We start from the raw sequence: 55850 nt of genomic DNA on the forward strand, positions 1-55850 counted from the left end.
CCCTCACTGTGACGACGAAGTCGATCTCGTCGCCCACCTGCTCGCAGTTCGTGACTTGGACCCCGTTCGCAACCGCGTTGTCTTCCGCGATGTCGCAGGCGTCCTGACCGAGATGAACGGCGGCTGCTCCACTGAGCGCAGCCAGGTCGGCGGCGGCGCGGACCCGATGAAACGCGGCGAGGTAGCCCGCGACGCAGGTCGCCGCGAGGGCGAGCACCATGACCACCCCCATCAGGCCGACCATCAGCACGGAGCCACCGCCACGCTCATCCGGCGAGGGCATCAGGACTCCCCGGGTTCGGCGAGCACCGCAGCGTCGGCGTACAGCTGAACCCCCGGCAACTGGTCCAAGAACGGGCGGGCCGTGAGCCGAACCTCGACCACCCGGACAGAACCTTCCCCACGAACGGTGACCTTCGCGCCCACCGGGGCGTCCTGCCGCGCCTGGCGGACGGCATCGTCGTCACCGCGCGCAGACTGACGAGCCACCTCGCCGGCGGTGTCGATGCAGCGCAGCTGCATCACCACCAGATAGATCCCCCAGCTCATCATGATCAACAACGTCAGCCCTGCCAGGGTGGCGACGGCGAGCTCTGCCGTCACCATCCCCCGGCCGTCACCGCGCGCGGGAACCGGGACCCGACGGTCGGGAAAGCGGGTTGCACCCCGCTGCGCCCCGCCCTCAGCTCGGGTTCGGACGACGACGCGCCCGCGAGCCGGCGCTCGGTCGCCCACCGTCGTCCGCACGGCCCTCAGCCCTTCGCGAATCCGCGGATCACCGCGAGGATGAACTCGAGAAGCGCCTTCTCCACCGCTCCGTTCGTGACCACGGCGAGAAGCACGCCAGCGATGGCGACGGCGGCGATGATGCCCACCGCCCACTCCGCGCTGACCATGCCGCGCTGGTCGCGGCTTGCCCGCCCTGCGATGGCCGAGCCCTCCTCGTCGACGGCCACCGGGACCAGTCGGTCACCCGTTTGCGTGCTGACTGCTTCGTACATCATTTGCCTCCTCGGCAGGTAACTCATCAGTTCCACCCGGGTCCGGATGTATCCGAACTCTCGTCATGCCGGGGCGTCGCCAACGACGACGAGCGGATCCTGTGAACACCACTGCCGACTCCCTGGGCGGCTGTGGACGGTCCCCGACCGGGCCGACCACAACCCGAACGCGCAGGGCGTCGACGCGACCTGCGTCGGCGACACGGTGTTCGCGCCGCTGGCGCGGCGCTGTGTACCGGTGCAGGGCGCGCCGACCGACAGCTAGCCGAGCACCGAGAGCAGGGCCGACGCCACGGTCGGGACGACGCCGATCAGTACGAAGGCCGGCAGGAAGCAGGTCATCAGCGGCAGCACGCTCCGGACGCCGACCGACTTGGCAACCAGCTCGATCCGAGCTCGCCGCTCGGCGCGGGCCTGCTCAGCGTGGTGCAGCAACGTCTCCACCAGCCGAGTGCCGGACTCCGCCGATCGGGCCAGGTCGGTGGCGACCCGACCCCACTGCGGATGGCCGCTGAGCTCACGCCAGGCTTCCGCGTCTGTCTGTCCGAGCTCCGTCGCGGCCGCCACCCGAGCGAGGTCGGCGGCCACCGGCCCGTCGAACACTCCCGCCACGATACGTACCGCTGTCCGCAGTGCCAGCCCGGCCGACAACGCGGCGGCGAGCAGGTCCAGCACCTGGGGCAGCTCCATCACCAGCCGCTGGGTGCGCGCCCGGGTATCGGACGGCTCCAGCCAACCGAGCGTCGTGACGGTGGCGACCGTCAGGACCACCCAGCCCAGCGCCAGACCCATCCACACAACGCCAGTCCACACAACGCCGGTCCACACAACGCCGGGGAACTCGCTCGGCAGGACAGCGCGGCCCCACCAGAGCACCGGCAGACCGACGACCGCGCTGAGAATCACCCGGCGTGCCGGCGGAGCCGCATCGTCGCGGCCGCGCCATCCTCGCCGCAGGGGACGGACCCAGCCAGGGCTGGGCGCCGGCGCACGAACCCGGCGAGTGGCGTCGGTGGGGATGAGCAGGCCGACGGCAATCGCGGCGCAGAGCGCTGACAGCAGGGTGAGGGCGCCGAACTGAGTCGTCATGACGCCTGCTCCGCGGCGCTGCGCGACAGCCAGTCGATCCACAGCACGCCGGCCCCCGCCAGAGCGACACCGACCAGCAGACACGCCCAACCCCAGTGGCCCTGCAACAAGAACCCGATCGGGTCACCGCCGATCAGGTATCCCAGGCCCAGACCGCAGAACGGCAGTACGGCCATGATCTTGCCCGAGGCCCTGGGGGCCGCAAGCTCTCCAGCCACCACGGCATGGACTGCCTGGTCCGCGACGAGCGCATCAGCCACCCGTTCCAGCGCACCGGCCAGTGGTGCTCCGGCGGCGGTGGAGACCGTCCAGGCGCGGGCGAGGTCGGCCAGGCCGCCGTACCCGGGCACCCGGGCCTGCCGCCACCACACCGCGGTGACGTCACCCCCGAGCGACTGGACCCGGTATGCCTCGGCTAGCACCGGGCAGTCAGCCGTCGCGGCGGCCAGCGCCTGAGCCGGGACGCAGCCGACGCGCACCTGGGAGGCAAGGACCGTGCAGGCGCGAGCGACGTCGCCCCGCGCCCGCCAGGCGTGACGGCTCCGACGAGACAGGAGCGCCAACCGGGCAGCTACCCCGGCGCCCAACAGCGCCGCGGCGACGACAACCAGCCCTTCGGCACCCGCAACGACGCCGGCGCCGGCGAGGCCCAACAGCGCCACGACCACGCCGGCCAGCACCGCGCGCGGCATCGCCCACCGCCGTCTGCGGATCGGGTCGGTGTCGACCCCGCCGTCCGTCCCGGGCTGGATCCGCTCCAGTCGTGCTGCAGGTGGCAGACCCCAGACGACGGCGGCGACGGTACAGACGATCGCAACGACGATCACCGGTCCAACAGCTCCTCGAGCCGGCTGCCGCCCGGCCCCAACCGTGGTCGACCCCGCGGCCCGAAGGTGACGGCCGGCTCGGCACGCACCAGGCCGGTGACCGGGTCGCGGACCAGGACGTGGATCTCAGCCACCCGCCGCCCACCTTCCGGGTCACGGCTGATGTGCAGCACCACATCCACGGCCGCCGCGAGTTGGGCATGCAGCGCCTGGCGGTCCAGGCGACCCAGCGCCAGCGCCTCCAGTCGCGCCGGGACGTCGGTGGCCGAGTTGGCGTGAACAGTGGCGCAACCGCCCTCGTGCCCGGTGTTCAACGCCGCCAGCAGGTCACAGATCTCGGCGCCTCGGACCTCCCCCACCACGAGCCGGTCCGGCCGCATCCGCAGCGACTGCCGGACCAGATCCGCCAGCGTGATCGCGCCCGCCTGCTCAGCGTTGGCCGGCCGACCCTCCAGCCGGACCACGTGCGGGTGGTCAGGTGCCAGCTCGCGGGAATCCTCGACGATCACGATCCGCTCCTGCGGGGGGACCAGCGCCAGCAGTGCGGCCAGCAATGTGGTCTTGCCCGAACCGGTGCCCCCGCTGACCAGATACGCCAGACGTGCCTGCACCACTCGGGCCAGCAGCGACGCAGCGCCGGGGCTCACCGAACCCGACGCGACGCAGTCGTCGAGAGAGAAGGTCCGCCGGGCCGGCACCCGGAGCGAGAGGCAGGTGCCGGGGGCGGCGAGCGTACCGAGCACGGCGTGGACCCGGGTCCCGTCGGGCAGCCGGGCGTCCACGAACGGCGCGGCGTCATCCAGCCGGCGTCCCACCGACGACGCGAGCCGTTGGGCGAGCTTGCGTACCTCGTTGTCATGGCTGAAGGTGACCGCGGTGCGCTCCAGCCCCGCCCCGCGGTCGAGATAGACGTGATCGGGACCGTTGACCAAGACGTCGGTCACCCCGGGCAGCCGGAGCAGCGCATCCAGCGGACCCGCGCCGACACTCTCGCGCCGCAACGCCTGCACCGTCTCGAACAGCGCGGCGTCGGTCACCAGCTGCCCCGCCGACCGCATCGCCTCCGCGACGTCGGCCGGGGTGTGGCCCCGCCCGAGCTCGGCGAGCCGGGACCGTACCGGTTCGAGATCCACCGCCGTCATCAGCCGCTCCTCCGGTCGCTGCCCGATCCCGAGGCTGTCCATTGCCGCTCGAGCACCGCGGCGCACGTCCGGGCCAAGTCACTGCGCGGCGCACGGCCCGGGGGGTCGCCCCGCTCCGCTCCGAGCCGGAGCACCGGATCATCAGCCAGCCGTCCCCACAGCGGTGACTCCAGGCTCGTCGCCACCGTGTCGGCGGCCATGCTTCGCCGACGTGGCATCCGTACGATCACCCCTCGCTCGGCGGCCCCCACCTCCAGCCTGTCCACCAGCTGCCGAGCCGCGGCCAGGCCCCGCAGATCCCCCATCACCACGACCACCACCGCGTCCACCCGGCTGAGCAGCTCAGGCCCGGCGACGGCGAGGTGCCGTGCCAGGTCCAGCACCACCACCGCGTGGCTACGGCTGGCTGAGGCGAGCACAGCCGTCAGCGCCTCCGGCCCCGGCTCCACCGGATCACGGCGCGCGTGCGACAACACGTCCAAGCCGTCGACCGACGGGAGCTGTCCCGTCAGGTCCCCGAGATGACCCCGTGCCGCCGCGAGCCGGGGCCACCGCCACCCCGGCGCCCGCTCCGCTCCCACCAACAGGTCGATCCCGGCGCCCAGCGGATCACCGTCGACGAGCAACGTCCGCCGCCCGCGGCGAGCGGCCACGAACGCCAGACCTGCTGCCACCGTGGACGCCCCGGCACCACCCGAGCCGCCCACCACAGCCAGCACCTTGCCCTCGCCATGCCGGCGCCCGGCCAGATCGGCCACCGCGGCCGTCAGCCAACCGGCGTCGAGCGGTAACAGAGCCACTGCGGCACCCAGCGGCACCGACCAGGCATGCACCTGGTCGCGCTCACCGTCCTGGCCGACGACATACACCTCGGCTCGTCGCGGCATCAGCATGGTGGCCAGGCGTGGCGCCTGGTCCACTCCGACGACCACCACCGCGGCGCTGAACCACACCGCGCGCAGGCTTCCCGTGTCGACCAGCACCTGAAGTTCCACACCTGCCGCCGCGCCCACGGCAAGGCAGTGGTCCAACAGCTCCTCGTCGCCGGTGACCACGACCACGCTGCCCGACACCGGTCCGGCAGTGACCGCGGCCGGTCGCGGCTGCTCTGCTGGTGCCTCCATGCCGCCAGACTGTGCCTGCGGCGACCCTCGGAACCGTCCGTCGCCACCCACTGTGGACAGCCGGCGATCACCTCGGCCGCTGTGGACGGTGGTGAGAGGCGGCCCGCAGGTCACGACGTGATGGCGCTGGGATCAGCGGCTCGCCGGCTGCTGCTTATTCACGCCGCACCGGCACAGCCAGCGATTCTCGCTATCTCAAAGGGTTCTCAAGCATCTGGCAGTGCGCAATACTGACTCTAAGGAGAAACCGACTCGTCGATGGCGAGTGTATTCCAGCCTTGGCCACGAGGGATCGCGGTCAGCCTGGCTGCAGTCGTCAGTGGACGAGCGGACGATCCTTCTGCGCCGCCCCAGCACCCACGCGTCGATCACCCATCGAAGTGGGCAGTTGTGTCCCAGGCTTGCCTGGACCAACATTTCTGATGAGCACGCTTGGTCACTGGCCGGTGGCGCAGCCGCCCGGCGCCCGTATCCCTACGGGCGCCGAGTCACGTCCGGAGCGGGTCGGATCTGACGTCAGCGCCGAGGCACCCGCGCATTCAGCGGCGACAGCTCGGCTCCGCGGGTAAGCGCTGCCGCGCAGTGCACCAGCCAGTCGCGAACACCGACCACACCGTGTGCGGCGTAGCCGGCCAGGCGGGCGGCGTAGTCATCACCGGCGGCGGCGTGCCCGCCCTCCACCACGATCACCGCGCGTGGGTCGACGCCGGCCTCGATCAGCACCAGGTGCTCGATCGCGCGAGCGACCAGACCATCGGCTGTGCCGAACGGTCGCAGTGTCGCGACCTCTGCGTGAGCCACCGCGGCGACCACGGCCGCCGGGGCGGAGGTCGGCGCGGTCAGCAGTCGGCCAAGTCCGCCGATCCGCTCCGCCACTTCCGCGTCGTCGCGGACCCGACCGAGCTGGTCGTCGGGAACAGATCCGTGGGCCAGCAGCGTGTGCGCCCGCGCCAGGGCCTGGCCGGGTGATCGACGGACCAACGCACTGAGAGCGATCAGCTCGGTGCTCAGCCGGACAGCTCCCGGAAGCCAGCGCTCGGGATCCTCGCTCAGCGCGGCACTAGCGCGCGCCCCGGCCAGCAGGGCCTGGGCCGAGTGCTCGGCGCTGATCCGTCGCAGACCCCGGTCCCGCAGCACCGCGTCGACGGCGTCGCGCGCCGCGGCCACGGCCGACGGCACGCCCTCCAGGCGCGTGAGATCAGCCAACGGGTCAGTCACCACTAGAGTCTGCACCATGAGCCGCACGCGCCGATCCCTCTATCCCGAGGCTGCGCCTGTCTGGATGGCGGGCGAGACGCGGGCCCGGATCCTCGATCTCGGCTCCGGCAGCGGAGCGTTCGCCCGGACGCTGGTCGATGCGGGTCACGAGGTCTTCTGCCTCGACCGGGACCCGGTTCAGGTGGCGCAGCTGCCGCAGCGCCTCGGCACCCGGACCAATCTTGCCGGTCAGGTCGAAGCGCTGCCGTTCCTCTCCTGCAACTTCGACATCGTCACCGCCTCGCAGACCCTGCACCGGTTCGCGCCCGGGCTGGCCCTGTCGGAGATCGCCCGCGTCCTGCGGCCCGGCGGACACCTGGCCGTGGCCTACAACACCCGCGACGACACCGTGCCGTGGGTGAAGCGGCTGATGGCGCTGCTGCGTAGCGCAGACCCGCAGGCGATGACCGGCGACTACGGCGTCGACTCGCTCGACGCGGTGGCCGACAGCCCGTACTTTCGAGAGCTCGAGCGCCGCAATTTCCGCAACTGGGTGCCGATCACCCGCAACGGACTGATCGCGATGGTGCAGCGCCGCCCCTCCACCGCGACCCTCGATCCTGAGGTCCGCGCGGAGCTGCTGCGTGAGGTGGGCGCCCTCTACGACTCCTCGGCGCGGGCGCCTGAGCCGCTGATGCTGCCGTTCCAGGCCTCCTGTTGGCGCGCGGTGGTCGACCACTCCGAGCTTCGACTGGCCGATGAGCCCGCGGCGCTGGAGATTCGCCTCTAGCAGCCAATCAGGCGGATTCGCCGCTGCAGGTCGGGGGATTCGCTACGGTTTCTCCGCGGGGACATCGACGTTCGACGACGGAGGTCTGTGATGGCGCAGCACCGAACCCAACCGACACCAGGACCGGAACAGGACCAGGGTGTGTACGCCCGGATGGCCGAGCGTTCCGAGTTCACCGAGCTGCAGCGCCGCTATCGACGCTTCGCCTTCCCCGCGACCATCGCCTTCATGGTCTGGTACATCACCTACGTGGTCTGCAACAACTGGGCCCGAGACTTCATGGACACCCGGGTGATCGGCCACATCAACGTCGCGGTGGTGTTCGGGCTGCTCCAGTTCGTCTCCACCTTCGCCATCGCCTTCCTCTACGCCCGCCACGCCACCAAGGCGCTGGACCCGCTGGCCACCCAGCTCCGAGACGAGTACGACGCGGAGAACCCGCGATGACGTCGCTGCTGACCGCCCTGTTGGTGCCGCTCGACGTCAACACCAACCGCTGGCTCACCGTCGGGTTGTTCCTCGCTGTCGTTGCCCTGACGCTCTACATCACCTTCTGGGCCTCGCGCGAGACCAAGACTGCAGCCGACTACTACGCCGGCGGCCGGTCGTTCTCCGGATTCCAGAACGGACTGGCCATCGGCGGCGACTACATGTCGGCCGCCTCGTTCCTGGGCATCTCCGGCTCCATCGCCCTCTACGGCTACGACGGCTTCCTCTACTCGATCGGGTTCTTGGTCGCCTGGCTGGTCGCCCTGCTGCTGGTCGCCGAGCTGCTGCGTAACTCCGGCAAGTTCACCATGGCCGACCAGCTGGCCTATCGGATGCGACAGGTGCCGGTCCGCAGCGCCGCGGCGATCTCCACCATCGTGGTCTCCATCTTCTATCTGCTGGCGCAGATGGTCGGCGCCGGGAGCCTGGTGGCACTGCTGCTCGAAGTGGACTCACCACTGCTCAAGAACGTGGTCATCGTCGGTGTCGGCATTCTCATGATCATCTACGTCACCTTCGGCGGGATGAAGGGCACCACCTGGGTGCAGATCGTCAAGGCGGTGCTGCTGATGGCGGGCACCTTGCTGATCACCATCTTGGTGCTGGCCAAGTTCGGCTTCAACCTGTCCGAGCTGCTGGGGGCAGCGGCTGAGAAGTCCGGCAAGGGTGAGGCGTTCCTCCAGCCGGGTCAGCTCTACGGCAAGGACTTGGCCGGCAAGTTCGACTTCCTCTCCCTCGGGCTCGCCCTGGTGCTGGGTACGGCCGGCCTGCCGCACATCCTGATTCGCTTCTACACCACTCCGACCGCCCAGGCGGCGCGCAAGTCTGTGCTCTGGGCCATCGGGCTGATCGGCGCCTTCTACCTGATGACGCTGGTGCTCGGCTTCGGCGCCGCAGCCCTGGTCGACACCTCGGCCGGCAGCCAGATCTTCACCACCAAGGGCAATGCCGCGTCGCCGCTGCTGGCCGAGGCCGTGGGCGGCGGTGGTGACTCGCTCGGCGGTGCCATCCTGCTCGCCTTCATCTCGGCGGTGGCGTTCGCCACCATCTTGGCCGTGGTCGCCGGGCTGACCCTGACCTCGGCGTCCTCGGTGGCACATGACCTGTTCGCCAGCGTGATCATGAACGGTCGAGCCAGCGAGCGGTCGGAGATGATCGTGGTCCGGATCGCCGCCTTCGTCATCGGCGCCGTCGCGATCGGTCTGGCCATCCCGGCCCAGCGGCTCAACATCGCGTTCCTGGTCGCGCTGGCCTTCGCTGTTGCGGCGTCGGCCAACCTGCCCGCGCTGCTGTTCAACCTCTTCTGGCGCCGGTTCAACACAGTCGGCGCCACCTGCAGCATCTACGGCGGTCTGATCGCCGCCGTCGGACTGGTGCTGTTCTCCCCGGTCGTGTCGGGGTCGGCCACCTCCATGTTCCCGGGGGTGGACTTCGCCTGGTTCCCGCTGAACAACCCCGGAATCGTCTCGATCCCGTTCGGATTCCTGTGCGGTATCGTCGGGACTTTGGTCAGCAAGGACACCAGCAGCCAGCTGCGCTATGACGAGCTCTCGGTCCGCGCCCTCACCGGCGCCGGTGCGGAGCAAGCCGCCAAGCACTAGGCGCTGGGCAAGAGGAAGGCACGACCCTGACTGAGCACGACGCCCCGGTGGAGCACGAGACGATCACCGACGAGGACTTCGGCGGTGCCGACCTGGGCGCCGCGGTGTATCGGGACTGCGTGTTCGACCACGTCGATCTGTCCGAGGTGCACACCCGCGGAGCCTCCTTCGAGCGCTGCGTGTTCCGCGGCAGCAAGCTGAACTCGTCGATCCACTCCAGCTCCGCCTTCGTCGCCTGCGACTTCCAGCGGTGCTCGCTGTTCGACGTGACCTTCGACGGTTGCAAGCTCTCGGGGAGCACTTTCGTGGAGTGCACCTTCCCGGCCCTGCACGTACGCGGCGGATTGTGGCCCGGGGTGGGACTGCGCGGGGCGAAGCTGTCGGGGTTGGACCTGTCGGGGGTCGACTTCTCCGAGGCCGACCTGTCGGAGGCCGACCTCAGCCGAACCCTGCTGCGGCGGGCCACCTTGTCGCATGCGCGGCTGCGCAGGACCCAGCTGGCCGGCGCGGACCTCAACGGCGCCCAGCTCGACGGCATCGACCTGCGGACCGCTCTGCTGGACCGCACCAAGCTCGACCTGCAGGGTGTCCTCGCCCTGGCCGAGGCCCACGGCGCCGTACTGGCGTGAGCCCGTCGCGACCGGTCAGGCCTCGACCCGGGCGACGAAGCGGAACCGGTCGCCGCGGTAGACCGCCCGGTTGAACTCCACCGGCTCGCCGGCGGCGTTCCAGGCGGTCCGGCGGATCAGCAGCATCGGCAGCCCCACCTCCACCTGCAACAGCTCGGCCTCGGTGGGGCTGGCCAGCACCGTCTCCACGGCATCCTCGATTGCGGCCAGGTCCACCCCGTACGCCTCCCGCAGCGTGGCGTAGAGCGATCCCCGTCGCTCCAGCTGAGCGCGCAGCCGGGGATAGCGCCCCGGCAGATGCGCCACCTCGTGCGCGATCGGCTCGGCGCCGGCGAAGCGGACCCGGTCGACCCGGTTGACCTGGTCGCCGAGGGCCAGTCCGAGCGCTGCGGCCACCTCGGCGTCGGCGGGCACCGTGGAGATGTCGAGGACCAGGTTGCTGGCCGCCCGGCCACGGTCACTGACGTCCTGGGTGAACGAGGTGAGCTGTCGCAGCTGGATCAGCTTGGGCTCGGCCACGTAGGTGCCGCTGCCCTGGGTCCGCGCCAGGCGACCCTCCACCACCAGCTCGGCGATGGCCTGCCGCACGGTGGTCCGTGAGGTGGCGAACCGCTCGGCCAGGTCACGCTCGGTCGGCAGCGGCGTACCCGGGTCCGCCCCGTCGATCAGCCGGAGCAGATCGCCCTTGATCTGGTAATACTTCGGCACCTTCACCCTGTTACCTTAGCGCTTGACAGGGCAATTGGTCTATGCCAATCTGGCGTCTTGGTCTATACCAATTGTGACCATGTCGATGACCGACCCAGATACATGATCGAGGAGCGCATACATGACGAAATCCGGCACCCTGATGGCGGCAGAGATCGCCGAGCAGCCCGACGCCTGGCGGCGGCTGCTTCGCGACGGCGACGAGCAGTTCGAGCGCGCCGCGCGCCTCATCGCCGAGTACGACCCACGCCTGGTGCTGTTCGTGGCCCGTGGCACCAGCGACCACGCCGCCCTCTACGCGAAGTACCTGACGGAGATCGTCTGGCAGCGGGCCGCCGGACTGGTGTCCCCGTCGACCATGACGGCGTACGGCTCCCGGCCCGACCTGCGCGGGGTCCTGATGATCGGCATCAGTCAGTCGGGCGGCTCCCCCGACCTGGTGCAGTCGCTGCAGGTGGCGCGCGAGCAGGGCGCCCTGACGCTGGCCGTGACCAACCAGCCCGACTCGCCGCTCGGCAGCGCAGCGGAGCTCAACATCGACATCATGGCCGGGCCGGAACGCGCCGTCGCCGCAACCAAGTCCTACACCGCCCAGCTGTTGGCGCTCTATCTGCTGATCGACCGGATCGGCGGCGGCGACGGATCGGCAGCCAGCGTGCTGCCCGACCTGGCCGACCAGCTGGTGGCCGGCGAGGACCGGGTGGCCGCACTGGCGCCGCGCTACCTGTTCGCGTCTCGCCTGGTCAGCACCGCCCGCGGGTACTCCTACCCGACCGCCCGGGAGGCGGCGCTCAAGCTGATGGAGACCTCGTACCTGTCGGCGCAGGCGTTCTCCGGTGCCGACCTGTTGCACGGACCGCTGGCCATGATCGACCCGCAGGTCCCGGTGCTCACCGTGGTCGGCGAGGGTGTCGGTGGCCAGGCGATGCGTCAGGTGCTGCCGCGACTGGCCGAGCAGGGTGCTGACGTGTTCTGCGTCGGCACGGCCGAAGCCGTGGCCAGCGCATCGGTCGGCGTGGTGTTGCCGACGGCGCCCGAGCAGCTCTCACCGCTGCTCGAGATCATCCCGTTCCAGCAGCTTGCTCTGCACCTGGCCATCGGCCGGGGCGGCAACCCCGACAGCCCGCGGGGGCTGCGCAAGGTGACCGAGACCCTCTGAGCAGGCCCCGAGCCCGGGCTCGGCCGGAAGTCAGGCGGCCCGGGCTCGGGCCGGAAGGCAGCCCGGGCTCCGCGCGAAACTCAGGCGGCACGCCTCGCAGATACCGGGGCGTTCCGCTTGTGCTCGCGGCGGCGCTTGCCCTTCTCGATCACCGAGTAGAGCACCGGCACCAGCACCAGGGTCAAGATCGTGGACGAGATCAGTCCGCCGATCACCACGATGGCCAGCGGCTGCGAGATGAACACCCCGCCACCGGTCAGTCCGATCGCCATCGGCGTCAGCGCCATCACTGTCGCGACCGCCGTCATCAAGATGGGCCGCAGCCGTTGCCGGGCCCCGTTCAGCAGCGCGTCCTCGATGCTCTGACCGCGTTCGCGGTAGTGGTTGACCAGGTCGATCAGCACGATCGCATTGGTCACCACGATCCCGATCAGCATCAGCACGCCGATCAGAGCCGGTACGCCGAGCGGCGTACCGGTGACCAGAAGCGCCACCAGAGCGCCGGTGGCTGCGAACGGCACCGAGACGAGCAGGATCAACGGCTGGATCAAGCTCTTGAAGGTGGCCACCATCACCACGTACACGATGGCGATGGCGACGAGCAGAGCGAGGCCGAGCTGGGAGAAGGCGTCCGCCTGGTCGGCGCTGACACCGCCGACGGTGGCGTCGACCCCCTCCGGCAGTGACACGGCGCCAAGGGCGGCGGTGACATCGGTGGTGACCGCCCCGAGGTTCTCCCCCGCCGGGGTCAGCGACACGGTGGCACTACGCTGCCCGTCACTGCGGGATACCGCCGTTGCCACGTTCTCCTGCCGCACGGTGGCGATGGAGCTGAGCTCGACCGGCCCGGCCGCGCCGGTGATGAGCACGTCCTTGAGCTTGGCCAGCCCGGTCGGGACGTCGCCGGTGCTCAGCACCACGTCCTGAGTCTCGCCGCCGACCTCGATCGAGCCGACCGTCGCGGGCGCCAGCACACCCTTCAGGGTCTGGGCCACCACCGCGTCGGAGAGCCCTTCCTTGGCCGCCTTGGCCCGGTCCACGCTGACCTGGATCATCGGCTGCGCATCGGTCAGCGACGAGGTCACGTCCTTGACCCCACCGACCTTCTTCATCTCCGCGAACACCGCGGCGGTGGCCTTGTCCAACCGGGCGAGGTCCGGCGCGGTGATGATCACCTCGACCGCGTTGCTGCCGAAGCCGGCGTCGGCGGCGGACACGGTGACCTCACCGACGTTCTTCAGCTTGTCGATCGCCGCGCGCACCTCGTTCTCGACCACTGTCTGGTCGGCGTCTTCGGCGGTGGTCAGGGCGAAGGTTGCCGCGTCGTTGCCGCCGCCACCGAAGGCGGCCTCGGCGCCACCGCTGCTGCCGATGGTCGTCTGCACCGTCTCCACCCCGGGCACCTGAAGAATCGCGTCCTCCACCGCTGTTGCCTGCGTCGTCTTGGTGGCGAGGCTCAACGAGGGGGCGAACGCCTGCCGGACGGTGAGGGTGTTCTGACCGCTGGAGCCGAGGAAGTTCGTCTCCAGCCGGGGAGCGAGGGCGACAGTGCCCCCCAGGATCAGCACGGCGACGATGACGGTGATGATCGGGTGGGCCACCGACGCGGTGAGCACCGGCACGTAGCCACGCTGCAGCCAGCTGCGTCGCTCCTTCGCCTCTGCCTCCTGCCGCACCGTATCGGGGTCAACGACGCCGCGTGGGGAGCGCAGGAACCAGTACGCCAGCACGGGCACGATGGTGAGCGAGACGAGCAGCGATGCCAGCAGAGCCAGCCCCACCGTCACGGCGAAGGGACGAAAGAGCTCGCCGACCTGGCCGCCGACCAGTCCGATCGGCAGAAAGACCGCCACCGTGGTGATGGTCGCCGCGGTGATGGCGGTAGCCACCTCGCGTACGGCGGTGCGGATGGCGGTGAGCTTCTCCTCGCCGTAGGAGAGATGACGCTTGATGTTCTCGATCACCACGATGGAGTCGTCCACCACCCGGCCGACGGCGATGGTGAGCGCGCCGAGGGTGAGGATGTTCAGCGAGTAGCCACCGACCCGGAGCCCGATCATGGTGATCAGCACCGAGACCGGGATCGAGATCGCTGTCACCAGCGTGGACCGCACCGACAGCAGGAAGACCAGGATGACGAGCACGGCCATCACCAGTCCGAGGCCGCCTTCGGTGGCGAGGTCCTCGATCGACTGGGTGATGAAGGGTGCCTGGTCGAAGGTGACGGAGAAGGCGGCGTTGCTGCCCAGCTTGCTGGCCAGCTCGGGCAGCAGCGCGTTGACGCCGTCACTGACCTCGACAGTGTTGCCGTCAGGAGTCTTGGTGATGGCCAGTGACAGGCTCTCCTTGCCGTTGGTGCGCGCGATCGAGGTGGCGGGGGCGTCCTCTTCCTTGACCGTCGCCACGTCGCCGATGGTCGTCTCCTCGCCCTGCGGGGAGACCATCGGGAGCTCGGCCACGTCCTTCGCCGAGGTCAGCCGCTGCCCGACCGTGACGGCCAGGGTCTTGTCCTTCTCGTTCAAGGTGCCGGCCGACGTCACGGCTCCGCTGGCCTGTACGGCCTTGGTGACGGCGTCGGGGGTGAGGCCGGCCTTGGTCAGCTTGTCCAGGTCGAGGTCGATCATCACCCGCGGCTCGGGCGCCCCCGTCACGGTGACGGCGCGCACGCCCTCCACCTTCTCCAGCGCCGGGACCGCGATGGTGTTGAGCCGCTCCGCCAGCTTCCCGGGGTCGGTGTCGTCGGTGACACTGAGCTGGACGACCGGGAAGTCGTCGATGCTGCCGGTGATCACCTGCGAGTCGGTGCCGTCCGGCAGGAGCCCTTGGATCCGGCTGATCGCCGCCTGTAGGTCCTGCTGCACCGTGGACATGTTGGTGCCGTACTCCATGTTCACCACGACCTGCGAGACACCGGTGCTGGAGGTGGACGACGACGACTCCAGGCCGGACAGGCCCAAGACGGCCTGCTCGATCGGCACCGTGACCCGCTCCTCGACCACCTGCGGCGAGGCGCCGGGGTACGTCGTGTAGACGACCGCCGTCGGGATGGTCAACGACGGGATCAGCTCCTGCTTGAGCTGCGTCGTGGTGATGACGCCGAAGATCATCACGAACACGGTGACCAGGGCGATCAACGCCCGGTTCCGCAGACTCAGCGCGGCCAGCTTGCCCATATGTGCACTCCTCGACGAACCACAGTTGCGATGTCACGGCACCTCGCTGCCGCAGCAGCACTGAGGGCGTCCGCCCAAGTGTGGCCGATGCAGCCAAGCCGACCGGCCACGGTCTCGCCCCCGGCGCCGACCGACGGGTCGGGCGTTCGCGTCCGGTCGACGGACGCACCGGCTCTCCCGTGCGCACGCCGGGGCGAGTGGTCGATAGTGTGGTGCCGTTCGCCAGCCAGTCATCAACGAGGAGGCCAATTTCATGAGTGACGATGCCCTGTCCAACCTGATGCACGAGGAGCGACGTTTCGCTCCTCCTGCCGAGCTGGCTGCGCAGGCCAACGTCACCGTTGACACCTACGCCGAGGCCGACGGCGACTACGAGGGTTTCTGGGCCAAGCAGGCCGAGCGGCTCGACTGGGGCACCCCGCCGACCCAGACGCTGGACTGGAGCAACCCGCCGTTCGCCAAGTGGTACGCCGACGGCACCCTGAACGCCGCCTACAACTGTCTCGACCGGCACGTCGAGGCCGGCCGCGGAGACCGGGTCGCCTACTACTTCGAAGGCGAACCCGGTGACACCCGGGCGATCACCTACGCCGAGCTGACGACCGAGGTGAAGCAGGCCGCCAACGCCCTGACCGAGCTCGGGGTGAAGGCCGGCGACCGGGTGGCGATCTATCTGCCGATGATCCCGGAGGCCGTGGTGGCCATTCTGGCCTGCGCCCGGCTCGGCGCGCCGCACACCGTGGTCTTCGGCGGCTTCTCCGCCGAGGCGCTCGCGTCGCGGATCCAGGACTGCGGCGTGGAGATCGTCATCACCGCCGACGGCGGCTACCGCCGCGGCGCCCCGTCCGCGCTGAAGCCGGCGGTCGACGACGCGCTCAAGGTGTGCCCCGAGGTCCGCAACGTGCTGGTCATCCGCCGTACCGGCCAGGAGATCGCCATGACGCAGGGTCGTGACCTGTGGTGGCACGAGTTCGTCGGCGGCCAGCCCACCGAGCACACCGCCGAGATGTTCCCCGCTGAGCACCCGCTCTACATCATGTACACCTCCGGCAGCACCGGAAAGCCCAAGGGCATCCTGCACACCACAGCCGGCTACCTCGTCGGCACCTCGTACACCCACTGGGCGACGTTCGACCTCAAGGCCGACACCGACGTGTTCTGGACCGCGGCTGACATCGGGTGGGTGACCGGGCACTCCTACCTGGTGTACGGACCGCTCGTCAACGGCACCACCTCAGTGATGTACGAAGGCACCCCCGACACCCCGCACAAGGGCCGCTGGTGGGAGCTGATCGAGAAATACAAGGTGAGCATCCTCTACTGCGCACCGACCGCTATCCGCACCTTCATGAAGTGGGGCGCCGACATCCCGGAGAAGTTCGACCTGTCGAGCCTGCGCATCCTCGGCTCCGTCGGTGAGCCGATCAACCCGGAGGCGTACGTCTGGTATCGCTCCCACATCGGTGGCGACCGCACCCCGGTGGTCGACACCTGGTGGCAGACCGAGACCGGCATGCACATGATCTCTCCGATGCCCGGGGTGACCGAGGGCAAGCCCGGTGCGGCGATGCGGGCGGTCCCAGGCGTCGCGGTCGAGGTGGTCAACGACGAGGGCACTCCGGTCGGCGACGGCGAGGGCGGCTACCTGACCATCACCAAGCCGTGGCCGTCGATGCTGCGCACGCTGTGGGGTGACGACCAGCGGTTCATCGACACGTACTGGTCCCGGTTCCCCGGCCAGTACTTCGCCGGAGATGGCGCCAAGAAGGACTCCGACGGCGACATCTGGCTGCTCGGCCGCGTCGACGACGTGATGAACGTGTCGGGTCACCGGATGTCGACCACGGAGATCGAGTCGGCGCTCGTCTCGCACCCCAAGGTGGCCGAGGCCGCCGTGGTCGGGGCGACCGACGAGACCACCGGCCAGGCGATCGTCGCCTTCGTCATCCTCCGCGGCGACGCGGGCGACGGCGGCCCAGACGTGGTCCAGGAACTCCGGGCCCATGTGGCCAAGGAGATCGGCGCGATCGCCAAGCCGCGCCAGATCATGGTGGTCGAGGAGCTGCCGAAGACCCGCTCCGGCAAGATCATGCGCCGGCTGCTGCGGGATATCGCGGAGAACCGGGAGCTCGGTGACGTGACCACCCTGACCGACTCCAACGTGATGAGCCTGATCAAGGACAACCTGGCCACCAGCCCTGGTTCGGAGTGACTCACAAGACAGCCCGGTCGCTGGGGACCGGGCTGTCCGCCCGCCGACGCGGGCGACGGGCTAGGCTCTCGTGGTGACGAGAGGAGCCCGAAATGGCTGAGCAGGCTGTTGGCGAGATCATCAAGAGCATCAGCGAGGACGTCAAGCACTTGGTGCGTGACGAGATCGAGCTGGCCAAGTCGGAGTTGGTGCCGTCTGCCAAGCAGGCGGGGCTGGGTGCCGGCATGTTCGGGGCGGCCGGCTATCTCGTCATCAACGCGCTGACCCTGATCTACATCGCAGCCGCCCTCGGGTTGGCTGCCCTCACCGGGCTGCACATCGCCTGGTCGTTCCTGATCGTGGCCGGGGTGCTGCTGGTGATCGCCGCCGTGCTGGCGTTGGTCGGCAAGGGCGCGGTCAACAAGGTGAAGCCGCCGCAGGCAACCATCGACCAGGCCACCCAGACCGTCGACGAGGTCAAGCTGGCCATCCAGCGCGGCACCGCCGCGGCCAAGGCCCCCCAGATCGAGGGCGAGGTCGCGGGCGGCGGGTCGCGCGCGCTGCGTTGAGCCCAGACCGGGCTGACCGCAGGACACGCTGACCGTGGCTGGAGCCGGTGTCCGAGACATCTGGCTGGACGGGCCGTGGCGGCACCGCGACATCGCCGCCAACGGCATCCGGTTCCACGTGGCGACCGGCCTCGGGTGGTCGCCCAGTCGCCCGTTGGTCCTGCTGCTGCACGGCTTCGGCCAACTGTGGTGGACCTGGCGGCATCTGATCCCCGCGCTGGACCACGCCGGCTACAGCGTGGCGGCGATGGACCTGCGTGGCTACGGGGCGAGTGACAAGACCCCGCACGGCTACGACCCGCGGACCAGCGCCTTCGATGTGGCCGGCGTCATTCGCAGCCTCGGGCATGCCAGCGCGGTCGTGGTCGGTCATGACTGGGGCGGGACGGCGGCGTGGTCCACAGCGGCGTACGTCCCGGACCAGGTTCGAGCCCTGGTCAGCGTGGCCGCTGGGCATCCGCTGGCATTCCCCTGGCGGGCGAACCTGCGCGGGCTCGCCTTCGCCCAGGTGCCGCTGCTGCCCGAACGCCGGATCATGGCCGACGGCGGCGCCCACGTCGAGCAGTGGCTGCGAGACGCCGCCGCGCCGGGCAGTGACTTCCTCAGTCCGGCCGACGCGCGGGTCTACCGCGAGGCGCTGCTGCGGTGGCCCAGCCCGCACTGTGCCCTGGAGTATCCGCGGAGGTTCGTCCGGGACCAGTTGCGGCCGACCGGCCGGGCGTACCGTCGAGTCCTTCGCACGCCGCTGGGGGTGCCCGTGCTCTCCATCTCCGGGGAGCTGGATCGATCGGTGCCGCCGGCCAGGATGGCGGCGGCCGGGCGGTACGTCGGTGACCGGCACCAGCTGGTCACCCTGCCCGGGGTCGGGCATCTGCCGCACGAGGAGGACCCCGCCGCGTTCCAACGCGTGCTGCTCGGCTGGTTGGCAACGACGGTCCCGGCGCGCTGACCGCGTCAGCGCGCCCGGACCCCCACTCGGCGTCACCGCGAGAGCGTGAGCTCCAGCACTCGCGATTCCCACGGCTGGAGCACGGCGGGATCGGTCTCGCTGTGCGTGCCGAGCAGCAGCGTGGCCCCGTCCAGGTCGGGCAGCTCCGCGGCGGGCAGCGGCACCGGTGCCGACGACATGTTCGCCAGCACCACCAGCTGGCTGGCGCCGAGCGTACGGGTGATCACCCAGAGCTGCTCGTGATCCGGCAGCAGCAGCTCGAACCGCCCGTCCACCACCACAGGGTTCTCGTGGCGCAGCGCGATCAGCTTGCGGTAGTGGTGGAACACCGAGTCCGGATCGGCGGCGGCCGCCGCGGCGTTGATGGCGACGAAGTTGGGGTTGACCGGCAGCCAGGGGATGCCCTGGCTGAAGCCCGCCTGATGGCTGTCGTCCCACTGCATCGGTGTCCGAGCGTTGTCCCGGCTCTTCACCGCCAGCGCCAGCAGCACGTCCTCGGCGGCCTGACCGACACTGACCGCGTCGTGGAAGTGGTTCAACGACTCCAGGTCGCGATATTGGGCGATCTCGGTGAATGACGTGTTGGTCATCCCGATCTCCTCGCCCTGATAGACGTACGGGGTGCCGCGGTGCAGGTGCAGCACGGTGCCGAGCGTCTTGGCCGAGGCGACCCGGAACTGCTCGCTGTCGTCGCCGAACCGGGACACCGCCCGGGGCTGGTCGTGGTTGTTCCAGTAGAGCGAGTTCCACCCGACGTCGGCCAACCCCACCTGCCAGGCTGCCAGGTTCTTCTTCAGCACCGGCAGCGGGAGGTCGGTGACGTCCCACTTCGCGCCGGCCGGTGCCTGGTCCAGGCTGACGTGCTCGAAGGTGAACACCATGTTGAGCTCGCGGCGGGCCGGATCGGTCACCAGCCGTGCCAGGTCCACCCCGGCGCCGGGCATCTCACCCACGGTCAGCAGGTTCCGGCCGGCAAGCACCTCGCGATACATCTCGTTGAGGAACTCGTGCAGCCGTGGCCCGTTGGCCACCGGCGGGAAGGAGGATGAGTACGTCCGGCCCGGCGGCACCGGCCCGTCCTCGAGCTCGCGAGGCTTGGAGATGAGGTTGATGACGTCCATCCGGAAGCCGTCGACGCCGCGATCGACCCACCAGTTCATCATCGCGAAGATGGCCTCGCGGACCTCGGGGTTCTCCCAGTTCAGATCCGGCTGCTTGCGGGAGAACACATGCAGGTAGTACTCGCCGCTGACCTCGTCGTACTGCCAGGCGGACCCGGAGAACACCGACTCCCAGTTGGTCGGCTCGGCCCCCGGCTCCCCCGGCGTCGCCCCGGGCCGGGCCGGGCGCCACCAATACCAGTCACGCTTGGCCGAGGCGGGGTCGCGGGACTCGATAAACCACGGGTGCTCATCCGAGGTGTGGTTGACGACGAGGTCCATCACCAGCTTCATCCCGCGCGCGTGCAGACCTGCGATCAGGGCGTCGAGCTCGGCCAGGGTGCCGAACGTCGGGTCGATGTCGGTGTAGTCGGCGATGTCGTAGCCGTTGTCGTCCTGCGGCGAGGTGTAGACCGGGGACAGCCACAGCACGTCGATGCCCAGCGCCGCCAGGTGGTCCAGCCGGGCCGTGATGCCGGGCAGGTCACCGACGCCGTCGCCGTTGCTGTCAGCGAACGAGCGGGGATAGATCTGATAGACGACCGCTGTCTTCCACCAGTCGTCGGGGCGGGGGTTCTCGGCGTGCACCAAGTCAGCGCTCACAGTCAGGCTCCTTCCAGCAGCTCGTCCAGCTCGGCGGACACCTGGCGGTGTTCACGCTCGAGGTTGGCGTGGGCCGCAGCAGTCAGCCGGCGGCCCTTCGACGTACGGAAGACGTCGGTGTCGGCCAGCTTCTCCAAGATCTCCAGCCGGCCTTCGAGGAAGGCCTGCCGCGGGACGTGGGCGTACTCCTCGCGGATGGCCGCAGCGTAGGCGTCGTACTCGTCTTCGGGTGCACCGAGGATGGCCAGGTCGGCGTCGCAGAGCAGCGCGCCGTTGCGGTCACCGGGCGGCGGCAGATGAGTGGCGGTCAGGCGCACCATCCGCGCCACCTCGTTGATGTCCTCCTGGTCGAGGCCGGCCAGGATGAGCTCGCGTACGGCGAGCCGCGCGGAGGCCTCCTCGTTGGTCAGCTCCCGGGTCGGGACGAGATAGACGGCGTCGTGGAACCAGGCGGCCAGCTTGATCAGGAACAGGTCATGGTCGCGGACCGCCCATTCGTTGATCCGCCGGATCATCGAGGCCAGGTGGTCAACGTTGTGATAACGCCGGTGCGGCTCTGCGTAGCGACGCAGCAGGTCCTCGGCCAGCTCGACCTGGTTGGGCAGAACCGTGCTCCAGTCGGCCAGCAGCTCGGCGTGCTGGGCGCTGCGCGTCTCTGCGTGTTGGTCAGTGGGCATCGGGTCCTCCAGTGTCGCGCGCGGTGTGCGCGCTGGTGTCGGAAAGGTAGCGGTCGGGAATCGGAACGTGTCTCGTACGGTCCCACGTCCGCTGCCAGCCTGCCAGGTCAAGGACCCCTTCGACCAAATGGCCGGTGAGACCCCAGACCAGGTGACCGTGCACCTGGAAAGCCGGACCGGTGTATCCGCTCGGGTGCCGGACCTGGACCCGGTTGGCGGGATCGGTCAGGTCGGCCACGCTGACCACCTCCACCGAGGCGACCTCGTGTGGGTCGGCCGGGCCGATCGGACTACGGGTGTGCCACCACCCCACCACGGCGGTCACGTCGAACCCGCTGACGGCCACGTGGGCCGCCGGCAGCGACCCGAGCACCTCGATCCCGTCGAGTTCCACCCCGATCTCCTCGTGCGCCTCCCGCAGCGCGGTGGCCGCCAGGTCGGCGTCGCCGGGGTCCGCAGCCCCGCCGGGCAGGGCGATCTGCCCGGCGTGGTTGCGCAGCGTCCCGCTTCGTTCGATGAAGACGATCTCGGGCCCGGCTTCGCCCGCACCGATCAGCACCAGCACCGCGGCCGGTCGAGCGCCGCGACCGGGCCGCATCGCGACTGCGCGGGACACGGCGTCGGTGTCGACCAGCGAGGCCGCGAGCGGCCGCAGCCAGTCCGGCAGCGCGGCCACCGGGGTGTCGACCCCGGTCACAGCGTCACGCCCAGGTGCTCGCGGACCAGCGACCGGATCTCGTCCGCCGAGCGGAACGGCCCGGGATGGCGGTACGCGATCCGGCCGTCGGCATCGACCAGCAGGGTCTGCGGGATCGCATTGAGCTGCAACGGAGCCGCCAACGCCTTGTCCTCGTCGCTCACCTGGGGGTAGCGCCACGCGGCCAGCTCGGCGAACTCGATCGCCTTGGCGGGCAGCGGGTCGTTGAAGTCCACCCCGAGGATGAGCAGGTCGGATGTGTTCACGGTGGCCACCTCCGACAGGTAGGGCGCCTCCTCGCGGCACGGCCCACACCACTGCGCCCAGACGTTGACCAGCATCGGGCGGCCGCGCAGACCAGCCATCCGGACCGGCGTGCCCCCGCCGAGGCAGGCCAGCGTGAGGTCGGGCAGCCCGCCCCGAACCGGCGCGGCGCTCGCGTCGGTCGCCGGGCAGTCCTCGATCTGCGCCCGTCGCTTCAGCATGGTCAGGTCCTCGTCCGCCGGTGGGGCGCTGTTCGCGGTGCTGGGACCGGACCCCGGACCCGCGGGCTCCCCCGACGTTGTCGAACCCGGCGGCAACCGGGTCACGTCGGGCGCCTGGGTGCAGGCCGCCAGCAGCAACCCCACCAGGCCGAGGGCCGCGGCCCGTCGCGCCGAGGCCGATCGACTCATCCCCGCGGCTCGCGGACCAGCTTGGCCGCCTTGGTGGGGTCGGTCTCGCCCTCGCCGAAGGACGGGCACCAGCGGGCGACCGGGCAGGCGCCGCAGGCCGGGTTGCGGGCGTGGCAACGTCGCCGGCCGTGCCAGATCAGGTTCTGGCTCATCTGGGTCCAGTCGCGGCGCTCGAACAACGTCCCGATCTCGGCCTCGACCTTGTCGGGGTCGGTCTGGGTCGTCCAACCGAACCGGCGCACCAGCCGCCCGACATGGGTGTCGACGGTGATCCCGGGCACCCCGAAGGCGTTGCCCAGCACCACGTTGGCCGTCTTGCGGCCCACTCCCGGCAACGTGACCAGTTCGACCAGCCGGCCCGGCACCTCGCCGTCGAAGCGTTCGACCAATGCGGCGCCCAGCTTCATCAACGAGTCGGTCTTGGCGCGGAAGAACCCGGTCGGGGTGATCAGCGCCTCCAGCTCAGCCCGGTCCGCTCCGGCGTACGCGGCGGCGTCGGGATAGCGGGCGAACAGCACTGGGGTGACCAGGTTGACCCGCTTGTCGGTGGACTGCGCCGACAGGATCGTCGCGACCAACAGCTCCAGCGGAGTGGTGAAGTCGAGCTCGCAATGGGCGTCGGGATAGGTCTGTGCCAGGGTCTTGTTGATGGTCCGCGCCCGACGAACCAGGGCCGTACGGCTCTTGTCCATGGTCGACGGCAGGTCCGCGACCGAGCTGCTCGGCGGGGTGGTCGTCATGGCGGCAAGCCTACGTCTTGGGACTGACGTCAGCGTGCGAGGCCGATTCGTCGCGGGCTGGCCTCAGCGCCCGAAGACACTGTCTAAGACCTCGCCAAGGAAGCGGCCTCGACTGACTCAGGTCCGCCGCCTCAGGCACGCGCTTGTGGTCACACTGGATTCCTCGCCACGCGCCGGACCCGATCGCCCGACCCAACCCGACGAGGAGCCCCCATGCTCGACATCAGCCCACTGGTCTGGGGGGTGACCATCGGTCTGGTCATTGCCCTTCTGACCGCCGACCTCCTGCTCGCCGCACTCCGGCCGCACAAGGTCGGCTTCAAGGAAGCCGCCGGCCAGTCGGTGTTCTACGTGGCCGTCGCCGTCGCCTTCGGGATCTGGTTCACCCTCGCCTACGGCAGCGGGCCTGGGACTGAGTTCTTCACGGGCTACCTGGTTGAAAAGAGCTTGTCGGTCGACAACCTCTTCGTCTTCGTCCTCATCATGACCACCTTCGCCGTGCCCGCGAAGCACCAGCACAAGGTGCTGACCTTCGGGATCGCCCTGGCGCTGATCATGCGGGCGATCTTCATCGCCGTCGGCGCCGCGCTGCTGTCAGCGTTCTCGGTGGTGTTCCTGCTGTTCGGTCTGTTGCTGATCTTCACCGCGGTCCAGCTGTTTCGCCACCGAGACGAAGACCCCGACATCGAGGACAACACCGTGGTGAAGATCGCCCGGCGGCTCCTGCCGATCACCGACGACTACGTGGGCGGAAAGCTCGCGACGCGGATCGACGGCCGCCGGATGTTCACGCCGCTGTTCCTGGTCCTGATCGCCATCGGCAGCATCGACCTCCTGTTCGCCTTGGACTCGATCCCCGCCGTGTTCGGTATCACCAGTGAGCCGTTCATCGTGTTCACCGCGAACGCGTTCGCCCTGCTGGGTCTTCGAGCGCTGTTCTTCCTGGTCCAGGGTCTGCTCGACCGGCTGGTCTATCTGTCCACCGGACTGTCGATCATCCTGGCTTTCATCGGGATCAAGCTGGTGCTGCACTGGCTGCACGTGGACATCAGCACCGCAGTCCCCGAGATCCCCACCCTTGTGAGCCTCGGCGTCATTGTCGTCGTGCTCTTCATCACCGTGGTGGCGAGCTTGATCAGGAGTAAGAACGATCCCACCGCCCACGCCCACCCTGGATCGCTGAAGTTGACGAGCAGCAAGAAGAACCGCGAGCACCACTGACCCGACATCGCCGGATCAGTGGCGTCGAGACCTACGGGCCTGAGGCGGTACATCAGGCGATCGGGCCCAGGTGCCTGCTCCGGTCCTGGCCGAGGTCACTGGTGGCGTTCAACACGTCGGTCAAGGCGCGTTCCTCATAACGGAAGTGGCTTTCCATGATGGCCGCGATGCCGTCGAGCTGCCTCAGCTTCTCAGCACTTCCGGCGCCGGTCTCGACGGCGTGCTCCAGCGTGCCCAACAGATGGCTGATCATGGCGTGATCCTGGCTCAGCTTGGCCACCGTGCCGGCGAGATCGGGTCTGGCCCGCAGCAGCGCCGGAAACAGCGACGTGTCCTCGCCCTGGTGGTGCCCGGCCAGAGCGACGCAGAATCCTCGGCAATACAGCAGCAGCTCCCGCGCCGGATCGGTGCCGCCGGTGGCGACGTCGCCCTCCAGGGCGCTCCGGGTGATCTCGAGTGCCTGGCGCAGTCGGTCGTGGACCGCGCGGAGCTCGTCGCCCCACGCAAGGATGCGGTCGGTCTCTGGGTCAGGGGTACCAGAGGGCACCCCACGGTTCTGCTCGACGATGGCGCGGCCACCTCTCGACGTCGACGCCTCCATGCCTGACGCAGACCGCCATCGACACGCGACGTTGCCCGCAGCGTAGCCCGGTCGCCACCGGCCCCGCTGGCCATAACAGCCGGATGCACCAGAACAGCGGTACTGGCGCAGCGGTAACGGCGACGCGGCGCGCCGTGGCGTGGCGATCGTGGGCGGCACGGTGCACCATGGCGACATGAGTGACCTTCCGCTGCTCCGATCCGTCGACGCGGTCACGGTTCCGGTTCCCGACCTCGACCAGGGCCTCGCCTTCTATCGCGACCGGCTCGGCCACGAGCTGCTGTGGCGCGACGACACGCGGGGGCAGGCGGGACTGCGACTGCCCGACAGCGAAACCGAGTTGGTGCTCAGCACCACCCTCGACTACACACCGAACTGGCTGGTCACGTCGGTGCCTGACGCGGTCGAGTCCGTGCTGGCCGCCGGTGGTCAGGTGGTCGTCGAGCCGACTCCCATCCCGGTCGGTCAGCTCGCGGTGGTCGCTGACCCGTTCGGCAACACGCTGGTGCTGCTCGACCTGACCAACGGGCGCTACGTCACCGATCCAACCGGTCAGGTGATCGGCCTCGACCAGCCTCTTGTCACTCCCCCACCGGAGGTCTGACCTACAACCGTGTGCTTGTAGAGCAGCAAGATCCCGCTACCGTCGGCTCGCCGTGGGGATCGCCGAGGGCCTGGCCGACTCTGGATCAGCTGGATGCATTCCTGGGCGCTTGCTGATCACCGGGTGGCTCCGAGCGTGGCGACCGGATCAGCCCTCGGGGCGAGGGTCGATGCCCTGGACCTTGCGGTGCAGGGCTTCCATGGTGGCGTCGAGGGTGTACGCCGCACCGGCAGCCTCGGTGAGCTGCTCGAGCATCCCCGGCGGGACGTCGTTGCGGTAGGTGTAGTGGATCTTGTGCTCCAGGCTTGCCCAGAAGTCCATCGCGATCGTCCGGACCTGCAGCTCGACCACCACCGGGCGCGGCCCGTCGGACAGGAAGACCGGCACTTCCACGATGGCGTGCAGACTCTTGTATCCATTGGGTTTCGGGTTCGCGATGTAGTCCTTCACCTCCAGCACAGTCACGTCGTCCTGGCTGCTCAGCAGGTCGAACATCAGATACGTGTCGGAGATGAAGCTGCAGACGATGCGTACGCCGGCGATGTCGGTGATGGACTCGCGGATGCTGTCGAACGTGGCGGGGCAGCCCTTGCGGATGATCTTGGCCATCAGCCGTTCGGGGGTTTTCAGTCGTGACGTGACGTGCTCGATCGGGTTGTACGCATGGGTCTGCTCGAACTCCTCGCGCAAGATCGAGATCTTGGTCATGATCTCGTCGATGCCGAACTTGTACTGCATCATGAACGGAGCGAACTGGTCCCGGGCCAGCTGCATCTGGTCCAAGGTGGCGGCGTCCGGCAGCGCGTCGACCAGGTCTGCAGGTCCGGTCGCGGGCGGTGCCGCACCCGTCATCGCGTCGATGGCCGTTGGCTGTTCCACTGACTGATCTCCTCCGTGCTGATGTCTGGCCTAGCGTGGCTACCGTACGCGCCCGGGCGCTCACCACCGCAGCACCCGCACCTTGGCGCGACGCCCCCGCCGCGCCTTCGGGCGGTGCTACGTTGCTGGAGTGCGGACCGGACTCGGGGCCGTCGGCAGCCTATGCATCCCTCGAGGTCGAGATGGGGCCCATGAGCGGCGCGAAGGCTGGGCCCGGATGGTCGGTCATCACCAGCCTGGGGCCGAGCCTGGAGCCGGACTCGGACGCGGACCTGCGAAGAACCGGAGGGCGACGATGCTGACCCACCCCGTGTGGTTCGCCGAGCACCCCGTGACCATCGCCAACTGCGATGCCGTCATCGCCACCGGCGACCGCGGTGAGGTCTTCCTCAACTCGGTCCTGGCCACCCCCGACCGGTGCTGGATATCGGTGCACCTCGCCTGCGAGCGGACCGACGCCTATGACGCCTACCAGGATCTGATCACCTGGAGGGAGGACTCACTCGTCGACTTCCGTGACCCGCGACCGGGGTCGTACGACCTGCAGCTGACGATCGACGGGCGGCCGACCGAGCTGGAGTTCGGGCCAGGAGCGCACGGTGTGGGATGGGATGGCGAGACGTTGCTCCTACACGGGACCCACTCGCTGACGTTCCCGCTGAATGCCGACCAGCGCACCGCTGTCCTCGAGCTGCGCTGGGACGCCGTGCAGCTGCGCGGCAGCCACCAGCTCGATGTCGCCGAGATCCTTCGGGCTGTTGCCGCAGGCGCCTACTAAGCGTCGGGCGCGGCTTCACCGGCTTCACCGGCTTCACCGGCTTCACCGGCCAGGATCAGATAGAGCGCGCGACGCGCCTGTGTCAGCACCGCAGTCGCGGCCTGGACCTGCTCCGGCGTTCCCGAGGTCGCCACCAGGCGGGCGGCTGTGTGCAGCTCGTGCAACGGTCCCCGCAGGTCAGGCCCTGGAGCCTGGCCGGCGACCTGACCGAACGGGTCCCCCCAGGCGTCGCGCTGCTCCGCGACGTGGGCCTGACCTTCGACGGTGAGCGTCACGAGCTTGCGGCCCCCGTCGACCTGAGTGGTGACCAGGCCCTCGTCCTCGAGCTGGGCCAGCGTCGGATAGATCGCGCCGGGACTCGGCCGCCAGGCACCGTCGGTGCGATCCGCCATCGCCTGCATGATCTGGTAGCCGTGCATCGGGCTCTCGGCGAGCAGCAGGAGCGTGGCGATACGTACGTCACCGCGCTGCGCTCGCCCGCGCCCGCCACCACGGCGGTCACGACGCGGACCGACCTCGTGGTCGGGACCGCCGTGCCCGCGTCCGCCGCGGCCATGTTCCTCGCCGCGTCCGCCGCGGCCATGTTCCTCGCCCCGTCCACCGCGGTGGTGGTGCCCGCGGCCGCGGCGCCGCCGGTCGTCGAGTCCGGGACCGTGCTGGCCGTCATAACTACGGCCTTCCATGTCGTATGACATCTGTACTCCTTCACTAGGTTATGGAGAGAGCGTATCACGATATATCGCGATACGCACGAGATAACACTCGATGACGGAGCTCCCCCCACCGAAAAATCGCTTGCGATTCCCAGCGGCGTCTGCTGGGGTGGACCCTCCCGGTCCCCGTCGAAGGAACTCCGATGCGCCAACTGTTCGTGTGCCTCAGCCCTGTTCCCACCGACTTCGAGGACCGAACACGTGAAGAAGCTCAACCTGGGGGTGCTGGCGCACGTCGACGCCGGTAAGACGACCCTCACCGAACGACTGCTGCACACCGCGGGGGTCATCGACACCCTCGGCAGTGTGGACCGCGGCACCACCCAGACCGACTCGCTGGCGCTCGAACGTTCGCGCGGCATCACCATCCGCGCAGCCGTCGCCACCTTCGAGGTCGCGGGCGTGCGGGTCAACCTGCTCGACACGCCTGGCCATCCGGACTTCATTGCCGAGGTGGACCGCCTCCTCGGCGTGCTCGACGGCGCCGTCCTGGTCGTGTCCGCCGTCGAAGGCGTCCAGTCCCAGACGGTGGTGCTGATGCGCGCGCTGCGCCGCCTGCAGGTGCCGACGCTGATCTTCGTCAACAAGATCGACCGGACGGGTGCGGACCCGGACCGAGTGCTCACCGCCATCCGCGGTCGGCTGAGCCCCGACGTCGTACCCATGGGCCAGGTCGTCAGGGCCGGCACCCGGATGGCGGACTTCTGCCCGTACGCTCCTGACGACCTCGACTTCTTGGACGCACTGACCGAGATCCTCGTGGACCACGACGAGATGCTGCTGAGCGCCGCCGTGGACGACCGTCCCGACGGCCGCACGCCGCAGGCGCTGGCCGCCACGCTGGCCAGGCAGACCGCAGCGGCGCAGGCGCACCCGCTCTTCTGTGGCTCGGCAGCGACCGGTTCGGGCGTGGCCGCGCTGATGGCTGCGCTGGCCGACTGGCTGCCGGCAGCGCGGCGCGATCCGGCCGAACGGCCCAGCGGGACGGTGTTCAAGGTGGACGGGGCTCCGGCAGGCGAGCAGCTGGCGTACGTCGATCTGCGGGCCGGCACGGTGCGGATCCGCCAGCGACTGGCGTTCGGGGAGGGGTCGGCCGGGACTGTGACCGGGGTGCGCGTCTTCGAGGGCACTGCGGCGGTCGAGCGGACCCAGGCGCATGCCGGCGAGATCGCCCAGCTCGTCGGGCTGACCGGTGTCCGCGTCGGCGATCGGATCGGGGCGAGCCAACATCGCAGCTCCGAGCACATGTTCGCTCCGCCGGCGTTGGAGACCGCAGTCGTCGCCCGGTTCCCCGGCCAGCAAGCGGCACTGCACCGCGCGTTGACGCAGCTGGCCGAGCAGGATCCGCTGATCGACGTACGCCAAGACGACCGGCGCCAGGAGCTTTATGTGTCCCTCTACGGCGAGGTCCAGAAAGAGGTGCTCGAGCACACGCTGACCACCGAGTTCGGGATCGCCGTCGAGTTCCGCGAGACCACGCCGATCTGCATCGAGCGGCTGACCGATACCGGCCGCGCGGCGGAGCAGCTGCACGGACCCGGCAACCCGTTCCTCGCCACCGTGGGACTGGAGCTGGGACCGGCGCCGGTCGGCAGTGGCATCCGACTTCGACTGGCCGTCGAGCTCACCAGCATCCCGCTGTACGTCTACAAGCGCGTCGACGCCTTCGCCGAGGCCATGACCGAGTATGTCCGCACCACGTTGACCCAAGGACTGGCGGGCTGGCGGGTCCCTGACTGCACGGTGACCATGACCGACTCCGGGTACACCTCACCGGGCACCACGTCGGGCGACTTCCGCAAGCTGACACCGCTGGTCGTCATGGCAGCGCTGCGCCAGGCCGGAACCGTTGTCTGCGAGCCGGTGAACCGCTTCCGGCTCGACGGGCCGGCCGACGCACTCTCGGCGGTGCTCAGTCTGCTGGCCGCGCACCGAGCAGTGCCGCAACCACCGGTGGTGTCGGGCGACTGGTTCTCCGTGGACGGCGTGCTTCCGGCCACCGAGGTCACCGGCGTCCAGCGGCAGCTGCCCTCGCGTACCCATGGCGAGGGGGTCTTCGAGTCCGAGCTCGACGGGTACGCACCGGTGTCCGGCGCCGCACCGACCAGGCCTCGCTCGGACGACAACCCGCTTGAGCGCAAGGAATACCTGCGTCGCGTCCTGCACGGGAGCTGACGGATCGCTGCACCGAATCGTCCGCGCGGATCGGCGGCGAGGGATACCGTCAGCGTAGAGCCGCCGGAAGTGAGTCTCTGGCTCACGGGGCTCGTCCACCCGGGTTCAGATCGGAGGCCGATGCACTGGCTACGGGTCAGCATGCCGGACCGACCGGGGTCCCTGGGGTCGCTCGCCACGGCGCTCGGACGCGGCGGTGTCGACATCCAGTCGATCCAGATCGCGGAGCGGCGGCCTGGGATGATCGTCAATGACCTGATCGTCGATCTGCGCGGCGACTCTCCCGACCGCCTGGCCGCGCTCTGCGCGCAGGTGCCCGGCGTGCGGTTGAAGCTGAGCCGACCGTACGCCCGAGGCGGCGGCATCGAGGCCGACCTGACCGCGCTCAAGGAGATGACGGCCAGGCCCGAGCGCGCCGGCCACATCCTGTTGCAGTCCGCTCCGGTGATCTTCCGCTCATCCTGGGCGGCGCTGATCGCGGTCGGGTCCCGGCGGGTGGTCGACCGCACCACGCTGGCCCCCGACGACCCCTTCTTCCGCACGCTCGGCGAGTGCACCGCCCCGGCCCGGTTCCAGGTCCCCTCGGCTGTGCCGGGCGACCGATCCCGCGGCACGAACGCCGGCCAGACCGCCGTGCTGGTCGAGCCCATCACCCCCCGCAGGTCACTGGTGATCGGGCGGCGCAACGGGCCCAGCTACTTCGACTCCGAGGTGCTCCGGCTGCGCTACCTCGTCGCCGTCGTGGACCCGTCGTCGTTCGCCGGTCCGACCGACCACGGCCCCGACCACGATCACGGCACCGGCCGACCGGCCGCCACCCTGCCGCGGTAGCTGAGCAGGGACGATGCAGCTGACCGAGGGGCCGAGCACCAGCACCGGCCACGCCGATCACACCATCGACACCCTGCGCCGATGGGAGACCTTCGGTGGAACCTGGCGGGAAGTCGGCGCCGGCGCCGAAGCGGCGGGTGCGTGGGTGACCCTGTCACTGTGCCGCTGCGACGAAGGCGAGGAGGTGCTGCGGCTGACCTCAGCGGATCCCCAGGTCATCGCGTACGTCTTCGGACGTCACCAGGGATGACGCCGGCGTCTTCGAAGTAGCCGCCGCTGGCCCCGTCGTCGGGCATCGCCAGCCCCTGGGCGGTGGTCATCCGATCGCGCGGTGAACGTAACTCTGTCGCCGGGGCGACGGCGCCGCTAGCGTGCAGACGTGATAGTTCTCGACTGGCTGCTCGACGCCGACCCCGCCCTGCGCTGGCAGGTGCTGCGGGACCTGACCGAGGCATCCGCCAAGGAGGTCGCTGCCGAACGGCGCCGCGTCGCATCGCAAGGTTGGGGCGCCCGGCTGCTGGCGCTGCGCGACGATGACGGACAGTGGGCCGGTGGTGCCTGCTTCCCGGCCGACTTCAGCGGGGACTTCTCGGCTGGTCAGCCGTGGACCTCCACCTTCCCCACCCTGACGCTGCTGCGCGAGCTCGGGGTGGACCCAGCGGATGCGTACGTCCAGGAGGCGGTCGGGCTGGTGGGTCAGACGTGCCGGTGGGAACACGACGGCCAGGAGTTCTTCGCCGGCGAGGTGGAGCCCTGCATCAATGGCCGGACGGTCGCCGTCGGCGCCTACTTCGGCGTGGACGTCGACGACATCGTCGCCCGCCTGCTCGACGAGCAGCTCGCCGACGGAGGCTGGAACTGCGAAGCCGAGAACGGATCGGTGAGGTCGTCCTTCCACTCCACCATCTGCGTGCTCGACGGGTTGCTGGAGCACGAACAGCGGACCGGCGGCTCGCCCAGAGCCGTCGAAGCGCGCGGCCGGGGCGAGGAATACCTGCTGCAGCGTCGGCTGTTCCACCGGCTGAGCACCGGGGAGGTCGTCGACCCCGACTGGCTGCGCTTCTCCTTCCCCACCTGGTGGCACTACGACGTGCTTCGAGCGCTGGACTACTTCCGCGCAACCGGCGCGGATCCGGACGACCGGATGGCCGAAGCCGCCGAACGCGTCCGGACCAAACAGCAAGCCGACGGTCGATGGCTGCTGGAGAACACGCATCCAGGCGCCGTCCATTTCGCCCTGGAAGAGGGGGACGGCGCCCCCAGCCGCTGGAACACATTGCGGGCGCTCCGGGTGCTGGACTGGTATGACGCGCGGCACCGCCGCTGACCGCTTACACCGTCGCCCGCCGGCCCACCCCGGGGGGTGATGCGCGCCACACCCTCGTTATCGACGGTAGCCTTACGGCGTCGGTAGTCGTTAGTGCAGGAGGTCGCGTGGATCCCGAAGTGTTGAAACAAGCCCCGTTGTTCGCCGGGCTTGAGGACGAGGCCGCCTCCGCGCTCTCGGCCGCGATGGGAACCATCAAGCTGACTCGGGGCCAGGTGCTGTTTCACGAGGGCGACGCCGAAGACCGGCTCTACGTGGTGGTCAGTGGCAAGGTGAAGCTGGGCCGCAGCGGGTCGGCCGGCCGCGAGAACCTGCTGGCAGTGCTGGGGCCGGGTCAGATGTTCGGTGAGCTGTCGGTCTTCGACCCGGGCCCGCGCTCGACCACGGCGACTGCGGTGACGCCGTGCGAGCTGCGCACCCTGGAGCACGAGGAGCTGATGAACTGGCTCACCGGTCGGCCGGAGGTGGCGCTGGGTCTGCTCGGCCAGCTCGCCGCCCGTCTCCGCCGAGCCAACGACGTGGTCGCGGACCTGGTGTTCTCCGATGTGCCCGGGCGGGTGGCCAAGGCCCTGCTCGACCTGGCCAAGCGCTTCGGCGACACCCGTGACGACGGGGTGCACGTGCACCACGACCTGACCCAGGAGGAGCTGGCGCAGCTGGTCGGCGCCTCCCGCGAGACGGTGAACAAAGCCCTGGCCGACTTCGCCGCTCGAGGCTGGATTCGGCTGGAGCCGCGCTCAGTCACCTTGATCGACGTCGAACGGGTCGAGCGCCGCGCCCGCTGAGCGGTCGAGGACATCGACGAGGCCTCCTCCCCCACCGGGGAGGGGGCCTCGTTGATGTTCAGCCGACCCGCCGGAGTCCGCTCAGCTGGAGCCGAGCTTCACCTCAGTGGTCAAGCTGGCGCCGTCGCGGGTGTAGCTCAGGTGCACGGTGGTGCCCGGGGCGTAGAAGCGGGTGGCCGCGATCAGAGCGTCCGCTGTGGTGGTGGAGAAGTCATTCACCCGGGTGACCTCGTCGCCCGCCCGCAGACCCGCCCGGTCGGCCGCTCCCCCGCTGACCACGCTCCGCAGCGTCACGCCGCGCGCCGTGGACGGTTGGGCATCGCTGCCGCCGACGGTCACGCCCATGGCTGCGTCGGTCGACGTGCCGGTCGAGATCAGCTCGGCCGCCACCCGACTGGCCACGTCGGCCGGGATGGCGAACCCGATGCCGATGTTGCCCGACTGGCTCGCAGAACCCTGGGCCGACCCGGTGCTGGCGATCGAGGAGCTGATGCCGACGACGGCCCCGTTGAGGTCGACCAGTGGGCCACCGGAGTTGCCCGGGTTGATCGCCGTGTCCGTCTGGACCGCCAGATATACCGCATCGTTGTCGTCGCCGGAGCGTACGGGTCGGGCGGTGTTGGAGACGATGCCGCTGGTGACAGTCGCCGACAGACCGAGCGGTGCACCGGTGGCCACCACAGCCTGGCCGACCTGCACCGACGAGGACGTGGCGAACACCGCCGGCGTGAGGTCGTCCACCCCGTCGACCTTGATCACCGCGAGGTCGTTGGACGGCGAGGTGCCGACGATGCTGGCTTTGGCGCTCGCCCCGTCGGACAGGGTGACGGTGACTGTGCCGGACCGGGCGGCGGCCTCCACCACGTGGTTGTTGGTCAGAATGTGGCCGGCGGTGTCCAGAACGACCCCGGTGCCGATATCACCACTGTTGCCCGCCTCGACCGTGATCGTGACCACTGAGGGTGCGATCTTGGCCGCGGCCGCGCTGATCGTTCCGTCCAGCGCGGGACTGTCCGCGGCCGGGGCTGTCGTGACGCTGATGGGAGACCCCGCCGGGCCGTCGGCGGTGACGTAGGCATAGGAGCCGATGCCGGTGCCGGCCCCGATCACTGCGGACAGGCAGGCGGCTACGACCAGGCCAGCCACTCGACGCTTCGGCTGCCGGGGCGGGCCCCCGGGCAGCGGTCCGACGGCTCCCACAGACCCGAGAGGGGTGGCGGCGTATCCGCCGAAGCCTTCGGCGGCTGGGCCCTGAGCGGCGTACTGGCCGGTGCCGGGAAGGAAGTTCGGCCCACTCTGGGCGCCGGTGGCCGTCTCCGCGACCCGGTGTCCGCCGAACGGCGGCGTGGTCAGACCTGTCTGCTCACTCGGTGTGCTCATGTGCTCGACAGTGCGGCCCCACGCTGTGCGGAACCTGTGCGATCTCCATGAAGCGGCTGCGAGTCGCCGCGTTCGGGTCGCCCCCGAGCAGAGTCAGCGGTGGTCGGCGCAGCGCGGGTCCGGCGCGCAGTCGTCGCAGAGCAGAGCCCGCCCCTTGCACTGTGCAGCGACGCAGTCGCGGTAGGCATCGGTGGCGCCGTTGCACAGCTCGCAGTGTCCGATCACGGCGGCGTCGTCGGAGAAGGTGATCTTCATCCGGTTGTCGAAGACGTAGAGGGACCCCTCCCACAGGCCGTGGTCGCCGAAGGCCTCGCCGTAGCGCAGGATGCCGCCGTCGATCTGGTAGACCTCGGAGAAGCCGCGCTTGATCATCATCGAGGACAGCACCTCGCAGCGCACCCCGCCGGTGCAGTAGGTGATCACCGGCCGGTCCTTGAGGTCGTCGTAGCGGCCACTGTCCAGCGCGGCGACGAAGTCGCGGGTGGTGTCGACCGCGGGCACCACGGCCCCCCGGAAGCGGCCGATCTCGGCCTCGAATCGGTTGCGCCCGTCGAAGAACGCCACCTCGTCCCCACGGCTGGCGACCAGCTCGTGCACCTGTTCAGGGGTGAGGCGCCGCCCTGTCTGGACCACCCCGCCGGCGTCGACCTGCAGCTCGTCCGGGGCGCCGAACGTCACCACCTCGTCGCGGACCTTCACGCTCAGCCGTGGGAACTCGGTGCCGTCGGCGTCACTCCACTTCACATCCATAGCGGCGAACGCGGGATGCTGGCGGGTGCTGCGGACATACTGCTTGACGGCGGCGACCTCGCCCCCGACCGTCCCGTTGAGCCCATGGGTGGAGATGAGGATGCGACCCTTCAGCCCCAGCCGCTCGCACAGCTCACGTTGCCACAGCCGCACGGCGATGGGGTCGGCCAGCGGGGCGAACGCGTAGTAGAGCAGCAGCTTGTGAATGGCCATGACGATGGGAAAGCCTACAAGCCCGACCGTCAGGTGCGGCCTGACGAGCGCTCCGGCCGCTGCAGGTACGCCAGCTGCGCTGCCACCGACTGCTCCGCCGCCGACCAGACCGAGCGGTCCACGTCGGCGTAGACCCGTGCCACCACCTCCTCGGGGGTCCGGTCACCGGCGGCGACAGCGGCGCGGACCTGGTCGAGCCGCTTCATCCGGTGCTCCCGGTAGGCCTGCAGCCGCTCGAGCGGATCGGTGACCACCGGCCCGTGACCGGGCAGAATCGCCGCCACCGCGTGGCTGGTCACAACCTTCTCGAGCCGGTCCAGTGAGGTGAGGTACGCCCCGAGGTCGCCGTCGGGCATGGCGATCACCGTGGTCCCGCGGCCGAGCACGGTGTCACCGCTGAGCAGGTAGCAACCGTCGACCGGCAGCTGCACCAGCACGGACACGGAGTCGGAGGTATGACCGGGCGTGGCCACGATCTGCAGCCCGAATGCGCCGACCCGAAGCCGGTCATCGTCGCGCAGTCCCTCGAGTCCGACCCGGAACGCCGGATCGGCAGCACGGACCGGGCACCCGGCCCGCTTCGCCAAGGTCGCGGCGGCAGCGGAGTGGTCGGCATGTCGGTGGGTCAGCAGCACCGCCTGGATCCCGGCCGGCGCTGCGGTCATGATCGCGGTCAGGTGGGCCTCGTCCAGCGGCCCGGGGTCGACCACCACCACCGGCCCGGCGGGGTCACCGAGCAACCAGGTGTTGGTTCCCGACAAGGTCATCGGCCCGGGGTTGGCGGCTCGGACCAGCCGCACGCCGGCCGCCAGCCCGGCGCGAACCGGCTCAGCGTCAGTCATCGCCGACCGCCGACCCGTAGTCGAAGAACCAGCCATCGGCGGCGCGCCGCACCCGCGGGAGGACCAGAGCGATCCGGCGACCGGCGGTCAGCGCCATCAGATCCGCCACCGTTGCACACGCCGCGAGCTCGGTCAGAATGGACGACGTGGGCGGCATCAAGCCGATCGCTCCCGCCGCGGCCTCGGCCAGCGCGTCGGCGGGACGGGTCCAGCTCGCCCGGTCCGTCTCGCCCGAGAGGTCCGCGGCCACCTGCCCCGGCGGTAGGGCCGCGACGTAGAACATCGTGTCGTAGCGGAGCGGCTCCGGCTCCGGCGTCACCCAGTGCGCCCACGGTCGCAGGCTTTCGGCCGCCAGCACCACGCCGGTCTCCTCCGCCGTCTCGCGGACCGCACAGGCCCGCAGCGGGTCTGGTGCCTCGTCATCGACAGGGTCCACGCCTCCCCCTGGGAACACGACCATCGACGCCGCAAAGCTCATCCGAGCGTGCCGGTGGAGGAGGTACGTCTCGAGCCCGGCAACGCCGTCACGGACCAGCACCACGCTGGCCGACCGACGAGCCACGGCGATCGGGTCGCCCGGCCGCCGGGCCTCGACCCGGGCCACAAGCGCCGGCGGTACCTCCGGGCGGAACCCACGGAGCACGTCGGTCGACGTGGTGTCCGTGGGCTCCGGGGCAGGCACGAGATTCAGACCGGCTGCAGAACCGGTTGGGCGGCCACCCGGACCACCAGCTCCAGCTCCACCGGGGCGTCGAGCGGCAGGGAGGCGACGCCGACCGCACTCCTGGCGTGTCGACCGGCATCGCCGAAGATCTCACCCAGCAGCAACGAAGCCCCGTTGGCCACGCCCGGATGACCGGTGAAGTCGGGAGCCGCCGCCACGAACACGACCAGCTTGACCACCGCCGCGATCTGGTCGAGCCCACCGACCTGGGCGCTGACCGCCGCCAGCGCGTTCAAGGTCGCCACCCGGGCACAGGCCACCGCGTCGTCGACCGACACCTCGGCACCGACCTTGCCGGCATGCACCAGCGTGCCGTCAACCGTCGGCAACTGCCCGGAGGTGAACACCAGGTCGCCGGAGCGCACCGCCGGGACGTACGCCGCGAGCGGCGTCGCCACCGACGGGAGGGTCAGGCCGAGCTCGGCGAGCCGGGCAGCGGCATCACTCACGCATCCGCCCCGGAGGCGAGCGGGCGCTTGAAGTAGGCCACCAGATTCTCGGTGTTCATGCCGGGGACGACCTGCACCAGCTCCCAGCCGTCGGCACCCCAGTTGTCGAGGATCTGCTTGGTCGCGTGCACCAGGACGGGCACTGTCACGTACTCCCATTTAGTCATGGCCACACCCTATCGAGATGGTCTCCGGTGCTGACCTGGCGGAAAGTCTTGCCACCCCCTGCTCGCACCCGGAGGCAGCCGGCGAGGGGGACCGATGGACAGCCCACGAGCCTCCCTCATCTTGTGCGTACGCCCGCACGGCGCTTCGTTTCGTCGGTCAGGACGACGGTGGCCCAAGCTTGGGGCGGGCGCTCGGCCGCTCCAACAGCGTCGAATCCGGCGGGGCGAAGCCGAAGGTGGCATACAGGCCATGGGCGTCGGAAGTGTGCAGGAGCCAGCGGAAGTCTGCACCCGGCCCCGCCTCGATCATCGCGGCAACCAGCGCGCGACCCAGGCCTTGGCCGCGGTGCTCAGGGAGGACGAACACGTCAGCGAGATAGGCCAGGGCGACGCCGTCGGAGGTTGCCCGCGCGAAGCCGACCATGGCCTTGTCATGCTGCGAATACACGCCGACGACCCGCCAGGCAGAACGAACCTGCGCTTCCACGTCGGCGCGGGTGCGCCATCGTCCCCAGTAAGCCTGCTGGGACAGGAACGACCAGACCACCTCCAGGTCGACGCGGCCGGGGTCGTCGTCGAGTGAGTAGTCAGTTCGCACTTAGCTGCCCAGATTGGTGGTCAGCTGCTCCACGATGTCGTCGGCCACCCGGTCCAGCTCGCGCTGCACCACAGGTTGGGCGAGCTTGGCCAACCCGTTGAAGGACACGTTCAGCCGGTAGTTGACCACCGTGCGGTCGTCCCCCTCGGCCAGCAGCAGCATGTCCTGGGTGACTGTGGCGTTCTTGTTCGTCCCGACGAAGGTCAGGTGCCCGTTCTCGGCAGCCGTCAGGGTCACGTCCAGCTCGATCTCACGTCCCAGCGCCTCGGTGGTCGTGACCCAGGTGCTGCCCACGTCGACGGGCCCCTCACTGGTCTGTCGGCACGACCGCGACCCGGGGTCCCACTGCTGGCTGTGAGTGAAGTCGCGGAGATAGTCGGTCACCACCGGGACCGGCTGGTTGACCACAAAGGTGCGCTGGACGTCGACCACGAGATGACTCCTTCGTCAGAAACGGTGCCCCCACTATGCCCGGCGACCTCCACCTCGCCTTTGGCGGGCCGGGTCGCGGGACGCGCTGATCTGCCGAGCCGGGCACCGATCCGCTCGCGGCCACCGACTACCATCGACCCATGACGTCCTGCGGTGTGCCTGCTGCCCGCAGGAGCGGCCAGTGAGCCCCGCTGCCCGCCGGCCCACCGCAGCGAACACCACCCGCAGCACTTCCCGGTCGACCGCGCGAGCGCGCCCGACGACCCCACCGGGCCCGGGCGCGGGGCCGTTGCACACCCTGCACCTCGTCACCGGCAAGGGCGGCACCGGCAAGACGACAGTCGCCGCCGCGCTGGCGATAGCGCTGGCGACCGAGGGCCGGCGGGTGCTGCTGTGTGAGGTGGAGGGTCGCCACGGCATCTCCGAGCTGTTCGAGACCTCTCCCCTGGTCGGGGACGAGGAGCGCCGGCTGTGCCGTACGCCGTCCGGTGGGCAGGTCTTCGGGCTGTCGATCGACGCCGAGGACGCACTGCTGGAATATCTGGAGACCTTCTATCACCTGGGCCTCGCCGGCAAGGCACTCGACAAGTTCGGTGCGGTGGACTTCGCCACCTCCATCGCCCCGGGCCTGCGAGACGTCCTACTGACCGGGAAGGTCTACGAAGCGGTGCGCCGGCGTATCCGGGACCGGCCGGGGGCCTACGACGCGGTCGTCCTGGACGCACCGCCGACAGGTCGGATCGCGCAGTTCCTCAACGTCCACGAGGCGGTCGCCGGACTGGCCAAGATGGGCCCGATCCGGTCCCAGGCCGACTCCATCATGCGGCTGCTCCGATCGGCGACCACCGTGGTGCACATCGTCACCCTGCTGGAGGACATGCCGGTCACCGAGACCGAGGAGGCCATCGCCGACCTCGCCCCCACCCAGATCAAGGTGGGTACGGTGATCGCCAACATGGTCACCGAGACCGGCCTGGAGCGCGCGGACCTGGAGCGAGCCGCCCGAGGCGACATCAAACTGGCGGTGCCGCAGCTCGGCGCCGCGCAGAGCAAGGCGCTGGCGGCGGAGTTCGCGGCCGAGGCAGCGCGGATTCTGTCCGAGCAGGAGCGGCACGCCACCCTGGAGACGTTCGGCAAGCCCTTGGTCGAGGTGCGGTTCGACGCAGCCGGGATCGACGAGGCGGCGTTGTTCGCGGTCGCCGACCAGCTCAGCGAGCAGCTGCCGGCGGAGGTGGCGTGATGGCGGTGCCGTTCCTCGACATCGACCAGGTCATCGCCGACCCGGACACCACCATCGCGATCTGCTGCGGATCCGGTGGCGTGGGCAAGACCACCATCTCCGCCGCCCTGGCCGTCCGCGCCGCCGAGGCCGGCCGCAAGGTGGTGGTGCTGACCATCGACCCGGCCCGCCGGCTGGCTCAGTCACTCGGGCTGGGCGAGCTCGACAACACCCCACGGCCGGTGACCGGGATCGACACCAGCGCGGGCGGCAGCCTGGACGCGATGATGCTCGACATGAAGCGGACCTTCGACGATGTCGTGGTCGCCCACTCCACCCCCGACAAGGCTCAACAGATCCTGCAGAACCCCTTCTACCAGGCGCTCTCGTCGTCGTTCGCGGGCACGCAGGAATACATGGCGATGGAGAAGCTGGGGCAGCTTCACGCCCAGGCCGAGACCGAGCATGGCTGGGACCTGATCGTCGTGGACACCCCGCCGGCCCGCTCCGCGCTGGACTTCCTGGACGCCCCCGAGCACCTCAGCTCGCTGCTGGACGGTCGGTTCCTGCGGCTGCTGCTCGCTCCCGCACGGGGTCCGTTCCGGCTGATGAGCGTGGGGTTCAACCTCGTGTCGTCGGCCATGAACAAGGTGCTGGGCTCGCAGATCATCACCGACGTGCAGACATTCGTCACCGCGTTCGAGGCCCTCTTCGGCGGCTTCCGGCAGCGCGCGGAGGAGACGTTCGACCTGCTCAGCTCGAGCCACACCACCTTCTTGGTGGTCGCCACCGGCGAGCGCGACTCCCTGCGGGAGGCGGCGTACTTCGTCGACCGGCTGAGCGAGGAACGCATGCCGCTGTCCGGGGTGGTCATCAACCGTGTGCACAGCAGCGAGATCGACCTGTCGGCGGAACGCGCTCTAGCCCTCGCCGAGGACCTCGACCGCGAGGAGAACCCGTTCGAGGTGATGGCGCTGGAACGTCACGCCGCGCTGATGCGGGTGATCGAGCGAGAGAAGACGCTGCTCGACCGGTTCTCGTCAGCGCGCGCGGGAGTCGCCCGGACGCTGGTCCAGGCGCTTCCCACCGATGTCACCGATCTGGAGTCACTTCGCCGGGTTGGTCGTCTGCTTTCCGCACAGGACTGAGCTCCACGACGCCACGTCCGTCCGCTGCCGCAGCAGCAGTCGGCGCTCCCGCTCGGTCATGCCCCCCCACACACCCCACTCGATCCGGTTATCCAGCGCTTCAGCCAGGCATTCGGACCGCACCGGACAGCCCGAACAGAGCAGACGAGCTCTCTTCTGGTCGGCCGCCTCTGGGAACAGGGCGTCCTCCATGCCCCTGCACTTGGCGTGCACCGTCCAGTCCTCATGGTGAATAGCAGTCAAGTTCCTCCCCCTTCTCTGACGCCACAACCCCGAGGAGTTTCCCCGGATACTCCGGGGGCGCAGCACTACGTATGGTACGAATGCGTTGAGGCTCTGACTAGACACCGGAATACATATTTTCCAGTTCGTGATCCGACGCGGCGTAAATTTTCAATTGCCGCGGGGGCGTCACGTACCCTGTTGCAATGCCCCTAAGTCCTAAACGTGCCGGCAGCGTTCTCTACTCGCTGGGGATGTTCGTCGTCGTCAGTGTGCTCGCCGGCGTGCTGATCGCCGGGCTCTTCGTGCCCTTCGCGGGTCTGGCCGGCGTCAGCAGCAAGGCGGCGGCGAACGAGATGAGCAACCTCCCGGCCGAGCTGGCGACCCCACCGCAGGCTGAGCGCACCCGGGTGCTGCTCGCCGATGGGTCCACCCTGGCCTACTTCTACGACGAGAACAGAATCTATGTCCCGCTGGCCAAGATCGCTCCGATCATGCGCCAGGCGCAGATCGCGATCGAGGACCACCGGTTCTATGAGCACGGCGCGTTGGATATCAAAGGCACGGCCCGCGCATTCTTGCGCAACCAGGCGGCCGACGGCGTTTCCCAGGGTGGGTCCACCATCACCCAGCAGTACGTGAAGATGGTCCAGGTCGAGTCCTGCCAGGCCAAGGGCGATGCCCAGTGCGTCAAGGACGTGCAGGCGCCGACGTACGAACGCAAGGTGCGCGAACTCCGTTATGCGATCGCGCTGGAGAAGAAGCTGTCCAAGGACGAGATCCTCGAGCGCTACCTCAACATCGCCTACTACGGCGACGGCGCGTACGGCGTGGAGGCCGCTGCACGGCACTACTACTCCACAACGGCCAAGGAGCTGACGCTGGCCCAGGCGGCAATGCTCGCCGGGCTGGTGCAGAACCCGGACACCAACAACCCGGTCAACAACAAGAGCGCTGCCCTCGACCGGCGCGACGTGGTGCTGAACCGGATGGCCGAGCTCAACCTGGTCAGCGCCGCCGAACTGTCATCGGCCAAGAAGTCCGGCTTCGACAAGAGTGAGGTCAAGGCCACCCGGAACGGCTGCGTCGGCACGCGCTACCCGTTCTTGTGCGACTACGTCTACAAGACGCTCAAGAACACGCCGAGACTCGGCAAGACGGTCGAGGAGCGGGAGAACATGATCAAGCGCGGTGGGCTCACCGTGAAGACCGCCATCGACCCCGACACCCAGGACAAGGCCCAGAAGCAGCTCAGCGCGGTGGTCAAGCCCACCGACCCGGTCATCTCCACCATGAACATGGTCGAGCCGGGCACCGGCCTGATCAAGGCGATGGCCCAGAGCCGGCCAGTGATGGGCAGCGACGCGAAGAAGGGCGAGACCTACTGGAACTACTCGGTCGAGCCGTCGATGGGTGGCATCCAGGGCTACCAGGCCGGATCGACCTTCAAGGCGTTCACCGCGGCTGCCGCCCTGGAGAAGGGCATCCCCCTGACCAAGCGCTACGACGCCAAGCCGACAATGAACTTCTCCGGCAAGCCCTACCAGTCCTGCAAGGGCCGTGAGCAGGTCTACGGCGACTGGAAGGTGAAGAACTCCACCGGCACCAACGGCGTGATGGACATGTACCGCGCGACGGAACGATCGGTGAACACCTATTACGTCCAGCTGGAGCTGGACACCGGCATGTGCGACGTGGTCAAGATGGCCGAGAAGCTCGGCGTGAAGCTGGGGAGCCCGGACATCGATCTGGTCGACTTCTATCAGGACAAGCCGTCCTTCACCCTCGGCTCGGTCGAGGTCAGCCCGCTGTCCATGGCCGAGGCGTACGCCACCTTCGCCTCCCGCGGGATCCACTGCAACCCGATCATTCTCGACTCGATCACCTCCCGTGACGGCGCGGAGCTGGCAGCGCCGAGCGCCAACTGTGAGCGCGTCATCTCCAAGGATGTGGCTGATGGCATGAACAAGCTGCTGTCCAGCGTGATGACCAAGGGCACCGGACAGCGGGTGGCGACCGCTGATCGCCGTCCGCAGGCCGGCAAGACCGGCACCATCGACGACGACGAGGCGGTCTGGTTCGCCGGCTACACGCCACAGATCGTCGGGATGGCGATGATCTCCATCGACAACCAGCAGAAGCCTTTCATCAAGGGCAAGCCCGGTTTCCGCCGCAACGGCGTCGAGAACTACAAGCTGCCCAGCGGCACCTTCTTGGAGGGGTCCGGCAGCGGTGACGCGGGTGCCAAGATCTGGAAGCCCACCATGGAGACCTATCTGAAGGGCATCCCGTCCACGAAGTTCCAGGAGCCGTCCAGCAATGTGCTGCGCGGCAAGCAGGTGAAGCTGCCCAACCTCAACGCCCTCGGCGTGAGCGAGGCCACCAAGCTCCTCCGGGATCGGGGCTTCACCGTTGTGACCCGCTACACCTACAGCACCACTCCGCAAGGGACGTTCCTGCGCTTCACGCCGAGCGGCGGCACGGTGGCGCAGTTCTCCACTGTCTATCTCGTCCGGTCCAACGGCAAGGAGGACCCGCAGGTGCGGGCCCAGCGAGAGGCCCAGCGCAAGGCGCAGGAGAAGGCTCAGGAGCGGGCCCGGGAGAAGGCCCGGGAAGAGGCGAGGAAGAAGGCCGAGGACGCGGCGAAGAAGAAGAAGGCCGAGGACGCGGCGAAGAAGAAGGCACGCGACGACGCCAAGAAGAACAGCGACGAGGGCGGCGGCTAGCAGTACGGCGCCACCCGGGCGGTCCGGCCGCCGGGGTGGTCCGGCCGCCGCCGGTGGTGCGGCCGCCCGGGCTGTCCGGGCCGGAGGCGACGTCGGTGGCGCCGCGCTCGGTCAGCCCAGGGCGGCGAGCTGACGCTTGACCTCGGCCGCGACGGCACCGCCGTCGGCCTTGCCCTTCGTCTGCGGCGTGACCACACCCATCACCTTGCCCATCCCCCGCATGCCCAGGTCCGCCGCGCCGGTCTGCTCGATGGCCGTGCTGACCAAAGCGGTGATCTCGGCGGCGCTCAGCTGCTGCGGTAGGTAGTCGGCCAGGACCGCCGCCTCGGCCTGCTCCTTGTCGGCCAGCTCGGCGCGCCCGGCAGCGCGGAACGCCTCCTCGGCCTCCCGGCGCTTCTTCGCCTCGCGGATCACCACGTCGAGCACCTGCTGCTCCGACAGCTCGACGGCCGTGGACCCGGCGACCTCCGCCTCGGTGAGAGCGGCCAGCACCATGCGGATGGTGCCGGATCGGACCTTGTCCCGCTCCTTGATGGCGACAGTGAGGTCGGAGCGCAACCGCTCCTTCAGTGTTGCTGCAGAAGACATGAGGACCAGTCTTCCATCTCTCCGGCCGGGGTGCCGGCGGCCGGTCCCCGCCCTTGTAGCCTTCTGCCATGTCCGCCTCCCCCAGTCCTGCTCAGCGGGTCGCCCGCGGCGTCCTCGGTCTCGCTGCGGTGGGTGCCGGCTGCCTCGCGTACGCCGGTCTGTACGAGGTGAAGGCCTTCACCGTACGACGGGTCACCGTCCCGGTGCTGCCGGCCGGCGCCGGCCCGGTGCGGGTACTGCACCTGTCCGACCTGCACCTGACCCCGGGGCAGCGGGCGAAGCAGGAGTGGGTCTCGCGGCTCGGCGCCCTCGAGCCGGACCTGGTGATCAACACCGGTGACAACCTGGCCCACCCGGAGGCCGTGCCGTTCGTGGCCCGCAGCCTGGGTCGCCTGCTCGACGTGCCGGGGGTGTACGTCTGGGGCTCCAACGACTACTACGCACCGGTGTTCAAGAATCCGCTGCGCTATCTGGTGCGACCGTCGAGCACGCGCTCGCCCGACCTGCAGGAGCTGCCCTGGCGAGACCTGGACACCGCCTTCGCCGGCTCCGGCTGGCAGAACCTCACGCACCGCTCGATCACCGTGGAGATCGGCGGGGTGCGGTTCGGTTTCCGCGGCACCGACGACGCCCACCTGCACCGTGATCACTACGTCGAGGTGGCCGGACCGGTGGACCGGAGCGCGGTCGATGTGGCGATCGGGGTGACGCACGCACCATATCGACGGGTGCTGGACGCGATGGTCGCCGACGGCCATGACCTGGTGGTCGCCGGCCACACCCACGGCGGACAGGTGTGCGTACCTTTCCTCGGTGCGCTGGTCACCAACAGCGACCTGGACACGAGGCGGGTCAAGGGTCTGTCGTCCTACTCCGCGGCCGGGCGCACCGCCGCCCTGCATGTCTCCGCAGGGGTGGGCACCTCGCCGTACGCCCCGATCCGCTTCGCCTGCCGCCCGGAGGCGACGCTGATGACCCTGGTGCCGCGGTCCGGCTGAAAAACGGCGGGAACAGGTGTCCGTCGGTGCGGCCCGGCCGATGCGACTACACCTCGGCCGATGGGCTAGACTCTTCGAGGCTTCCTGGTCGCAGGACCGGAGCCTCCCGGGCCGACGCGGTCCGGGGCGGGGTGTGGCGCAGCTTGGTAGCGCGCGTCGTTCGGGACGACGAGGTCGCAGGTTCAAATCCTGTCACCCCGACCAACAGGTCCCCGGTCCACTCGGACCGGGGACTTTTGGTTTTCACCAGCGGCTCCCCTGGGGCACGGGGGCCTGGTCATTCACCCGGCCTCCGCGTAGTCCGGTTCTGCCGACAGCGACGTGCGCGGGGTGGCGGGCGGGAGCAGATGCCGGGTACGAGGTGTGCCGACCACGTGCTCGAACACCGCGTCCTCGATGACCCGGTCATCGGTGGTGAGCCGCCCGTCGTGCTGGCGCTGGTGTTCGCGCCAGGTCGGCACCTGGAACTGCTCCACGAACAGGTCTGGACTCTCGCCGACCTTGTAGAGGTCCCAGCGGGAGCCGCCGCTGCGCAGCCGCGAGCCCCGCATCGCCTCCATCGCCACCAGGAAGTCGGCCTCCTGGTCGGCCATCACCTCATACTCGATCGACACCACGATCGGACCCGCGTCCGGCTGCGGCTCCAGGGCCACGGTGGCCGCTCCCCAATAGGCGACCGGGGTGCGGTCGAGGTGCTGGTTCTCCGGCACCTTCAACACCAGACCGCCGAGTACGCTCAGCGCGACCAGTGCGGCCGAGGCCACGATGGCCAGCCGTAGCCCGCCGAGCTGGGTGACCAGCCCCCACGCCGGTGCGGCGATCGCCTGGCCACCGAGGAAGACCATCAGATAGATGGCGATCGCGCGGGCCCGGACCCAGCCCGGCAAGAACAGCTGCAGCTCGGAGATGATGGTGGACACGGTGGCCGTCCAGCCGAACCCGCACACCACCAGCAGCGGCAACGCTGCCCACAGGTTCGGGGCCAGCACCAGCGAGCCGAACGCGAGGGCGAAGGTGCCCGCGGCGAGCACCAGCACCCCGTTGGACGAGAGATACCGCTTCACCCAACCCAGGCACAGCGCCCCGGCCACCGCCCCGAGCCCTAGCGCCGCAAACAGCAGACCGTAGCCGTCGGCCCCGAGGCCGAGGTGCCGGCTGGCGATCAGTGGCAGCAGCGCCCACACCGCGCAGCCGGGCACCACGAAGGTCGAGAACCGCAGCAAGATCCGTCGGACCACCGGCTCATGTCTCACATACCGCCCGCCCGCCACCAGCGCCGGCAGGAAGGGTTCCCGCTCACCGTGGACGACCCGCGGGCGACGCCAGGCCAGCAGCACCAGAGCGAGGAACCCCGCTCCGACGGCGGTCAGCGCGAAGACCGGCGGGACGCCCCACCGGGCGATCACCACCCCGGCCAGGGCCGGCCCCGCCGCCCGGGCCACATTGACGCTGACCATGTCCAACCGGGTGGCAGCAGTGAGCTCCCGACGCGGCACCAGCTCGGTCAGGAGCGCCTGCCAGGTGGGGGCGAGCACCGCCTGGCCGGCGCCGATGGCCAGGGTGAAGGTGAGCAGCAGGGCCGGCGGCATCATGTCGGCGGCGGTGAGCAACGCCAGCAGCACCGCCACCACGACGAAGTACGCCTGGACGCCGAACAGCAGCCAGCGTCGGTCGAACGCGTCGGCCAGCACCCCGGCCGGCAGCGCGAGCAACATCATCGGCAAGGTGCTCGCCGTTTGCACCAGCGTCACGATGGTGGCGGCGTTGGGAGCGTCCACGAACAGCCACTGGGCGCCCACGGTCTGCGCCCACGCGCCGACATTGGCGACGACCACCCCCAACCACAGCCAGAAGAATGCGCGGCGGCGAAACGGCGCCCACGGTGATACGACCACCGCGGATGAGGTCTGCGTCATCATGTCCTTCCACACGAGAGCCCGTTCGAGAGCACTGAACGGGCAGGGACATGTTGCCGGAGTGACGCGGCAGCCGAACGGGCGGGTCTCAGATCACCGGCCGCCGAAGCGAGCGATGCAGTGCCAGAGATACTTCAGCAGCTGATCGTCGTGTCCCCCGGAGCGGGCCGCCTCGCCGAGCAGCCGCGGGTCGCACCAGCCATCCACGGCGATCACCCGTCCGAGCGCGACGACGTCAGGCCCCCGATAGAGCTCCTGACGCGCCAGCTCGTCGACGTGCAGCCGGAAACCGGGGTGCCACTCGGTCGGGAACAGCAGTCGCGACGGTGCCGAAGGCGGTCGGTTCGAAGACGCTGTCCAGAAAGCAGAACGTCGCCCGCGGCAAGGTCGCAGCCGTGAGCCGGAGGTGGGCGGAGCCGAAACGCAGAGAACCACCTTCGGGTCGTCGGCGACTCATCTTCACCCATCCGATCGCGTGCGGCGGTGCCAGGTCAGGTCCTGGGTCGCCGCGAGCATCGGCGGCCCGGAGCACGAGAACCCGGCCGAGTCCGTGCCGGCTGCGTAGGCTGGCTCTCGTCACAGGAGGTGCAGATGGACAAGGTCGTCCACGATCCCGCCGCGGCGGTCGCCGACATCGGCGACGGGGCCCGGCTGGCCGTCGGTGGGTTCGGGCTCTGCGGGGTGCCGAGCGTGTTGATCGATGCGCTGCTTACCGCCGGGACCACCGACCTGGAGGCCGTCTCGAACAACTGCGGGGTCGACGACTGGGGCCTCGGCCGGCTGCTGGCAGCAGGCCGGCTGCGCCGGATGATCTCTTCCTACGTCGGGGAGAACAAGGAGTTCGCGCGCCAGTATCTGCAGGGCGAGCTCGAGGTGGAGCTGACCCCGCAGGGCACGCTGGCCGAGCGGCTGCGCGCCGGCGGCTCTGGCATCCCCGCCTTCTTCACCGCCACCGGGGTCGGCACCCAGGTCGCCGACGGTGGCCTGCCCTGGCGCTACGACAGCGCCGGACAGGTGGTGGTGGCCTCACCGGCCAAACAGACGCGTATCTTCGCCACCCCCGAGGGGGACAAGACCTTCGTCCTCGAGCACGCCATCGTCTGCGACTTCGGCCTGGTACGGGCCTGGAAGGGCGACCGGCACGGCAACCTCGTGTATCGAACGTCAGCGCGCAACTTCAACCCGCTGGCCGCGATGGCCGGCCGAGTCACCATCGCCGAGGTCGAGGAGCTGGTCGAGCCCGGCGAGCTGGAACCCGACGCCGTCCACACGCCGGGTGTGTACGTCCACCGGGTGGTGCCGCTGACCCCGGAGCAGGCGGCCCAGAAGCGGATCGAACGGCTCACCGTACGGCCGGCGGTCGAGCCACAGACCGGTCACGCCGGGGATGGTGTCTGATGGCCTGGACGCGGGAGCAGATGGCCGCGCGGGCAGCCGCCGAGCTGACCGACGGCAGCTACGTGAACCTCGGCATCGGCCTGCCCACCATGGTGCCGAACTATGTGGCCGACGGGGTCGAGCTGGTGCTCCAGTCGGAGAACGGTCTGCTCGGCGTGGGCCCGTATCCGTTGCCGGGCCAGCAGGATCCCGACCTGATCAACGCCGGCAAGGAGACGGTGACGCTGCGTGCCGGTGCGTCGGTGTTCGACTCTGCCACCTCGTTCGGGATGATCCGCGGCGGCAAGATCGACGTGGCGATCCTCGGGGCGATGCAGGTCTCGGAGGCCGGCGACATCGCCAACTGGATGATCCCCGGCAAGATGATCAAGGGGATGGGCGGGGCGATGGACCTCGTGCACGGGGCCAAACGAGTGCTGGTGTTGATGGAGCACGTCGCTCGCGACGGATCGTTCAAGATCGTCCGGGACTGCTCCCTGCCCTACACCGGCCGGGCGGTGGTGCAGCGGGTGATCACCGACCTCGGTGTGATCGACGTGACCGCCGACGGTCTCGTGCTGCGAGAGCTCGCCCCGGAGGTGACCGAGGCAGAGATCCGGTCGAAGACCGAGCCGCCGCTGCGGTGATCACAGCACGCAGCTGATCAGCGGTCGGAGAATCAGTGCGGCCGGGGCTGATCGGCGCCGTGCGGCTGGGCGGGCGACTGGGTCGACAGCTCCGCCTGCGGCGTGCGGACGACGACCGCCATGATCAGCGATATCAGTCCGACCACGCCGACCAGCGTGACCAGCACGCTCCAGATCGAACCGATCGTGATCGCGACGCTGCCGAACCTCTCGTACAGCCGGCTCAGCGCCACGTTGTACCCGGCCTGCAACAGGCCCACCACGGCCAGCACGATGCAGCCTGCCAGGCCAAGGCTGCGGGAACGACCGCTAGCACGAGCGGCGATCAGGATCGCACCGACCGCCGGCACGACAGCGCCGGTGACCACAGTGATGAAGAAGTAGAGCAGCTGACTCGCCATGACGTCAGGGTACGCACCCGACGGCCCCCAACGCCAAGGGCTCAGCGGCCGGTGCCGCCGTAGACGACCGCTTCGCCGGTCCCGTCCAAACCGAAGGCGGTGTGCGCGGCCACCACGGCACGGTCGACGTCGTTCTCGTCGACCACCACCGAGATCCGGATCTCCGAGGTGGAGATCATCTCGATGTTGACGCCGGCCGCCGCCAGGGAGGAGAAGAAGTGGGCCGTCACCCCGGGGTGGGAGCGCATCCCGACGCCGACCACGGAGACCTTGCCCACTTGGTCGTCGTAGAGCAGATCCTTGAAGCCCACGTCATTCTTGAGCGCGTCGAGCGCGGCGATGGCCGCAGCGCCATCGTCCTTGGGCAGCGTGAACGAGATGTCGGTCCGTGAGGTCTCGACCGCGGAGACGTTCTGCACGATCATGTCGATGTTGATCTCGGTCTCCGCCACCGCCTCGAAGATGCGGGCCGCCTCGCCCACCTTGTCGGGCACGCCGACGATGGTGATCTTGGCCTCGCCGCGGTCGTGCGCCACCCCGGAGATGATCGCCTGTTCCATCGGACTTCCTTCCTCGAGTTCGCCGACCCAGGTCCCCTCTTTGTCGGAGAAGGACGAGCGGACATGGACCTTCACGTTCTCCCGGCGGGCGTATTCGACGCAGCGCAGGTGCAGGATCTTGGCGCCGCAGGCAGCCATCTCCAGCATCTCCTCGTAGGAGATCTGGGGGATGCGGCGCGCGGTGGGCACGATCCGTGGGTCGGCGGTGAAGACACCGTCGACGTCGGTGTAGATCTCGCAGTAGTCGGCGCGAAGGGACGCGGCGAGCGCGACCGCCGTGGTGTCCGACGCGCCGCGGCCCAAGGTGGTGACGTCCTTGGTGTCCTGGGCGACGCCCTGGAAGCCCGCCACGATGACGATGTCACCGTTGTCGAGCGCGGTGGTGATCCGGCCCGGCGTGATGTCGATGATGCGGGCGTTGCCGTGGGTGCCGGTGGTGATGATGCCGGCCTGAGAACCGGTCAACGACCGGGCGTGCAGGCCCTGGTCGGCAATGGCCATGGCCAGCAGCGCGGCGCTCATCCGCTCACCGGCAGTCAGCAGCATGTCGAGCTCGCGGGGCGGCGGGAGCGGCGAGACCTGCAAGGCGAGGTCCATCAGCTCGTCGGTGGTGTCCCCCATCGCCGAGATCACGACCACGACGTCGTTGCCCTGCTGCTTGGTGGCGACGATCCGCTTGGCGACACGTTTGATGCTCTCGGCGTCTGCGACGGAGGAACCCCCGTACTTCTGCACTACGCGCCCCACGCCGACTCCTTCGATGGTCTCGATGAACGCGTCTGGATGAATGCGTCCCTGATCGAATGCCGGACCAACTGTAGTGCCGTGGCACCCGTTCGCCGCCGGCCTGTCCACGCTTCGCCTCTCTCGCGGGTGTTCGGTCGGCGTCGCGGCAGTTCGCCGCCGGCGGGGCGCGACCGCCCGCCCGGGCTGTCTGCGCCGACTCCGGGGTGCATCTGCGCCGTCCGGTGGTCTCGTCGCGTGGATACTAGGACTGTGACAGACCCGTCAGGACCCGCCCCCCAGCGCATCGGCGACGCCGAGCGCGACCGTGCCGCGGGGTATCTCCGCGAGCATCTGGCCTCGGGGCGGTTGGACGTCGAGGAGTTCGACGATCGGCTGACCCGCGCGCTCACCGCCAAGACAGCTGGCGACCTCGACCCGCTCTTCTCGGACCTGCCCGAACCGAGGCCCGGCACCGGAGTGGTGCCGGTGTCGACCTACCAGGCGCCGCCGTGGCAGCAGTCCTCACCGCCGACCCGGGAGGTGGTCCCGCCGGCGGCGCCGAGCCCAGCCCTGGCCAAGTTCAACACGGCCGGCGCCATCGCCGCCTCGGTGGCCTGGCCCGCGGCGATCGCCTTCTGCTTCATCTTCGGCTGGCAGTACTGGTGGGTGTTCTTCGTCGCCATGTGCATCACCGGCTACTGGGGCCAAGACGAACACTCCCGTCGCCGCTCGGGGCACAAGCCGCACTGAGCCGGTGAACCCCTCGGCGGGTGGGTTTCTTACCTGGCCATTAGGGCGGCGTCAACCATTGACGTGGTTCGCGGCGTCTCGCTAGGTTCGATGACCAGGTGGTCTCGCCTACTCCCGGTGTGGAGGTTGTCATGGCTCGTGTACGAACCCTGCGCAGCGTCGCTGTCGGTCTCGCTCTGGCCGTCGGGCTCTCGGTCCCCGCTGCTCCCGCCCTGGCTGGCCCGCACGGCGCCAAGACGGCGTGGATCCGCCACACCATCAAGCAGATGACGTTGGAGGAGAAGGTCGGCCAGCTGCTGGTGCCCTACGTCACCGGCGACCGCGGCAACACGGCATCGGCCGAGAACCTGACCCGCTTCGGGGTGGCCACCCCGGCCGAGGCGGTGCAGAAGCTGCACCTCGGCGGCGTGATCTACTTCGCCTGGTCCGGCAACACCGCGAACCCCAGCCAGATCGCCGCGTTGAGCAACGACCTGCAGCGTGCCGCACTCCTGCCCGCCCGCAACCACCCTGACCGCGGTCGCCGGCCCAGCCTGACCAAGATCCCGCTGACCATCGCCACCGATCAGGAGACCGGCCTGGTCGCCCGACTCGGCCCGCCGGCGACCCAGTTCCCCGGGGCCATGGCCCTGGGCGCCGGTCGCCGGGTCACCGACACCCGCCGGACGTATGCGATCACCGGGCGGGAGCTGCGCGCTGTCGGCATCAACACCGACTACGCCCCCGACGCCGACGTGAACGTCAACCCAACGAACCCCGTCATTGGCGTTCGGTCCTTCTCCTCCGACCCGAGCCTGGTCTCGCGGCATGTGTCCGCGGCCGTCACCGGACTGCAGCGGGACGCGGACGTGGCCGCGGTGGCGAAGCACTTTCCCGGCCACGGCGACACCGGCGCAGATTCGCACACCTCGCTGCCGGTCATCACCCACACCCGCGAGCAGTGGGAGCAGATCGACGCACCCCCGTTCCGCGCCGCCATCGCCAGCGGAGTGGACTCCATCATGACGGCGCACATCTCGTTCCCCGAGCTGGATGCCAGTGGTGACCCGTCGACCCTGAGCAAGCCGGTCCTGACCGGGCTGCTGCGCCGCGAGCTCGGCTTCTCGGGTGTGATCGCCACCGACTCGCTGCGGATGGCCGGAGTGCGGGCCATGTACAGCGATGCCGAAATCGCCGTCCGGGCGCTCGAGGCGGGCGCGGACGTGCTGCTCGACCCGGAGAAGCCTGTGGTCGCCTTCGACGCCGTGCTGGCCGCCGTACGTTCGGATCGGCTCTCCGAGAAACGGATCGACCAGAGTGTCAGCCGGATCCTGGCCATGAAGTACGACCGCGAGGTCATCACCAGACCTTTCGTCAACGAGTCCGCCGTTTCCTCCATCGTCGGCACCGCCAGGTCAGCGGCCGCGGCGCAGGCCATCACCGACCGCACGCCGACGCTGCTCCGTGACGATCAGAACCTGGTCCCGCTGCCGTCGGGATCCGTACTCGTCACCGGCTGGGGCCAGACCGGAGTCCCGTTGCTGGCCCAGGAGCTCACCGCTCGCGGGCGGCCGGCCACCGGCTACTACGCCGGTGCTTCGCCGACTCCGGCGGCCATCACCGCTGCGGTGGAGCAGGCCAAGAGCCACGACACGGTGGTCGTGACCACCTCGGCAGCCTGGAGCAACGCCGCCCAACGCTCCCTGGTGGCCGCCTTGCAGGGCACCGGCACGCCGGTCCTCGTCGTGGCGCTCCGCGACCCGTACGACATCGCCTCACTGCCGGGCACCAGGAACTACGTGGCGACGTACTCCTCCACCCCGGTGGCGCTGGTCTCGGTCGCCAAGCTGATCACCGGACAGATCGCCCCGGCGGGCCGACTGCCCGTCGACATCCCCAGCACCTCCGACCCGGCCACGATCCTCTATCCCCTGGGCGCCGGCCTTCTGTCCTGATCCACCTCCCCCAAGGAGCACGCGATGTCCACTCATCTTCGCCGCCGCAGCCTGTTGGCCGGTGCCGCTGCCGGGATCGGGGCCGCCGCCGCTGCTCCGCTCTCAGCAGGAGCCCATAGTCGCGGTCCCGGTGCCGGCCGGCATCGGGTGCTGCCCGGTGCCGACCGGGCTGCAGCCGACGACTGGAAGGTGCTCGCCGGCCAGCGGGTGGGAGTCATCACCAACCCCACCGGCATCCTGCAGTCCACTCTCGGCAGCATCGTCGACGCGATGGCCGCCTCCGACGCGGTCGATCTCCGTGCCGTCTTCGGACCCGAGCACGGGTTCCGCGGCACCGCCCAAGCGGGTGAGGCGGAGGACACCTACGTCGACGAGCGGACCGATGTCACCGTCTACGACGCCTACGGCGCCGATGCGGCGGCGTTCCAGGGGTTGTTCGACGCCGCAGACGTCGAGACCGTGGTGTTCGACATCCAGGACGTGGGCGCGCGGTTCTACACCTACATCTGGACCATGCACGCGGCCATGGTCGCCGCGGCCCGAGCGGGTCTGCGGTTCGTGGTGTTGGACCGGCCCAACCCGATCGGCGGCCGGGCCCGCGGTCCGCTGCTCCGCGAGGGCTTCACCTCCGGGGTCGGCCAGGACCGCATCGTGCAGGCGCACGGGATGACGGTCGGCGAGCTGGCTCGCTTCTTCAACGGCGAGCTGATCCCCGCCCTGACCGGCGGCAAGCGGGTCCCCGACCTGGACGTGGTCAAGGTCAGCGGTTGGAAGCCCGAGCAGCTCTACGCCGAGACCGGCCTGACCTGGGTGCAGCCGAGCCCGAACATGCCGACGCCCGAGACGGCGCTGCTCTACCCCGGCACCGGCCTCTTCGAGGCCACCAACCTGTCCGAGGGCCGTGGCACCACCAAGCCGTTCGAGCTGATCGGTGCGCCGTACGTCGACCACCGCTGGGCGGCCGAGCTCAACGGGCGTCGGCTGGCCGGCGTGGAGTTCCGCGAGGCGTACTTCACGCCCACGTTCTCCAAGAACGCCAACCTGGTCTGCGGCGGCGTGCAGGTGCACATCACCGACCCGGAGGCGCTCGACGCCATCACCGTGGCCACCCACATGCTGGTCGCGCTGCGCGATCTCTACACCGGCTTCGACTGGCGCGGTGACGGCGGTCGCTGGATCGACCTGCTGACCGGTTCCGGCCGCTTCCGCGCTCAGTTCGAGGCCGGTGCCTCGGCCGGCCAGATCGTCGCGGCCTGGCGCAAGGAGCTGACCGCGTTCGATCGACAGCGACAGCCGTATCTGCTTTATCGGCGGGCCCGCTAGTGCGTCCGCTGGGCCGCCGAGTCGGCGCCCGGCTGGCGGCGGTCGCCGTTTGCTCAACCCTCGTGCTGGGCTCGAGCGCCGCCGCCGCGGCAGGTCCGCGGCAGGGACGCTTCGACGTACCACAGGACGGCTTCTCCTCGCCACGCACCATCCTGCACCGAGCCAGCGCTCGCGGCGCCGGACTCGACCCCGCCCCGCTGCAGCAGGCGTGGGCCACCATCCAGGCCATGGAGCAGCCGCAGACCGGCGGTCACCCGCTCGTTCCCGGAGCTGTGCTGACGTACGGCCACGCCGGCAAGGTGGTCTTCTCCGAGGCGAGCGGATTCTCCCGGAAGTACGCAGACGCCGCCGGCACCGAGCTGCCGGCGACTGAGCAGATCGCCACCCGGACGGACACGATCTACGACCTCGCCTCGGTGTCGAAGCTCTTCACCTCGGTGGTCGTGATGCAGCAGGTGGAGGCGGGCCGGGTGTCGCTGGACGCACCGGTGGCGACCTACCTGCCCGAGTTCGCCCAGAACAACAAGGGCGCGGTGACGGTCCGCCAGCTGCTGACCCACACCTCCGGATTCCCGTCCTGGCTGCCGCTGTGGAGCAGTCAGCCCGATCCCGCCTCCCGGCTGCACGCCGCCCTCACCGCCGAGCTGACCGCACCGG

At 69.6% G+C, this 55850-nt stretch carries 59 protein-coding genes and 1 tRNA gene (2 of these 60 only partly in view); 28 read left to right on the forward strand and 32 right to left on the reverse strand.

Annotated elements, in window-relative coordinates; genetic code table 11:
- The 8 genes from AC1XX3_RS10740 to AC1XX3_RS10775 form a co-directional block, all read right to left on the reverse strand.
- A protein-coding gene (locus AC1XX3_RS10740; RefSeq protein ID WP_483321082.1) for an Rv3654c family TadE-like protein crosses the window boundary here: on the reverse strand, positions 1–283 show its 5' portion. It extends 86 nt beyond the left edge of the window; only the first 283 of its 369 coding nucleotides appear in the window; its start codon is at positions 281–283; its stop codon lies beyond the left edge, outside the window.
- Positions 283–606, reverse strand: coding sequence for a TadE family type IV pilus minor pilin (locus AC1XX3_RS10745; RefSeq protein WP_483321083.1), 324 nt, complete (start codon positions 604–606; stop codon positions 283–285). The genes AC1XX3_RS10740 and AC1XX3_RS10745 overlap by 1 nt, the downstream gene beginning before the upstream one ends.
- 146 nt (positions 607–752) lie before the next feature.
- A complete protein-coding gene (locus tag AC1XX3_RS10750) occupies positions 753–1004 on the reverse strand; it encodes a DUF4244 domain-containing protein (protein WP_483321084.1) in 252 nt (83 codons plus the stop codon).
- A 258-nt stretch (positions 1005–1262) separates the two neighbouring features.
- Positions 1263–2090, reverse strand: a complete 828-nt coding sequence (locus AC1XX3_RS10755; RefSeq protein WP_483321085.1) for a type II secretion system F family protein — start codon at positions 2088–2090, stop codon at positions 1263–1265.
- Positions 2087–2917 (reverse strand): type II secretion system F family protein, encoded by an 831-nt coding sequence (locus AC1XX3_RS10760; RefSeq protein ID WP_483321086.1) that lies wholly within the window; start codon positions 2915–2917, stop codon positions 2087–2089. Before AC1XX3_RS10760 ends, AC1XX3_RS10755 begins: the two co-directional genes overlap by 4 nt.
- Positions 2914–4059 carry a TadA family conjugal transfer-associated ATPase gene (locus AC1XX3_RS10765; protein ID WP_483321087.1) on the reverse strand — a complete coding sequence of 382 codons (1146 nt, stop codon included), beginning with the start codon at positions 4057–4059 and terminating at the stop codon, positions 2914–2916. The genes AC1XX3_RS10760 and AC1XX3_RS10765 overlap by 4 nt, the downstream gene beginning before the upstream one ends.
- Positions 4059–5183 (reverse strand): septum site-determining protein Ssd, encoded by a 1125-nt coding sequence (gene ssd / locus AC1XX3_RS10770; protein WP_483321088.1) that lies wholly within the window; start codon positions 5181–5183, stop codon positions 4059–4061. Before ssd ends, AC1XX3_RS10765 begins: the two co-directional genes overlap by 1 nt.
- A gap of 516 nt (positions 5184–5699) precedes the next feature.
- Positions 5700–6401, reverse strand: a complete 702-nt coding sequence (locus AC1XX3_RS10775) for an oxidoreductase (protein WP_483321089.1) — start codon at positions 6399–6401, stop codon at positions 5700–5702.
- Positions 6402–6417: 16 nt separating this feature from the next.
- On the opposite strand from AC1XX3_RS10775, the gene AC1XX3_RS10780 reads away from it, so the two are divergent.
- From AC1XX3_RS10780 to AC1XX3_RS10795, 4 genes are all read left to right on the forward strand, one after another.
- Positions 6418–7170 (forward strand): class I SAM-dependent methyltransferase, encoded by a 753-nt coding sequence (locus AC1XX3_RS10780; RefSeq protein WP_483321090.1) that lies wholly within the window; start codon positions 6418–6420, stop codon positions 7168–7170.
- Positions 7171–7260: 90 nt separating this feature from the next.
- Entirely contained in the window at positions 7261–7617 is a 357-nt protein-coding gene (locus tag AC1XX3_RS10785) for a DUF485 domain-containing protein (RefSeq protein ID WP_483321091.1), read from the forward strand.
- Positions 7614–9260, forward strand: coding sequence for a solute symporter family protein (locus AC1XX3_RS10790; protein WP_483321092.1), 1647 nt, complete (start codon positions 7614–7616; stop codon positions 9258–9260). The genes AC1XX3_RS10785 and AC1XX3_RS10790 overlap by 4 nt, the downstream gene beginning before the upstream one ends.
- Positions 9261–9307: 47 nt before the next feature.
- Entirely contained in the window at positions 9308–9889 is a 582-nt protein-coding gene (locus AC1XX3_RS10795; protein WP_483321093.1) for a pentapeptide repeat-containing protein, read from the forward strand.
- A gap of 15 nt (positions 9890–9904) precedes the next feature.
- Here the strand turns inward: AC1XX3_RS10795 and AC1XX3_RS10800 are convergent, their stop codons facing one another.
- Positions 9905–10603 carry a GntR family transcriptional regulator gene (locus AC1XX3_RS10800; RefSeq protein ID WP_483321094.1) on the reverse strand — a complete coding sequence of 233 codons (699 nt, stop codon included), beginning with the start codon at positions 10601–10603 and terminating at the stop codon, positions 9905–9907.
- Between the two features lie 115 nt (positions 10604–10718).
- Between AC1XX3_RS10800 and AC1XX3_RS10805 the strand changes: the two genes are divergently transcribed.
- Positions 10719–11756 carry an SIS domain-containing protein gene (locus AC1XX3_RS10805; RefSeq protein WP_483321095.1) on the forward strand — a complete coding sequence of 346 codons (1038 nt, stop codon included), beginning with the start codon at positions 10719–10721 and terminating at the stop codon, positions 11754–11756.
- 80 nt (positions 11757–11836) lie between these two features.
- Here the strand turns inward: AC1XX3_RS10805 and AC1XX3_RS10810 are convergent, their stop codons facing one another.
- Positions 11837–14929, reverse strand: a complete 3093-nt coding sequence (locus AC1XX3_RS10810) for an efflux RND transporter permease subunit (RefSeq protein ID WP_483321096.1) — start codon at positions 14927–14929, stop codon at positions 11837–11839.
- Positions 14930–15182: 253 nt separating this feature from the next.
- Between AC1XX3_RS10810 and acs the strand changes: the two genes are divergently transcribed.
- From acs to AC1XX3_RS10825, 3 genes are all read left to right on the forward strand, one after another.
- Positions 15183–17141, forward strand: coding sequence for an acetate--CoA ligase (gene acs, locus AC1XX3_RS10815; RefSeq protein ID WP_483321097.1), 1959 nt, complete (start codon positions 15183–15185; stop codon positions 17139–17141).
- Between the two features lie 92 nt (positions 17142–17233).
- Positions 17234–17689 carry a phage holin family protein gene (locus AC1XX3_RS10820; protein ID WP_483321098.1) on the forward strand — a complete coding sequence of 152 codons (456 nt, stop codon included), beginning with the start codon at positions 17234–17236 and terminating at the stop codon, positions 17687–17689.
- 34 nt (positions 17690–17723) lie between these two features.
- Entirely contained in the window at positions 17724–18638 is a 915-nt protein-coding gene (locus AC1XX3_RS10825) for an alpha/beta fold hydrolase (RefSeq protein ID WP_483321099.1), read from the forward strand.
- Between the two features lie 32 nt (positions 18639–18670).
- Here the strand turns inward: AC1XX3_RS10825 and AC1XX3_RS10830 are convergent, their stop codons facing one another.
- Genes AC1XX3_RS10830 through nth form a run of 5 tightly spaced genes read right to left on the reverse strand, consistent with a single transcriptional unit; the run spans position 18671 to position 23189 of the window.
- Positions 18671–20401, reverse strand: coding sequence for an alpha-glucosidase (locus AC1XX3_RS10830; RefSeq protein ID WP_483321100.1), 1731 nt, complete (start codon positions 20399–20401; stop codon positions 18671–18673).
- 2 nt (positions 20402–20403) lie between these two features.
- Positions 20404–21078, reverse strand: a complete 675-nt coding sequence (locus AC1XX3_RS10835; protein WP_483321101.1) for an HD domain-containing protein — start codon at positions 21076–21078, stop codon at positions 20404–20406.
- A complete protein-coding gene (locus AC1XX3_RS10840) occupies positions 21068–21775 on the reverse strand; it encodes an NUDIX hydrolase (protein WP_483321102.1) in 708 nt (235 codons plus the stop codon). The genes AC1XX3_RS10835 and AC1XX3_RS10840 overlap by 11 nt, the downstream gene beginning before the upstream one ends.
- Positions 21772–22449: a TlpA family protein disulfide reductase gene (locus AC1XX3_RS10845; protein ID WP_483321103.1), complete on the reverse strand. Its 678-nt coding sequence runs from the start codon at positions 22447–22449 to the stop codon at positions 21772–21774. The genes AC1XX3_RS10840 and AC1XX3_RS10845 overlap by 4 nt, the downstream gene beginning before the upstream one ends.
- Entirely contained in the window at positions 22446–23189 is a 744-nt protein-coding gene (gene nth, locus AC1XX3_RS10850; protein WP_483321104.1) for an endonuclease III, read from the reverse strand. Before nth ends, AC1XX3_RS10845 begins: the two co-directional genes overlap by 4 nt.
- 213 nt (positions 23190–23402) lie before the next feature.
- Between nth and AC1XX3_RS10855 the strand changes: the two genes are divergently transcribed.
- Positions 23403–24410 (forward strand): TerC family protein, encoded by a 1008-nt coding sequence (locus tag AC1XX3_RS10855; RefSeq protein ID WP_483321105.1) that lies wholly within the window; start codon positions 23403–23405, stop codon positions 24408–24410.
- A gap of 52 nt (positions 24411–24462) precedes the next feature.
- Here the strand turns inward: AC1XX3_RS10855 and AC1XX3_RS10860 are convergent, their stop codons facing one another.
- Positions 24463–24957, reverse strand: coding sequence for a hemerythrin domain-containing protein (locus tag AC1XX3_RS10860; protein ID WP_483321106.1), 495 nt, complete (start codon positions 24955–24957; stop codon positions 24463–24465).
- 229 nt (positions 24958–25186) lie between these two features.
- Between AC1XX3_RS10860 and AC1XX3_RS10865 the strand changes: the two genes are divergently transcribed.
- Positions 25187–25615, forward strand: coding sequence for a VOC family protein (locus AC1XX3_RS10865; RefSeq protein ID WP_483321107.1), 429 nt, complete (start codon positions 25187–25189; stop codon positions 25613–25615).
- A 147-nt stretch (positions 25616–25762) separates the two neighbouring features.
- Here AC1XX3_RS10865 and AC1XX3_RS10870 read toward each other — a convergent pair whose 3' ends face one another.
- Complete coding sequence (locus AC1XX3_RS10870) at positions 25763–26494, reverse strand: GTP pyrophosphokinase (RefSeq protein WP_483321108.1); 732 nt, start codon at positions 26492–26494, stop codon at positions 25763–25765.
- Between the two features lie 295 nt (positions 26495–26789).
- Here AC1XX3_RS10870 and AC1XX3_RS10875 point away from each other — a divergent pair, with 295 nt between their 5' ends.
- The gene (locus tag AC1XX3_RS10875; protein WP_483321109.1) at positions 26790–27272 is read left to right on the forward strand and encodes a hypothetical protein; all 483 of its coding nucleotides are present in this window, start codon (positions 26790–26792) and stop codon (positions 27270–27272) included.
- Here AC1XX3_RS10875 and AC1XX3_RS10880 read toward each other — a convergent pair.
- The gene (locus AC1XX3_RS10880; protein ID WP_483321110.1) at positions 27269–27664 is read right to left on the reverse strand and encodes a PadR family transcriptional regulator; all 396 of its coding nucleotides are present in this window, start codon (positions 27662–27664) and stop codon (positions 27269–27271) included. The two genes, AC1XX3_RS10875 and AC1XX3_RS10880, sit on opposite strands and share 4 nt — an antisense overlap.
- A 21-nt stretch (positions 27665–27685) precedes the next feature.
- On the opposite strand from AC1XX3_RS10880, the gene AC1XX3_RS10885 reads away from it, so the two are divergent.
- The 6 genes from AC1XX3_RS10885 (at position 27686) to AC1XX3_RS10910 (ending at position 33103) form a co-directional block, all read left to right on the forward strand.
- Positions 27686–27964 (forward strand): hypothetical protein, encoded by a 279-nt coding sequence (locus tag AC1XX3_RS10885; protein WP_483321111.1) that lies wholly within the window; start codon positions 27686–27688, stop codon positions 27962–27964.
- 222 nt (positions 27965–28186) lie between these two features.
- Entirely contained in the window at positions 28187–30160 is a 1974-nt protein-coding gene (locus tag AC1XX3_RS10890) for a GTP-binding protein (protein WP_483321112.1), read from the forward strand.
- Between the two features lie 120 nt (positions 30161–30280).
- The gene (locus tag AC1XX3_RS10895) at positions 30281–30991 is read left to right on the forward strand and encodes an ACT domain-containing protein (RefSeq protein ID WP_483321113.1); all 711 of its coding nucleotides are present in this window, start codon (positions 30281–30283) and stop codon (positions 30989–30991) included.
- Between the two features lie 13 nt (positions 30992–31004).
- A complete protein-coding gene (locus AC1XX3_RS10900; protein ID WP_483321114.1) occupies positions 31005–31241 on the forward strand; it encodes a hypothetical protein in 237 nt (78 codons plus the stop codon).
- 129 nt (positions 31242–31370) lie between these two features.
- Positions 31371–32318, forward strand: coding sequence for a hypothetical protein (locus AC1XX3_RS10905; protein WP_483321115.1), 948 nt, complete (start codon positions 31371–31373; stop codon positions 32316–32318).
- Positions 32319–32425: 107 nt separating this feature from the next.
- On the forward strand, positions 32426–33103 hold the full coding sequence (locus AC1XX3_RS10910; protein WP_483321116.1) for a Crp/Fnr family transcriptional regulator: 678 nt from the start codon (positions 32426–32428) through the stop codon (positions 33101–33103).
- An 81-nt stretch (positions 33104–33184) separates the two neighbouring features.
- Here the strand turns inward: AC1XX3_RS10910 and AC1XX3_RS10915 are convergent, their stop codons facing one another.
- The 8 genes from AC1XX3_RS10915 to AC1XX3_RS10950 all read right to left on the reverse strand — a co-directional run bounded on the left by AC1XX3_RS10915 (position 33185) and on the right by AC1XX3_RS10950 (position 38658).
- Entirely contained in the window at positions 33185–34483 is a 1299-nt protein-coding gene (locus AC1XX3_RS10915) for a S1C family serine protease (RefSeq protein ID WP_483321117.1), read from the reverse strand.
- 93 nt (positions 34484–34576) lie between these two features.
- The gene (trhO, locus tag AC1XX3_RS10920; RefSeq protein WP_483321118.1) at positions 34577–35446 is read right to left on the reverse strand and encodes an oxygen-dependent tRNA uridine(34) hydroxylase TrhO; all 870 of its coding nucleotides are present in this window, start codon (positions 35444–35446) and stop codon (positions 34577–34579) included.
- 29 nt (positions 35447–35475) lie between these two features.
- Positions 35476–36288, reverse strand: a complete 813-nt coding sequence (locus AC1XX3_RS10925) for an MBL fold metallo-hydrolase (protein ID WP_483321119.1) — start codon at positions 36286–36288, stop codon at positions 35476–35478.
- Positions 36281–36970 (reverse strand): NUDIX hydrolase, encoded by a 690-nt coding sequence (locus AC1XX3_RS10930; protein WP_483321120.1) that lies wholly within the window; start codon positions 36968–36970, stop codon positions 36281–36283. The genes AC1XX3_RS10925 and AC1XX3_RS10930 overlap by 8 nt, the downstream gene beginning before the upstream one ends.
- A gap of 5 nt (positions 36971–36975) precedes the next feature.
- Positions 36976–37461 carry a RidA family protein gene (locus AC1XX3_RS10935; protein ID WP_483321121.1) on the reverse strand — a complete coding sequence of 162 codons (486 nt, stop codon included), beginning with the start codon at positions 37459–37461 and terminating at the stop codon, positions 36976–36978.
- Positions 37458–37628, reverse strand: coding sequence for a Sp36 family protein (gene sp36, locus AC1XX3_RS10940; protein WP_483321122.1), 171 nt, complete (start codon positions 37626–37628; stop codon positions 37458–37460). The genes AC1XX3_RS10935 and sp36 overlap by 4 nt, the downstream gene beginning before the upstream one ends.
- A gap of 157 nt (positions 37629–37785) precedes the next feature.
- Complete coding sequence (locus AC1XX3_RS10945; protein ID WP_483321123.1) at positions 37786–38226, reverse strand: GNAT family N-acetyltransferase; 441 nt, start codon at positions 38224–38226, stop codon at positions 37786–37788.
- On the reverse strand, positions 38227–38658 hold the full coding sequence (locus AC1XX3_RS10950) for an SRPBCC family protein (protein ID WP_483321124.1): 432 nt from the start codon (positions 38656–38658) through the stop codon (positions 38227–38229). It abuts the gene before it with no gap.
- Between the two features lie 181 nt (positions 38659–38839).
- Here AC1XX3_RS10950 and bagA point away from each other — a divergent pair, with 181 nt between their 5' ends.
- Both bagA and bagB read left to right on the forward strand, forming a co-directional pair.
- Complete coding sequence (bagA, locus tag AC1XX3_RS10955) at positions 38840–39898, forward strand: ATPase BagA (protein WP_483321125.1); 1059 nt, start codon at positions 38840–38842, stop codon at positions 39896–39898.
- Positions 39898–41025, forward strand: coding sequence for an ATPase BagB (gene bagB / locus AC1XX3_RS10960; protein WP_483321126.1), 1128 nt, complete (start codon positions 39898–39900; stop codon positions 41023–41025). The genes bagA and bagB overlap by 1 nt, the downstream gene beginning before the upstream one ends.
- On the opposite strand, the gene AC1XX3_RS10965 is transcribed toward bagB, so the two are convergent.
- The gene (locus AC1XX3_RS10965) at positions 40984–41268 is read right to left on the reverse strand and encodes a WhiB family transcriptional regulator (protein ID WP_483321127.1); all 285 of its coding nucleotides are present in this window, start codon (positions 41266–41268) and stop codon (positions 40984–40986) included. The genes bagB and AC1XX3_RS10965 overlap by 42 nt on opposite strands.
- A gap of 185 nt (positions 41269–41453) precedes the next feature.
- Here AC1XX3_RS10965 and AC1XX3_RS10970 point away from each other — a divergent pair, with 185 nt between their 5' ends.
- A complete protein-coding gene (locus AC1XX3_RS10970) occupies positions 41454–43973 on the forward strand; it encodes a transglycosylase domain-containing protein (RefSeq protein WP_483321128.1) in 2520 nt (839 codons plus the stop codon).
- A 111-nt stretch (positions 43974–44084) separates the two neighbouring features.
- Here the strand turns inward: AC1XX3_RS10970 and AC1XX3_RS10975 are convergent, their stop codons facing one another.
- Positions 44085–44561, reverse strand: coding sequence for a GatB/YqeY domain-containing protein (locus AC1XX3_RS10975; RefSeq protein ID WP_483321129.1), 477 nt, complete (start codon positions 44559–44561; stop codon positions 44085–44087).
- A gap of 68 nt (positions 44562–44629) precedes the next feature.
- Between AC1XX3_RS10975 and AC1XX3_RS10980 the strand changes: the two genes are divergently transcribed.
- A complete protein-coding gene (locus AC1XX3_RS10980) occupies positions 44630–45559 on the forward strand; it encodes a metallophosphoesterase (protein ID WP_483321130.1) in 930 nt (309 codons plus the stop codon).
- Between the two features lie 127 nt (positions 45560–45686).
- Positions 45687–45763: transfer RNA gene (locus AC1XX3_RS10985), tRNA-Pro, on the forward strand.
- A 77-nt stretch (positions 45764–45840) separates the two neighbouring features.
- Here the strand turns inward: AC1XX3_RS10985 and AC1XX3_RS10990 are convergent.
- Together AC1XX3_RS10990 and AC1XX3_RS10995 are read right to left on the reverse strand one after the other, a co-directional pair.
- On the reverse strand, positions 45841–47475 hold the full coding sequence (locus tag AC1XX3_RS10990; RefSeq protein WP_483321131.1) for an MFS transporter: 1635 nt from the start codon (positions 47473–47475) through the stop codon (positions 45841–45843).
- A gap of 93 nt (positions 47476–47568) precedes the next feature.
- A complete protein-coding gene (locus AC1XX3_RS10995) occupies positions 47569–47691 on the reverse strand; it encodes a hypothetical protein (protein ID WP_483321132.1) in 123 nt (40 codons plus the stop codon).
- Positions 47692–48066: 375 nt separating this feature from the next.
- Here AC1XX3_RS10995 and AC1XX3_RS11000 point away from each other — a divergent pair, with 375 nt between their 5' ends.
- Both AC1XX3_RS11000 and AC1XX3_RS11005 read left to right on the forward strand, forming a co-directional pair.
- Positions 48067–48873 carry a CoA transferase subunit A gene (locus tag AC1XX3_RS11000; protein WP_483321133.1) on the forward strand — a complete coding sequence of 269 codons (807 nt, stop codon included), beginning with the start codon at positions 48067–48069 and terminating at the stop codon, positions 48871–48873.
- On the forward strand, positions 48873–49499 hold the full coding sequence (locus AC1XX3_RS11005; RefSeq protein ID WP_483321134.1) for a CoA transferase subunit B: 627 nt from the start codon (positions 48873–48875) through the stop codon (positions 49497–49499). Before AC1XX3_RS11000 ends, AC1XX3_RS11005 begins: the two co-directional genes overlap by 1 nt.
- A gap of 32 nt (positions 49500–49531) precedes the next feature.
- Here AC1XX3_RS11005 and AC1XX3_RS11010 read toward each other — a convergent pair whose 3' ends face one another.
- Both AC1XX3_RS11010 and AC1XX3_RS11015 read right to left on the reverse strand, forming a co-directional pair.
- Positions 49532–49900, reverse strand: a complete 369-nt coding sequence (locus AC1XX3_RS11010; RefSeq protein WP_483321135.1) for a hypothetical protein — start codon at positions 49898–49900, stop codon at positions 49532–49534.
- A 41-nt stretch (positions 49901–49941) separates the two neighbouring features.
- A complete protein-coding gene (locus tag AC1XX3_RS11015) occupies positions 49942–51207 on the reverse strand; it encodes an aspartate kinase (protein WP_483321136.1) in 1266 nt (421 codons plus the stop codon).
- Positions 51208–51456: 249 nt separating this feature from the next.
- Between AC1XX3_RS11015 and AC1XX3_RS11020 the strand changes: the two genes are divergently transcribed.
- From AC1XX3_RS11020 to AC1XX3_RS11035, 4 genes are all read left to right on the forward strand, one after another.
- On the forward strand, positions 51457–51936 hold the full coding sequence (locus AC1XX3_RS11020) for a DUF1707 SHOCT-like domain-containing protein (RefSeq protein WP_483321137.1): 480 nt from the start codon (positions 51457–51459) through the stop codon (positions 51934–51936).
- A gap of 131 nt (positions 51937–52067) precedes the next feature.
- A complete protein-coding gene (locus AC1XX3_RS11025) occupies positions 52068–53870 on the forward strand; it encodes a glycoside hydrolase family 3 protein (RefSeq protein ID WP_483321138.1) in 1803 nt (600 codons plus the stop codon).
- A 24-nt stretch (positions 53871–53894) separates the two neighbouring features.
- Complete coding sequence (locus AC1XX3_RS11030) at positions 53895–55193, forward strand: exo-beta-N-acetylmuramidase NamZ family protein (protein WP_483321139.1); 1299 nt, start codon at positions 53895–53897, stop codon at positions 55191–55193.
- A gap of 62 nt (positions 55194–55255) precedes the next feature.
- Positions 55256–55850: the start of a serine hydrolase domain-containing protein gene (locus AC1XX3_RS11035; protein ID WP_483321140.1), read on the forward strand. 1082 nt of this gene lie beyond the right edge of the window; only the first 595 of its 1677 coding nucleotides appear in the window; its start codon is at positions 55256–55258; the stop codon falls past the right edge of the window.

The sequence above is a fragment of the Microlunatus sp. M237 genome, from assembly GCF_056896895.1.

Bases quoted from the DNA above. Each gene is read 5' to 3' on its own strand.
- AC1XX3_RS10785 (WP_483321091.1), top strand. From the start codon at position 7,261: ATGGCGCAGCACCGAACCCAACCGACACCAGGACCGGAACAGGACCAG.
- ssd (WP_483321088.1), bottom strand. From the start codon at position 5,183: ATGGAGGCACCAGCAGAGCAGCCGCGACCGGCCGCGGTCACTGCCGGA.
- AC1XX3_RS11025 (WP_483321138.1), top strand. From the start codon at position 52,068: ATGGCTCGTGTACGAACCCTGCGCAGCGTCGCTGTCGGTCTCGCTCTG.
- AC1XX3_RS10790 (WP_483321092.1), top strand. From the start codon at position 7,614: ATGACGTCGCTGCTGACCGCCCTGTTGGTGCCGCTCGACGTCAACACC.
- AC1XX3_RS10915 (WP_483321117.1), bottom strand. From the start codon at position 34,483: ATGAGCACACCGAGTGAGCAGACAGGTCTGACCACGCCGCCGTTCGGC.
- nth (WP_483321104.1), bottom strand. From the start codon at position 23,189: ATGACGACCACCCCGCCGAGCAGCTCGGTCGCGGACCTGCCGTCGACC.
- AC1XX3_RS10845 (WP_483321103.1), bottom strand. From the start codon at position 22,449: ATGAGTCGATCGGCCTCGGCGCGACGGGCCGCGGCCCTCGGCCTGGTG.
- AC1XX3_RS11010 (WP_483321135.1), bottom strand. From the start codon at position 49,900: ATGGCGAGTCAGCTGCTCTACTTCTTCATCACTGTGGTCACCGGCGCT.
- AC1XX3_RS10900 (WP_483321114.1), top strand. From the start codon at position 31,005: ATGCAGCTGACCGAGGGGCCGAGCACCAGCACCGGCCACGCCGATCAC.
- AC1XX3_RS10835 (WP_483321101.1), bottom strand. From the start codon at position 21,078: ATGCCCACTGACCAACACGCAGAGACGCGCAGCGCCCAGCACGCCGAG.
- AC1XX3_RS10880 (WP_483321110.1), bottom strand. From the start codon at position 27,664: ATGGCGGATCGCACCGACGGTGCCTGGCGGCCGAGTCCCGGCGCGATC.
- AC1XX3_RS10975 (WP_483321129.1), bottom strand. From the start codon at position 44,561: ATGTCTTCTGCAGCAACACTGAAGGAGCGGTTGCGCTCCGACCTCACT.
- trhO (WP_483321118.1), bottom strand. From the start codon at position 35,446: ATGGCCATTCACAAGCTGCTGCTCTACTACGCGTTCGCCCCGCTGGCC.
- AC1XX3_RS10970 (WP_483321128.1), top strand. From the start codon at position 41,454: ATGCCCCTAAGTCCTAAACGTGCCGGCAGCGTTCTCTACTCGCTGGGG.
- acs (WP_483321097.1), top strand. From the start codon at position 15,183: ATGAGTGACGATGCCCTGTCCAACCTGATGCACGAGGAGCGACGTTTC.
- AC1XX3_RS11005 (WP_483321134.1), top strand. From the start codon at position 48,873: ATGGCCTGGACGCGGGAGCAGATGGCCGCGCGGGCAGCCGCCGAGCTG.
- AC1XX3_RS10805 (WP_483321095.1), top strand. From the start codon at position 10,719: ATGACGAAATCCGGCACCCTGATGGCGGCAGAGATCGCCGAGCAGCCC.
- bagB (WP_483321126.1), top strand. From the start codon at position 39,898: ATGGCGGTGCCGTTCCTCGACATCGACCAGGTCATCGCCGACCCGGAC.
- AC1XX3_RS10810 (WP_483321096.1), bottom strand. From the start codon at position 14,929: ATGGGCAAGCTGGCCGCGCTGAGTCTGCGGAACCGGGCGTTGATCGCC.
- AC1XX3_RS10820 (WP_483321098.1), top strand. From the start codon at position 17,234: ATGGCTGAGCAGGCTGTTGGCGAGATCATCAAGAGCATCAGCGAGGAC.
- AC1XX3_RS10895 (WP_483321113.1), top strand. From the start codon at position 30,281: ATGCACTGGCTACGGGTCAGCATGCCGGACCGACCGGGGTCCCTGGGG.
- AC1XX3_RS10875 (WP_483321109.1), top strand. From the start codon at position 26,790: ATGCTGACCCACCCCGTGTGGTTCGCCGAGCACCCCGTGACCATCGCC.
- AC1XX3_RS10755 (WP_483321085.1), bottom strand. From the start codon at position 2,090: ATGACGACTCAGTTCGGCGCCCTCACCCTGCTGTCAGCGCTCTGCGCC.
- AC1XX3_RS10765 (WP_483321087.1), bottom strand. From the start codon at position 4,059: ATGACGGCGGTGGATCTCGAACCGGTACGGTCCCGGCTCGCCGAGCTC.
- sp36 (WP_483321122.1), bottom strand. From the start codon at position 37,628: ATGACTAAATGGGAGTACGTGACAGTGCCCGTCCTGGTGCACGCGACC.
- AC1XX3_RS11000 (WP_483321133.1), top strand. From the start codon at position 48,067: ATGGACAAGGTCGTCCACGATCCCGCCGCGGCGGTCGCCGACATCGGC.
- AC1XX3_RS10855 (WP_483321105.1), top strand. From the start codon at position 23,403: ATGCTCGACATCAGCCCACTGGTCTGGGGGGTGACCATCGGTCTGGTC.
- AC1XX3_RS10750 (WP_483321084.1), bottom strand. From the start codon at position 1,004: ATGATGTACGAAGCAGTCAGCACGCAAACGGGTGACCGACTGGTCCCG.
- AC1XX3_RS10980 (WP_483321130.1), top strand. From the start codon at position 44,630: ATGTCCGCCTCCCCCAGTCCTGCTCAGCGGGTCGCCCGCGGCGTCCTC.
- AC1XX3_RS10745 (WP_483321083.1), bottom strand. From the start codon at position 606: ATGGTGACGGCAGAGCTCGCCGTCGCCACCCTGGCAGGGCTGACGTTG.
- AC1XX3_RS10865 (WP_483321107.1), top strand. From the start codon at position 25,187: ATGAGTGACCTTCCGCTGCTCCGATCCGTCGACGCGGTCACGGTTCCG.
- AC1XX3_RS10780 (WP_483321090.1), top strand. From the start codon at position 6,418: ATGAGCCGCACGCGCCGATCCCTCTATCCCGAGGCTGCGCCTGTCTGG.
- AC1XX3_RS10990 (WP_483321131.1), bottom strand. From the start codon at position 47,475: ATGACGCAGACCTCATCCGCGGTGGTCGTATCACCGTGGGCGCCGTTT.
- AC1XX3_RS10925 (WP_483321119.1), bottom strand. From the start codon at position 36,288: ATGACTGACGCTGAGCCGGTTCGCGCCGGGCTGGCGGCCGGCGTGCGG.
- AC1XX3_RS11030 (WP_483321139.1), top strand. From the start codon at position 53,895: ATGTCCACTCATCTTCGCCGCCGCAGCCTGTTGGCCGGTGCCGCTGCC.